We start from the raw sequence: 57,671 nt of genomic DNA, 5'->3' as shown, positions 1-57,671 counted from the left end.
ATCAGCAGCCCCTCGAGCATGTCGGCGATGACGATCCGGAAGGTGCGCTTGTAGGAGCCGAGCTCGAGCCTGCGCTCGCCGTCGAACTGCTGGCGAATCAGGCGGAGCGCCTCACGTAAGGGTTCGATCATCTGCTGCGACCGCAGCGTCGGCTCGACGCCGCGTCCGGAGCGCACGAACAACGGATCGTCGAGATGCTCGCGCAGCCGCGTCAACGCGTTCGATACTGCGGGCTGGCTCAGCGCCAACTGCCGCGCGGCGTGACTGATGTTGCCGGTCGAATAGACCGCGTCGAATACAATCAGCAGATTGAGATCGACCTTGCGCAGATTGATCGTCCCCATTTGGCACCGTTTTTGTTGTTGATGGGGTGAAGGGTCGCAGCGGAAGTGGCAGCATCACTGCTCACGACGAACAGATCGCGAAGCTACTCCGCAGCTTGTGTGAATCCGGGCGCTCATTCCTTCTGCAGCGGCGATGCGGTTCCATTATTCGCGTGGTCGATGGTTGCTATTCGCAGACGCAATTGTTCATCCCAATCATGAACCTTTAGGTTGATTCCTGAAACAGGTCATTCGTGATCTGCGAGGTGATGGGGCGTGGGCGTGCAGAACCAGAAATTTTGTAGCGGGCCGTTGTCGCGGGTCGCGACGTGTCGGACTCACATCGTGTGCCGCCGACGCGTGCTTTCGTCCTTGCTGGCTTGCACCGCTCTGGTCGCGGTTGCGTTCCCGGCAGCCGCCCAGCAGGTCTGGGTCGGCGGCACCAGTTCGGATTACGGCACGGCCGCCAACTGGAGCGGTCCGGCCGCTGTGCCGGACGCCTCGGCCACCGCGGTGTTTACGAATAACGGCGCTCCGGCGGCGGTGGCCATTTCCGGTTCCTACAGTGCGGCGGGCTTCACCTTCAATGCGGGAGCGCCGTCCTACACGATTTCACTGGGGGCCAGCAGCGACTTGAATTTCTACGGCGCTGGCATCGTCAACAATACGAGCGTCGCACAGAATTTCGTCGTGGGTTCCGGAGGGGCGCAAATCGACTTCCGCGGCACGAGCACCGCCGGCAACGCGACGATCGAGGTGACTTCCGGCGGCGTGATGCTGTTTAGCGAGAATGCATCCGGAGGAACCGCGCAGATCGTAAACAATGGAATTCTGTATCTGCGCACGGACATAGGGCATGTCGACATAGGTGCTCTCTCGGGCGACGGCACGGTCGCCGCGTTTCGGGGCACGACCGGGACTGTTCAAACCGTGAATGTCGGTACCTTGGGGACATCCACCACATTTTCCGGGGTGCTGCGTGACGGCGACGCGCCGCTTGTGCTCGGCAAGGTGGGCTCCGGCACGCTGACTTTGACGGGAAACAGCATCTACACAGGCGGGACGACGATCTCCGCCGGCACACTGCAGATCGGCGACGGTGGTACGACCGGCTCGATCACCGGCGACATCGTCAACAATGCCACGCTCGCCTTCGATCGCGCCGGGGCGCTGGAAGTTGCCGGCAACATCTCGGGCTCCGGCCAGCTGACCAAGGATGGCTCCGGCACGGTGGTGCTGACCGGCACCAACACCTACACCGGCGGCACCACGATCAATGCCGGGACGCTGCAGATCGGCGATGGCGGCACCACCGGTTCGATCGTGGGGAACATCGTCAACGATGGGGCCCTGGTGTTCGCACGCTCGGACTCGACCGGCTTAGGGAATAGCGTCATCTCGGGTACCGGCAGCGTCACCTTGCTCGGCACCACCGCGCTGCTGCTCGCTGGTGCGCAAACCTACACCGGCGGTACGACGATCAGCAGCGGCTCGTTCCTGCAGATCGGCAGCGGCGGCACGACGGGGTCTCTCGTCGGCAATGTCGTCAACAACGGCATTCTGGAATTCGCCCGCATCGACGACCACAGCTTCAACGGTGCGATTTCCGGTACTGGCCAGTTGCGGGTCTTCAGCAACGGCAACGGCACTTTCACTTTGACCGGAGCGAACACCTACACCGGGGGAACGCGGGTTTCCAACGGCACGCTGCAGATCGGCAACGGCGGCACGTCGGGCTCCATCGTCGGCAATGTCGACAACCGGGGGACTTTGGCGTTCAATCGCTCCGATGCGATCGGCTTCGGCGGCGTCATCTCCGGCAGCGGCAATCTCACCAAGCTCGGCGCCGGCACGCTGAGCCTGACCGGCGCCAGCACCTATACCGGTGGCACCACGATCTCCGCCGGCACCCTGCAGATCGGCGACGGCGGCACCTCGGGTTCGCTGGCCGGCAATATCAGCAACAGCGCGACGTTGGCGTTCAATCGCTCCGACGCGACAAGCTTCGGCGGCGTTGTTTCGGGCAGCGGCCAAGTGATCAAGCGCGGCGCCGGCAATCTGTCGCTCGCCGGAATCAGCAGCTACACGGGCGGGACCACGGTCGAGGCCGGCTCGCTCAGCGTCAACGGCTCGATCGCGTCGTCGTCGCTGACCACGGTGAATGCCGGCGCGGCGCTCGGCGGCAACGGCACGGTCGGCACCACGCTGATCAACGGCGGCGCGCTGGCGCCGGGCAATTCGATCGGCACGCTCAACGTCAGCGGCAACCTGACCTTCACGGCGGCGTCGAGCTACATGGTCGAAGTGTCGCCGACCAATGCGGACCGCGTCAATGTCAGCGGCACGGCGACACTCGGTGGTGCGACGGTGAACGCGTCGTTCGCCAGCGGTGGCTATGTCGACCGACAATATACCATCGTCAATGCGACCGGCGGCGTGGTCGGCACGTTCGGCTCGCTGGTGAACACCAACCTGCCGTCCGGCTTCAAGTCGAGCCTCGGCTACGACGCCAACAACGCCTACCTCAATCTGGTGCTGGACTACACGCCGCCGACCCCGCCCGGACCTACACCGCCGGTGATCAACAGCGGCCTGAACGGCAATCAGACTCAGGTCGCCAACGCGCTGAGCAATTACTTCGTACGCACGGGCAGCATCCCGATCGTCTTCGGCGCGCTGACGCCGGCAGGGCTCAGCATCGCTTCCGGGGAGACGCCGACCGGCGCGCAGCAATCGACCTTCACCGCGATGGACCTGTTCATGGGCGTGCTGACCGATCCATTCAGCAACGGCCGCGGCGCGCCGGACGCAACGTCGGCACCAATGGCGTTCGTCGACGCAGCGCAGCCCGCCGGTGTTCGTGATGCGCATGCGATGATCGGCAAGGCCGGCGCGCTGCCGTCGTTCGAACCGCGCTGGGTGACGTGGGGCGCCGGCTTCGGCGGCTCGCAGACGACAGACGGCAATGCCACACTCGGTTCGGCCACGGCGACCAGCCGACTCGCCGGCATCGCCGCGGGCGCGGATTACTGGCTGTCGCCGCAGACGGTGGCCGGCTTGGCGATGGCCGGTGGCGCCACGCAATTCGGCCTCGCCAACGGGCTGGGGTCGGGGCGCTCGGATCTGATGCAGGTCGGCGGCTTCATCCGCCATCGCATCGGCGCCAGCTATCTCACGGCAGCGGCGGCTTACGGCTGGCAGGACATCACGACCGAGCGGACTATCGGCATCGGCGGCTTCAATCAGCTGCGCGCCAGCTTCAACGCCAATGCCTACTCGGCACGGGTGGAAGCCGGTCATCGCTGGGTTGCGCCGGTGATCGGCGGCGTCGGCCTGACGCCCTACGCCGCCGCGCAGGTCACGGCGTTCGATTTGCCGGCCTATGCGGAGCAGGCGGTGAGCGGCAGCGGCGTGTTCGCGCTCGGCTACGATGCCCGAACCGCGACGTCGACGCGCAGCGAACTCGGCCTGCGCGGCGACAAATCGTTCGCGTTGGACGGTGCATTGCTGACGCTGCGCGGCCGCGCCGCCTGGGCGCACGAGTTCGACATCGATCGCTCGGTCACGGCGACCTTCCAGGCGCTGCCGGGCGCCAGCTTCGTGGTGGGCGGTGCCCGCCCGGCGGCCGACGCCGCGCTCACCACGGTGTCGGCGGACATCAACTGGCTCAACGGTTTCTCGGTCGGCGCCAGCTTCGAGGGCGAATTCTCCGAGGTCACCCGCAGCTACGCCGGCAAGGGCGTGCTGCGCTACGCGTGGTGATTGCGGCCGGGCCCGGCGGAATGCCGGAGCGCCGGCTCAATGCATCGTCTTGCTGCTCTTGAGGAACGGGCGGCGGGCGGATTCGTGCTTTTCGTAGAGTTCGAGCCAGCGGCGGTCTTCCGGCCGGTACCAATCGTCCTCGATCGCCGGCGGCGGTCCGCTCTTGCTGATGATCTCGTCCAGCCGGAAGAACTCGGCCGTTTCTTCTGACGTGAGGCCGATCAGCACCCTGTTGCCGGAGGAGTCGAGTTCGTAGTCGTCGTCCTTCATCATGCGGCCAATTGAGCATCTGGGCCGCGGGGGTCAACGAAATTGCCGTCTTAACCTAACCGATCAACCTTACTGCCGGCGCTGTGTCGGATTTCGTGTATATCGAGATCGGTTCCCGTCGTTAACATTCTGTTCTTTCTCTGCAACTACACGTTTACCTCTGATGGTTGGGTGTGGCCGCGCGAGTATGCGGCGTGCAAGCAGATAGGGGACTCATCGATGCTGAAGTCGATTTCGGCACGCATGATCGTGGCGATCACGCTGGTGGCGATCGGTTCGTGTGCGATGCTGGCCGGATTCAGTTTCTGGCGCCAGCAGGCGACCATCGACGTGGCGCTGGAGCGGGAGCTGCGCAGCGACTACGCCAATCTGGTCGGTGCGATCGAGGCCGAGACCCGGACGACGCTGGCGGTCAGCGAAACCCTTGCGGCGATGCAGACGGTCAAGGAGGCGGTGCGCGCCGGCAATCGTGACGCCACCGTCGCTCTGATGAAAGAGGCGCACGGCAAGCTGGCGCCGCGCGGGCTCGATCTGATCACCATCCAGGTTCCGCCATCGGTGACGTTTGCCCGGGTCCACAAGCCGGACGCCTTCGGCGATGACGTTTCGGGCCGGCGCAAGATGGTGGTCGAGGCGCTGTCGAAGGCGCGTGCGGAGGGCGGAATCGAGCCCGGCCGCGACAATCTCACGGTGTTCGGCACTGCGCCGATCGTCGATGCCAAGGGCCTGATCGGGACAATGGACGTCGGCTCGCCCTTCGGTGCCAATTTCGTCGCGCGGATGAAGTCTCGGTTCGGTGTCGATGTTGCGATCCTGCAGCCCGTTGGAGACAAGATCAACGTCATCGCCTCGTCGATTCCGGGCTTGGTGCCCGATGCCGATGCGGTTCGTCGCGCGATGGCCGGCGAACTGGTGATCCGCAAAAGCGACGATGGCGGCACGGCGACCGGCGTGTCGTTCGGGCAGATCAAGAACTACTCTGGCGCGCCTGTCGCGGTGATGCAAATCGTGCGGGACGCCAGCGCCTATGCGGCGCTCACCGACAGCGCGATGGAGTGGTTGGCGCTGGCGACGCTGTGCGCAGCGCTCGCGGCGGCGGCGATTGCGGTCTGGCTGGGCCGCGGCATGGCCAAGCCGATCCAGGCGCTCGAAGGCGCGATGCGGGAGATCAGCCAGGGGCGCCACGCCGTCGAGGTCCCCGGCTGCAACCGCCGCGACGAAGTCGGCTCGATGGCGCGCACGGTCGAAGTCTTCAAGGAGAGCCTGATCGAAACCGAGCGGCTGCGTGCGGCACAGGACGAGCAGCGCATCGCGCATGAGAGCGAGCGCCGCAACACGATGCTCGAACTCGCGGCGCGGTTCGAAGCCAGAGTCGGCACCGCGGTGCAACTGGTCGGCTCGGCCGCAACGGAACTGCGCTGCACTGCGGATTCCATGGCCGGCACCGCCACCGAATCCGAGCGACGCATCAGCGCCGCCACCAGTGCATCTTCAGAGGCTACCTCGAACGCGCAAGCGGTCGCCGCCGCGGTCGAGGAACTCGACGCTTCGATCGCCGAGATCGGCAAGCATGTCGATCAGTCCGCGCAGGTCGCGAGCGAAGCCGCCGGGCAGGCCAGCCGTACCAATGAAGAAGTGAAGGGCCTCGCCGAAGCGGCGCAGAAGATCGGCGAGGTGGTGACACTGATTAGCGACATCGCTTCGCAGACCAATCTGCTGGCGCTCAATGCGACGATCGAAGCGGCCCGCGCGGGCGAAGCCGGCCGCGGCTTCGCGGTGGTCGCCGCCGAGGTCAAGGCGCTCGCGGAACAGACCTCGAAGGCGACCGAGGAGATCTCGTCGCAGGTCGGCGCGATCCAGGTCGCGACGCAGAGTTCGGTCACAGCGATCGAGGGCATCACCACCATCATCAGCCGCGTCAACGAGATCGCCACGGCGATCGCCAGCGCCGTGCGCGAGCAGGGCACAGCGACGCGCGAGATCGCCCACAACGTCGCCGAGGCCGCACGCTCGACCACCGAAGTGTCGAGCAACATCGTGCATGTCAGCGACGCCGCGCGCGAAACCGGCGTCGCCGCCGCCCAGGTCGTCGACTCTGCGACCGAGCTGTCGCACACCGGCGAAACGCTCAAGTCTCAGGTCGAGGCGTTCCTGCGCGAGGTGCGGGCGGCGTAACTGCGACGAGTCCACACGGACGTTCATCAATCTGATCGTGATGCCCGGGCTGGCCCCGGGCATCTGTGCATGTGAGGCCGAACAGCGCTGACGACATGGCTGGCGGGCCAAGGCCGGCCGCGCCACGTGGTGAAAGGCTTGCGGCGCACCACCAACTAACAAGTTCGATGCGCCGCTTATGGTTAACGGCAACTAACGCAATACCATTCAATTCTCATTAATGAGATTGAGCGACTGTGCGCGCATGACGCGCGGAGTTCGTTTGTATCTCGTCGGCTCCATCGTCCTCGTATCGCTTGCTGGTTGTGGACGCGGTCTGTTTCAGACCGCCGAGCGCGAGCCCTGGCGAGCCGAGGCCGAGGTCGCTTGTCTGAAATCCGGCGCCGTCAAGGAGGGGCCGGATCTGGTCCGGATCGATCCGATCTCCGGTCCCGGTGTGTGCGGCGCCGAGTTTCCTTTGAAGGTCGCCGCGCTCGGTGAAAGCAGCGCGATCGGTTTCGCCGACGATCTGCGTCCGCCGGCTTCCGTCGGCGGCGGCTCGCAGCCGCGCTGGCCCGGCGCGCAGCAAGGCTATGGCTCTCAGCCAAGCTACGGCTCTCAGCCAAACTACGGTGCGCAGTCGCGCAGCTATCCGGCGCAGCAGCAGCCGTCCTACGGCGCCGCGCCGAGCGGCTATGGGGCGAACGCCGGCATCGACAATGGACGCGGCGGCCCTGTGTCGCTGAGTGCACCGGGCACCGCGCCGGCCGCGCAGGACATCGAACTGCCGCCAGAAGGCGGGGAGCGTCCGCCGGCCGAGAACGTCACCGGCTACGGCGCGTCGCGCGAGCCCAACCCATCGCAGCGCTATCCCGAGGAACAGCGGCCGTTACCGCGGCTCGGCCCGGCGCAGGGCACCGTCACCGGCTCGGTCGGTCCGGTCGCGCTGAAGCCGACCGCGACGTTGGCGTGCCCGATCGTCTCGGCGCTGGATCGCTGGCTCGCCGAGTCCGTGCAGCCGGCCGCGATGCGTTGGTTCGGCGTGCGCGTGGTCGAAATCAAGCAGATCTCCGCGTATTCCTGCCGCGGCATGAACGGCAATCCGAATGCGCATATTTCCGAGCACGCGTTCGGCAACGCGCTGGACATCGCGGCTTTCATCCTGGCCGACGGCCGTCGCATCACCGTGAAAGGCGGTTGGAAGGGATTGCCGGAAGAGCAGGCGTTCCTGCACGACGTCCAGGATTCGGCGTGTCAGGTATTCACCACCGTGCTGGCGCCGGGATCCAACGTCTACCACTACGATCACATCCACGTCGATCTGATGCGCCGGCGTAGCGCGCGCAGCATCTGCAAGCCGGCGGCAGTGCCCGGTGAAGTCATCGCTGCGCGGCTGCAGCAGCGCAATCCCTACGCGTCGAGCGGCTGGAACGGCCCGACCGGCTCGATCGGCCGCGCGACCGCGCGCAAGGCGGTGGATCGCGATGAAGCCGAGGACGATTAGTCCTGCGGCTTAGTTGCCGGGCTTCTTCCCGTAGGCCGCCAGAAACATCCGCGTCGCGCTGTCGACGACTTCGGCGATGTGTTCGGGGGAGGGGGCGCCCGTCGTCTGGAAGATGTACGGCAAGAACAGCGTCGCCTGGCACAGCTTGGTGAACTGCGCCGCGGCGAGGTGGCAGTCTTCGATCTGCAGCGCGCCGGCCTGCACCTGTTGCTGGAGATAGCGGGTGAATTTGCCGAGCGAATTGGCGATGACGCGCTCGTAGTAGTGGCGGCCCACGTCCGGCATCCGCTCGGCGATCGCCATCACGGTCCGGATCGCCGATGCCCCACGCGGATCGCACAGCAGCTTGATGTAGGCCGCGCCGAACACCTTCAGGGACGTTTCGACGTCGAGGTCCGGCGAGAACTCGAACGCCAACATGCCCTGCGCCACGCTCTCCTGCTGCATGATCTCGCAGAACAGCGCGTTCTTGTCGGCGAAATAGACGTACAGCGTGCCTTTGGAGACCCCTGCGGCGCGGGCGATCTCGCCCATGCTGGCGCCATCGAAGCCCTGCTCGAGAAACACCGTGCGGGCACCCTTGACGATCTGGCGCCGCTTCGCGCTGTCGTCGTCGGAGCCGGAGAGGGCGACGGGTGCAACCATTGGTTCAGCGTGTCCCAAAAAAGTGATCGGCGCCACCGCCTGTAAGCACAATGCTTGGGCAGTGCTGCTAGGCTTTGCGCAGGAAACTACCTTGACCGAACCGTTCGGTCAATATAGTTGGGAACGGCTGTCAGGGGCGACGTCCCGGCAGGTGCTCACGTGTGAGCCAGTCAGGGAGAAGCTCTCATGTCCGGTCGCGACCAAGCTGCTGCCCGGGTGATCAGGTCTGAGTCCGAGCAGGATGACGTCGTCGCCTCCGGAGCCGGCGTTGCGCCGGTGGAGCCCCGGAAGTCCGCGCACGAAGAGACCTCGCTGAAGCTCGCCGAGCCGCCACAGGCCGACAGCGAGGCGGAGCCGGTCGCGACCCCCGCGCGCCCGGCGCCGGTGGTGAAAAAGCCGAAGCGCAAGCGGATGATCCTGCTCGGCGTCGGCCTCGCGGCGCTGGCTGCGGTCGCTTACTTCGGCACCGACTACATGCTGGTCGGACGCTTCATGGTCTCGACCGACGACGCCTATGTGCGCGCCAACAACACCACGCTCGGCGCGCGCGTCGCCGGCCACATCGCCGCGATCCTGCCGGGTGACAACACGCTGGTGAAGGCCGGGCAGGTCGTGTTCAAGATCGACGACGGCGATTACAAGATCGCGGTCGACAGCGCGCGCGCCAAGATTGCCACCCAGCAGGCCACGATCGAGCGGATCGGTCGCCAGGTGACCGCGCAGCAGAGCGCGGTCGAGCAGGCGCAGGCCCAGCTCACCTCCGCCGAAGCGGCGGCCAAGCGCGCCGATCTCGATTTCGATCGCCAGCAGGCGCTGAGCACCAAGGGCTTCGCCTCGCGCGCCGTGTTCGAGACCTCGCAGGCCAGCCGCGATCAGGGCGTCGCCTCGGTGGCCGCCGCCAAGGCTGCCTTTGACGCCGCACGCGACAATGTCGAAGTCACCAAGGCGCAGCAGGCCGAGGCTCGGGCCCAGCTCGCCGAGCTGCAGAGCGCGCTGGCGAAGGCCGAGCGCGATCTCGACTTCACCAATGTCCGCGCGCCGGTCGAAGGCGTGTTCTCCAACCGCCTGGTCAACACCGGCGACTACATCAATGCCGGCCAGCGGCTCGCCAACATCGTCCCGCTCGACGGCGTCTATGTCGACGCCAATTTCAAGGAAACGCAGCTGGCGCGCTTGAAGCCGGGCCAGACTGTGGACGTCTCGGTCGACGCCTATTCGGGCCGCAAGATCGAAGGCACGGTGGAGAGCCTCGCGCCGGCGGCCGGACAGGTGTTCACGCTGCTGCCGCCCGACAACGCCACCGGCAACTTCACGAAGATCGTGCAGCGCGTCCCGGTCCGCATCCGCGTCCCCGCCGACGTCGCCCGCGAAGGCCTGCTCCGCGCCGGCATGTCGGTCTACGTCAAGGTCGATACGCGGACGGGGAAGTAAGCGTCGTCGCCTCCGTCATTGCGAGGAGCGAAGCGACGAAGCAATCCATCGCCGGGCACTGAGCTGGATTGCTTCGCTTCGCTCGCAATGACGGATAGGGCGTTTCAGGCCGAACTCTAAGGAATTGCCGATGTCGGCATCGACCACCGCAACGGCTGGAGCCGTGCCGCAGGAGCCGTCGGAACACGTGCCGGCGAGCCGACTGTTCGCGTTCCTGATCATGGTGTTCGGGATGTTCATGTCGATCCTGGACATCCAGATCGTCTCGGCATCTCTGTCGGAAATCCAGGCCGGCCTGTCGGCGTCGTCGTCCGAAGTCTCCTGGGTGCAGACCTCGTATCTGATCGCCGAAGTGATCGCGATCCCGCTGTCCGGCTTCCTGTCACGCGCGCTCGGCACGCGCAACCTGTTCGCCATCTCGGCGGCCGGCTTCACCTTCGCCAGCCTGATGTGCGGCTTCACCTCGTCGATCGCCGAGATGATCGTGTGGCGCGCGATCCAGGGTTTCCTCGGCGCCGGCATGATCCCGACCGTGTTCGCCTCGGCCTACACGGTGTTTCCGCGCTCCAAGTTCAATCTGGTCGGGCCGATCATCGGCCTGGTCGCGACGCTGGCGCCGACCATCGGACCCACCGTCGGCGGCTACATCACCGATTTGATGTCGTGGCATTGGCTGTTCTTCATCAACGTCGTGCCCGGCATCGGCATCACCATCGGCGTGCTCGCGCTGGTCGATTTCGACGAGCCGCATTACGAGCTGCTCGATCATTTCGACTGGTTCGGCCTCGGCTTCATGGCCGGCTTCCTCGGCTCGCTCGAATACGTGCTGGAAGAGGGGCCGCGCAACGACTGGTTCAACGACGAGTCGATCTTCATCTTCGCGATCGTCTGCGTGGTCTGCGGCGTGGCGTTCTTCTTCCGAGTGCTGACCGCGCGCGAGCCGATCGTCGACATCCGCGCCTTCACCAATCGCAATTTCGCGTTCGGCTGCCTGTTCTCGTTCTGCGTCGGCATCGGCCTGTACGGCCTGACCTACATCTATCCGCGCTACCTCGCCGAGGTCCGCGGCTACAGCGCGCTGATGATCGGTGAGACGATGTTCGTCTCCGGCATCGCGATGTTCCTGTCGGCGCCGCTGGTCGGCCGGCTGATGACGCTGGTCGATATGCGCATCCTGATCGCGGTTGGCCTGTTGCTGTTCGCCGCCGGCACCTGGCAGATGACCTGGATCACGCGCGACTACGACTTCTACGAGCTGCTGTGGCCGCAGGTCTGCCGCGGCATTGGCATGATGATGGCGATGGTGCCGGTCAACAACATCGCGCTTGGCACGCTGCCGCCGGAGCGCGTCAAGAACGCGTCGGGCCTGTTCAACCTGACCCGAAACCTCGGCGGCGCGCTCGGCCTCGCGCTGATCAACACCGCGCTCGACAACCGCACCGACTTCCACATCTCGCGTCTGCACGACAAGGTGAACTGGGGCAACGCCCAGGCGGTCGACTTCCTCAATATGCTGATCCAGCGTTTTCAGGGCATGGGCGACGCTTCGATGATGGCGCTGAAACAGTTCAACCAGATCGTCCACCGCCAGGCCGTGACGATGAGCTTCGGCGACGCGTTCTTTTTGCTGACGATTTTCTACATCGGGTTGAGCACGCTGGTAGTGCTGGTCGCGAAGCCGGCGAACCCGGCGGCGGCTGGGGGCGGGGGGCATTGAGGAACTGCCGCAATAGACCGCCGCTGCAACACACTGATGGGCGCTATCATCGGTCAAGCGTCGTCAGTATATGTTGACAAGGCCGCGACGTTCTTTTTATGTTCTCTCAATAGAATCGATTCTTGCCGATCTAGCCTCGACTTGGAGGGCAGATTATACGCATCTACGAGACTGTTCTGCTCTATGGGAGAGAATTGTGGCGCTGCCGGAGCTCACAGCGGAAAGTGCGCTAATCTTCCGCATTACCCACAGGGACAATTTGGCTTGGATTTTGGACAATGGCGTGCACTGCCGTAACTCCAACAAGCAAGACCCCAACTTCGTCAACATCGGCCTTGTGGAGTTGATCGACAAACGGAGAACCTGGCCTGTTCCCGTTAAGCCTCATGGGACCTTGGGGGACTACGTCCCCTTTTATTTCACTCCGCGCTCGATAATGGCATACAATATTCATACTGGCCGGAACGTGCAGCAGCGCGACAATGAGCAAATCATGCTTCTTGTTACTTCGCTTGCGCGTCTACGCGAGAAAAATGTGCCGTTTGCGATTACGGACAGACACGCGTGCGCATCACTAGCAAACTACTACAACACCGTGGATGGCCTAAAGCAAATCGACTGGAAGATTTTGCGGGCTAGTGATTTTAGCAGAGACAACGACGATCCGGACAAGACGAATCGTTACATGGCAGAGGCGTTAGTGCATCAGCACATGCCAATCGATGCTCTGCTCTATTTAGCGTGTTGCGATGATAAGCAAAGGTTATGGGCAGCCGATTTGGTGTCTAAGCGGAAGCTAAACCTAGAAGTTCACACCAAACGAGGATGGTATTTCTGATGATTACCTTCACTGAGGGTAACTTGCTCAAGGCGGATGCTGAGGCTTTGGTCAATACCGTGAATACAGTCGGTGTGATGGGGAAGGGGATTGCCTTAATGTTCAAGGAGGCGTTTCCTGAGAATTTTCGTGCGTACTCGGTGGCGTGCAAGGCTCATCAGATCAAAGTGGGGCAGATATTCGCGACTGAGCGAAAGGATCTCATTGGTGGGCCTAAGTGGATCATAAATTTCCCAACCAAGCAGCATTGGCGCAATCCGTCCAAGATTGAGTGGATCAAGGATGGATTGAATGATTTGGTACGGTTTATTCGTGAGCATGAAATCAAGTCGATTGCGCTTCCGCCGCTCGGTAGCGGCAACGGAGGTCTAGATTGGAAGTCTGTTAGACCTCTTATCGAGTCGGCCATGGGCGATCTTGATGTTCAGATCATCGTTTATGAGCCTACGGCTCGCTATCAGAACGTGGCGAAGCCTTCAGGGGTCGAAAAGCTGACGTCTGCGCGAGCGTTGGTCGCGGAACTGGTGCGGCGTTATTCTGTCCTGGGATTTGAATGTACTCTGTTGGAAATCCAGAAGCTCGCTTACCTTTTGCAGAGGCAAATAGTGCTGGCTGGGCTAGCGAGTCCGCTTAGGCTCGATTTTAAGGCCGACAAATACGGTCCGTACGCTCCGACATTAGGGCATCTGCTAAATAGCTTGGATGGTAGTTACCTTCACTGCGAGAAGAGAGTAGCAGATGCGAGCATCCTTGATACAATTTGGTTTGAGGGGACGAAGAAGGATGTTGTGGGTACCTACCTCAGGGCAACAGAAGCTAAGCAATTCATCGGTGCTCTCGATCGAACTACGGCTCTTATTGATGGGTTTGAGTATCCGTTAGGGATGGAGTTGTTGGCCACTGTCGATTGGTTGTTAAGTCACGATAAGGTGGAACCTAACTTGGAAGCCGTAAAGTTGGGGCTAAAGAAGTGGCTTGGGGGTGGTGAAGCGTCTCAACGTAAGTTGCGGCTGTTTGAGGATTCAATGATCGAGCTGGCCCTCGCTCGATTTAAGAACTGACCTCTGTACTCTGATCGGCTCGGGTTTCTCATCGAGCTTTTGGATGACGGAGTTCAGGGAGGACAGTGTCTCATATTGAAGGCGAAGGGCCCGGCGTTTCCGCCGAGCCCCTCATGAAGAAGTATCAGCCGGCCTGTAAGCCGGGTTCTGGAGGGCAGCGCTCGCGTTGAAGCGAGGTGCTGCGCGACGGCCATTCCTCTGGGACGCTGTTTGCACAGCGCCTCGAGCAACCTACCCGGACGGCGGGTTTGACATCACCCTGCGGAGTTATCGCTCCGAAGAGCGAACTATCCGCGATGCCGTCCCTATTCGGTTTTGCTCCCGGTGGGGTTTACCATGCCGTCTCCGTTGCCGGCGACGCGGTGCGCTCTTACCGCACCTTTTCACCCTTACTCGCCCCCACCCTGACCCTTCCCCGCAAGCGGGGGAGGGAAGAATGAGAGAAGCGGTTCGTTCTCTGTGGCACTTTCCCTGGGGTTGCCCCCGCCGGACGTTATCCGGCACCGTATGTCGATGGAGCCCGGACTTTCCTCCCCGGCGGCCTTTCGGCGCTTGCCGGAGCGGCCGTCCGGCCGACTGACGCGGCAAGCCATGCGGGCTCCGCGCCGCTGCGTCAAGGCGAAAGGGCGCGGCGTGGGCCCCCCTCAGCCCGCCGCGGCGAGCGGGTGCGCGTCGGCGGGCAGGATGCCGAGCAGCGCGTGCAGGGTCGCCAGCGTCGAGCTGTCGGCGATGCCGTCGACCTTCTCGGGGCGGAAGTGGCGCTGGAAGGCGGTCACCACCTCGGTGGTGGCGTGGTCGTATTTGCCGCTGACGGCGATGCCGTAACCGTAATCGGCCAGCGCCTGCTGCAGGGCGCGCACGTCGTCGCCCTCGGCGCCGTGCTTCAGCGTCTCGCTGTCCGGCTCGATCCGGGCCGGCTCGACGAACAGGCCGACGCCGGAGGCGGCGAGCGAGCGCCACGGGAATTTCTCGCCTGGGTCCTTCTTGCGTGCCGGCGCCACGTCGGAATGGCCGAGCACGCGATGCGGGGCGATGCCGCGGCGAATGATGATGCCGCGGCACAGCGCGATCACCGCCGCGATCTGCCGCAGCGGGTAGTCGGGATAGCCCCAGTCGTGGCCGCGATTGATGATCTCGATGCCGATCGAGCAGGAGTTGATGTCGTCCTCGCCCGCCCATTTGGCGACACCGGCGTGCCAGGCGCGCTTGGCTTCCTGCACGCATTGCAGGATCCGGCCGTCCTCGAGCACGACGTAATGCGCCGAGACCTCGGTGCCGGCCTTGCACAGCCGGGTCAGCGCGCTCTCGACGTCGGGCATGCCGGTATAGTGCAGCACGATCATGTCGGGCTGCCGGCCCTTGTTGCGTTCGCCGAAATTCGGCGAGGGGATCACATCGGAAACGACTGAAGAATCTGGAATGAAAGTCTGCATGGCCACGATGCCCTTGGGCAGTGGGACGATACGTCGTTGTTTCGACTCTGGACCCGCAGACGCGAACGAAGCTGGCATCACACTATCCAAACCCGGCAGGAGAACGGCGAAGGCGTGCGACACGCAGCGCCGTACCCACTATCCCGGGCACGACCACGGGTCGCAACGCGCGGATGTCATGATTTGGTCGTTTTCTGTGGAGTGTGGATGATCGGCATCACCAGATACCGCTGGGGCAAGCGGTTGAAAACGTGAAGATCGCCGGATCGTGACCGGCCGCCGTCAACGTTTTCTTAAGGCTAAGAGACGTTACTGAGGGGTGAAGAGCCGTATTGCCGGGAACCGCCGGCCCCCTCTGAACAGCCCATAAGCCGATGGCAATCCAACAGATTTCCGCCGGAGCGCAGGGTTCGCCAGTGTGGGGGACCGGTGCGCCGGCCGATTTCCGTGTGGAACCGGGAGTTTCGACCCACGATGCGCCGGTTGCCGACAATGTCTCTGCGAAAGCCGATCCGGCCCTGGCGTTCGATCCCGGCCGATGGGCGACGCTGCGCGCCGCGCGGGCAGGGCGCATGAGCGAGGCAGCGCCGCGCCATATTCCGGTCCTGGGGCACGAGGCGGTCGGCCTGCTGGCTCCGCGCGCAGGCGGCATTTACGTGGACGGCACTTTCGGGGCGGGCGGCTATTCGCGACTGATTTTGCAGACGGCGGACACCCGCGTGCTCGCGATCGACCGCGACCGCACGGCGATCGCCGGCGGCTTCGATCTTGTGCAGAGCGCCGGCGGGCGGCTGACGCTGGTCGAGGACCGCTTCTCCAATCTGGCCGAGGTCTGCGCCGCGCAGGGGCACGACCGCGTCGACGGCGTGGTGATGGATATCGGCGTGTCGTCGATGCAGGTCGATCAGGCCGAACGCGGCTTCTCGTTCCGGCTCGACGGCCCGCTCGACATGCGGATGGGCGGTGACGGGCCGAGCGCGGCCGACGTGGTGGCCCACGCATCTGAGACCGATCTTGCCAACATCATCTACATCTTCGGCGAGGAGCGCTATTCGCGGCACGTCGCCAAGGCGATCATCGTCGCCCGCAAGGAGGCGCCGATCACCACGACCAGGGCGCTCGCCGACATCGTCGGCAAGGTGGTGCGCAGCAAGCCCGGCGAGATCCATCCGGCGACGCGGACGTTCCAGGCGCTGCGGATTTTCGTCAACGAGGAGCTCGACGAATTGTATCAGGCGCTCGCCGCGGCGGAGCGCGTGCTGAAGCCGGGCGGCCGGCTCGCGGTGGTGTCGTTTCATTCGCTGGAAGACCGCATCGTCAAGACCTTCCTGACCGAGCGCAGCCGCACCGGCGGCGGCTCGCGGCATCAGCCCGAACTGGCGCTGGCCGCGCCGAGCTTCACCGTGCTGACCAAGCGCCCCGTCGTGGCCGGCGACGCCGAGGTCGCCGCCAATCCGCGCGCGCGCTCGGCCAAGCTGCGCGGCGGCGAGCGCACGGATGCGCCCGCGCACGCACCGGACGACCTGCCGGGCTGGCCGACGCTCGCGGGCGTGATGACGGCCGGCGGGATGAGGGCCGGCCGATGATGCGCATCATTCATGTCGCCGTGATCGCCATGCTGGTGTTCGCCGCGGCCTATGTCTACCGGATCAAGATGGAGTCGACGGTGCGCACCGAGAAGGTGCTGCAGCTCCATGCCGAAGTGCGCAAGGAGCGCGAGGCGATCGCCCAGCTCCGCGCCGAATGGGCCAAGCTCGACGCGCCCGGTCGTCTGCAGGGCCTCGCCGAGCGCCACCTCAAGCTGAAGCCGATCAACGCCCGCCAGTTCGACCAGCTCAAGAACCTGCCGGAGCGGCCGCCGAGCATCGTCAATCCGGGCGATCCAGATCCGATCGCCTCGATGATCGAGAAGATCGACCCCGACATGATCACCGGCTCGCTGCCGGTGTCGGAGGCCGCGCATTGACCGAACCGTCGCTCCCGCTCGTCGGGCATCACGTCAACTGGCGCCGCCGCATGATCCGTAGCCTGATCTACGGCAAGGACGTCGATCGCGACGCCAAGGCGCGCGCCCGCGTCGGCCTGGCGATGATCGCCTTCGCGGCGGTGTACGGCATCATCGCGTTCAAGCTGTCGATGATCGCCGTGCTCGGCGACAGCCACGGCACGCGGCGCGCCGGCGGCTCCGACGCCATCGCCACCGCGCGTCCTGATATCGTCGATCGCAACGGCACCATTCTGGCCACCGACGTGAAGACGCCGTCGCTGTTCGGCGAACCCCGCCGCATCATCGATCAGGACGAGGCGGTCGAGCTGCTCACCGCGACGCTGCCGGATCTCGAGACGCAGGAAGTGCGCGAACGGCTGGCGTCGAAGAAGGGCTTCGTCTGGCTGAAGCGCGAAATCTCGCCGCGGCAGCAGGCCGACATCAAGAACCTCGGCATTCCGGGCATCGGCTTCCTGCGCGAGAACAAGCGCGTGTATCCGACCGGGCCCGAGGTCTCGCATCTGATCGGCCTCGTCAACATCGACAACCAGGGCATCGCCGGTATCGAAAAATGGCTCGATACCAATGGGCTCGCCGACCTGCACCGCGCCGGCTTCGCTTCCGACCGGCTGCAGAAGCCGGTCGAACTCGCCGTCGATATCCGCGTCGAGCACGCGCTGCGCGACGAACTGATCAAGGCCAAGGAGAAGTACAGCGCCAAGGCGGCGTCGGGACTGGTCTCCAACGTCAAGACCGGCGAGATCGTCGCGATGGTGTCGCTGCCGGACTTCGACCCGAACAATCCGAAGGAGGCCAACGATCCCGATCGCATCAACCGGCTGACCACCGGCGTGTACGAGATGGGCTCGACCTTCAAGACGCTGACGCTGGCGATGGCGCTGGATGCCGGCAAGGCGACGCTGCATTCGATGTACGATGCGCGCGGGCCGCTGCACTACGGCAAGTTCAAGATCCACGACACCCACAACATGGGCCGCGCGATCTCGCTCGCCGAAGTCTTCACCTATTCGTCCAACGTCGGCGCAGCCCGCGTGGCGCTGTCGATGGGCGTCGAGGCGCACAAGGCGTTCCTCAAGAAGGTCGGTCAGCTCGACCGGTTGCGCACCGAGCTGCCCGAAAGCGCGTCGCCGATCGTGCCGAAGCGCTGGGGCGATCTCAACACCATCACCATTTCGTTCGGCCACGGCATCGCGGTGGCGCCGCTGCAGGCGGTGATGGGAATCAACGCGATGGTCAATGGCGGCCTTCTGATCCCGCCGACCTTCCTGCGGCGCACCGAGGAAGAAGCCCAAAAGATCGCCAAACGCGTGGTTAAGCCGGAGACCAGCGACAAGATCCGCTATCTGATGCGGCTCAATGCCGAGGTCGGCACTGCCAAGACTGCCGAGCAGATCGCCAAGGGCTATTATCTCGGCGGCAAGACCGGCACGTCGGAGAAGGTCGTCAACGGCCGCTACGCCAAGAAGCAGGTGCTCAACTCCTTCACCGCGGTACTGCCGATGGACAATCCGCGATATCAGGTGCTGGTGATGCTGGACGAGCCGAAGGCGCTGCCGGAGACCCACGGCTTCATCACCTCGGGCTGGAACGCGGTTCCCACCGGTGGCAATGTGATCGCACGAATCGCGCCGTTGCTCGGGCTCGAGCCGCGCTTCGACCTGCCGCCGCCCGACCGCCTCATTCTTGCGTCATCGAGAGCTGGTCAATAGCGCCGCCCGGGGCGCGGCGCGGTGATGCGTCAGTCGTGTTGCGCCGCGGGCCGCTTGCGCTAAAAGCCCGGTCGGCGTGTTGAATTTCACCAAACCGGCCGACCGGACCCGAGGACCATGAAACTCCGCGATCTCTTGAGCGACGATGTCAGGACCGGCGCCCCGCATGCCGATCTGAACGTCGGCGGGCTCGCGGTGGACAGCCGGGCGGTGCGACCGGGCGACCTGTTCTTCGCGCTGGCCGGCGCCAAGACCGACGGTGCCCGCTTCATCGCCGCCGCCGTCGCGGCCGGAGCCGTCGCGGTGGCCGGCGACCACGCGTCGGCCGGCGATCTCGCGGTTCCGTTCGTGCCGGTGCGTAACCCGCGCCGCGCGCTCGCGCTCGCCGCCGCGCGATTTTATCCGCGCCAGCCGGCCGTGATCGCTGCGGTCACCGGCACCAGCGGCAAGACCTCGGTGGCGGCGTTCACGCGACAGATCTGGCAGCGGCTCGGCCATGCCTCGGCCAGTATCGGAACCATCGGCCTGGTGACGCCGACCCGCTCGGTCTACGGATCGCTGACCACGCCAGATCCGATCGCGCTGCATCGCTCGATCGACGAGATCACCGGCGAGGGCGTGACGCATCTGGCGCTGGAGGCCTCGTCGCACGGGCTCGATCAGTTTCGCCTCGACGGCGTGCGGGTCGCGGCCGGTGGTTTCACCAACCTATCGCGCGATCACATGGACTACCACCCGACGGTCGCGCACTATCTCAACGCCAAGCTGCGGCTGTTCCGCGATCTGGTGCAGGACGGCGGCGCCGCGGTGATCTCGGCCGATCACGATTGTTCGGCCGAAGTCATCGAAGCCGCGCGCGCGCGCGGGCTGCGGTTGATTGCGATCGGCCGCAACGGCGATCCGGGCGACGGCATCAAGCTGGTCGAAGCGACGATCGACGGGTTCGGCCAGAAGCTGCTGATCGAACATGCGGGCCAGCGCGTCGCCGTCAAGCTGCCGCTGGTCGGCGAATTCCAGATCGAGAACGCGCTGGTATCGGCGGGGCTGGTGATCGGCACCGGCGGCGATGCGGCGGCGACCTTCGCGGCGCTCGAACATCTCGAAGGTGCGCCGGGCCGGCTCGATCTCGTCGGCGCGCATAACGGCGCGCCGGTGTTCGTGGACTACGCGCACAAGCCGGACGCGCTCGCCAAGGCATTGCAGGCGCTGCGGCCTTACGCCAGGCGCAAGCTCGTCGTGGTGTTCGGCGCCGGCGGCGATCGTGACACCGGAAAGCGGCCGCTGATGGGCGAGATCGCAGCGAACAATGCCGACGTGGTGATCGTCACCGACGACAATCCGCGCAGCGAGGATCCGGCCGCGATCCGCGCCGCGATCCTCGCCGCAGCGCCGGGCGCGCGCGAAATCGGCGACCGCGCCGAAGCCATCCGCGTCGCGATCGGCGATTTGCAGCCGGGCGATGCGCTGCTGATCGCCGGCAAGGGACACGAAGTCGGGCAGATCGTGGGCGACACGGTGCTGCATTTCAGTGATCACGAAGCCGCCGCGGCGGCGCTATCAGCGAGTGCAGCATGACCAAACAGCCGCTGTGGACGTCCGAGGCGATGATCGCGGCGATGCGCGCCGCCACGGCCGGCACACTGCCACGCGACGTGTTCGGCATCTCGATCGACAGCCGCACGCTGGCGCCGGGCGACGCGTACTTCGCCATCAAGGGCGACGTCCACGACGGCCATGCCTTCGTCGAGGCCGCGCTCAAGGCCGGCGCCGCGCTCGCGGTGGTCGAGACCGCGCAGCGCGACAAGTTTCCGGCGGATGCGCCGTTGCTGGTGGTGGATGACGTGCTCGACGGCCTGCGCGATCTCGGCCGAGCGGCGCGGGCGCGGCTCGATGGCCGTGTGATCGCCGTCACAGGGTCGGTCGGCAAGACCTCGACCAAGGAGGCGCTGCGCGGTGTGCTCGGCGCGCAGGGCGAGACCCACGCCTCGGTCGCCTCGTTCAACAACCATTGGGGCGTGCCGCTGACGCTGGCGCGCTGCCCGCAGAGCGTGCACTACGCGGTGTTCGAGATTGGCATGAATCACGCCGGCGAAATCGAACCTCTGGTGAAGATGGTGCGACCCCATGTGGCGATCATCACCACGGTGGAGCCGGTGCATCTGGAGTTCTTCGCGGGTATCGAAGGCATCGCCGACGCCAAGTCGGAAATCTTCGCCGGCCTCGAGCCCGGCGGCACCGCGGTGCTGAACCGCGATAATCCGATGTTTGGGCGGCTGTGCGACAATGCCGCCGAGGCCGGCGTCGCCCGCATCGTCTCGTTCGGCGCCGACGCCAAGGCGGAGGCACGGCTGCTCGACATCGCTCTGCATGCGGATTGCTCGGCGGTCCATGCCAGCATTCTCGGTCACGACGTCACCTACAAGCTCGGCATTCCGGGTCGCCACATCGCCATGAATTCGCTCGCCGTGCTGGCGGCCGCCGATCTGGTCGGCGCCGATCTGGCGCTGGCGGCGCTGGCGCTGTCGCAGGTCCAACCCGCGGCCGGCCGCGGCGTCCGCCGCGCGCTCGAGCTCGGGCAGGGGGCGGCGACACTGATCGACGAGAGCTACAATGCCAACCCGGCCTCGATGGCGGCGGCACTCGGCGTGCTCGGCAGCGCCGAGATCACCGGGCAGGGACGGCGGATCGCCGTGCTCGGCGACATGCTCGAGCTGGGGCCGACCGGGCCCGAGCTGCATCGCGGCCTCGCCGAGGCGGTGAAGAGCCACGGGATCGATCTGGTGTATTGCTGCGGCCCGCTGATGCGTCACCTCTGGGACGCCCTTTCCTCCGGCAAACGGGGGGGCTATGCAGAGACTGCGGCCGAGCTCGAATCTCAGGTTGTCGGCGCGCTCCGCCCCGGCGACGTGCTGATGATCAAGGGCTCGCTCGGTTCGCGCATGAAAACGATTGTCACCGCGCTCGAGAAGCGCTTCCCCGGCAAGGCCGCGCTCGACGACGCTGCGGTGTAAGGCGGCCCCGAATGCTCTATTGGCTGATCGATCTTTCCAGTTCTTTTCCCGCCTTCAACGTTTTCCGCTACATCACCTTCCGCACCGGCGGCGCCGTGGTGACCGGCGCGCTGTTCGTGTTCCTGTTCGGGCCCTGGATCATCGACAATCTGCGGCTGCGTCAGGGCAAGGGGCAGCCGATCCGCGCCGACGGCCCGCAATCGCATCTCGTCTCGAAGCGCGGCACGCCGACCATGGGCGGGCTGATGATCCTGTCCGGGCTGACGGTCGGCACCGTGCTGTGGGCCAACCCGCTCAATCCGTATGTGTGGATCGTGCTGGCGGTCACGCTCGGCTTCGGCTTCGTCGGTTTCTACGACGACTACATGAAGGTCACCAAGCAGACCCACGCCGGCATCTCCGGCCGCACGCGGCTGCTGATCGAATTTGCGATCGCCGGCGCGGCCTGCTTCGCGCTGGTGTGGCTCGGCCGCGGCTCGCTGTCGAGTTCGCTCGTGATCCCGTTCTTCAAGGACGTCGCTCTCAATCTCGGCTGGTACTTCATCATCTTCGGCGCCTTCGTGATCGTCGGCGCCGGCAATGCGGTGAACCTGACCGACGGTCTCGACGGCCTCGCCATCGTGCCGGTGATGATCGCCACCGCCAGCTTCGGCATGATTTCGTATCTCGTCGGCAACGCGGTGTTCGCCGAATATCTGCAGATCAACTACGTGGCCGGCACCGGCGAGCTCGCGGTGCTGTGCGGCGCACTGCTCGGCGCGGGGCTGGGCTTTCTGTGGTTCAACGCGCCGCCTGCCTCGATCTTCATGGGTGACACCGGCTCGCTGGCGCTCGGCGGCATGCTCGGCTCGATCGCGGTCGCGGTGAAGCACGAGATCGTGCTGGCGGTGATCGGCGGCCTGTTCGTGCTCGAAGCGGTGTCGGTGATCGTGCAGGTCGCGTCGTTCAAGCTCACCGGCAAGCGCGTGTTCCGCATGGCGCCGATCCACCACCATTTTGAACAGAAAGGCTGGACCGAACCGCAGATCGTGATCCGCTTCTGGATCATCGCGGTGATCCTCGCGCTCGCCGGCCTGTCGACGCTGAAGCTGCGGTGAGTAGGATTTAATCGACTTTGAGTTCGTCATTGCGAGCGAAGCGAAGCAATCCAGCTCAGTGCACGGAGCTGGATTGCTTCGTCGCTTCGCTCCTCGCAATGACGGGGAGAGGCTTTTAGTGACTGCTGACTTTGCCCCAGAGAACAGCCTCATCCTGAGGAGCGGCCCGCAGGGCCGCGTCTCGAAGGATGTGCCACGCAATCATCCTTCGAGACGCCCGGCGACGCCCTTCGGGCTCTGCCGGGCTCCTCAGGATGAGGCTTCGCGTGTGGCGGGAGCGCGCCGATGATTCCCGTGACGTCTTTCGCCGGCCAATCCGTCGCGGTGTTCGGGCTCGGTGGCTCGGGGCTGGCGAGTTGCCATGCGCTGCGCGCCGGCGGCGCCGAAGTGTTCGCGTGCGACGACAATCTCGATCGCATGGTCGAAGCCGCGCAGGCCAATTTCATCACCGCCGATCTGCGCAACGTGTCGTGGACGAATTTCGCCGCGCTGATCCTGACGCCCGGCGTGCCGCTGACGCATCCGGCGCCGCACTGGACCGTCCTGAAGGCGCGGGAAGCCGGCGTCGAAGTGATCGGCGATATCGAGCTGTTCTGCCGCGAGCGCAAGCTGCACGCGCCGGATGCGCCGTTCGTCGCCATCACCGGCACCAACGGCAAGTCCACCACCACGGCGCTGATCGCGCATCTGATGCGCGAAGCCGGCTTCGACACCCAGATGGGCGGCAATATCGGCACCGCGATCCTGTCGCTGGAGCCGCCGCAGGCCGGCCGCGTCCATGTGATCGAGATGTCGTCCTATCAGATCGACCTGACGCCGTCGCTCGATCCGACCGTCGGCATCATGCTCAACGTCACCGAGGATCACATCGACCGCCACGGCACGATCGAGCACTACGCCGCCGTCAAGGAGCGCCTCGTCGCCGGCGTTGCGGCGGACGGCACCGCGATCATTGGCGTCGATGATGGCTTCGGCCGCGACATGGCGGACCGTATCGCGCGCGCCGGCAAGCGGGTGGTGCGGATTTCGGTGAAGCAGCCGCTCGCCGACGGCATCGTCGCCGATCACGAAACGATCTCGCGGATCAGTGGCGGCGCGTCGCAACAGATTGCGAGACTCGGCGGCATCGGCTCGCTGCGGGGCCTGCACAACGCACAGAACGCCGCCGCCGCATCCGCCGCGGCGCTCGCGCTCGGCGTCGCGCCGGATGTGCTGCAGAAGGGACTGCGTAGCTTCCCCGGCCTCGCACATCGCATGGAGCAGGTTGGCCGTCAGGGCGCGACGCTGTTCGTCAACGACTCCAAGGGCACCAACGCCGACGCCACCGCGAAGGCGCTGTCGTCGTTCGGCGATATCTTCTGGATCGCGGGCGGCAAGCCGAAGACCGGCGGCATCGAGAGTCTTGCCGAGTACTTCCCGCGCATCCGCAAGGCCTATCTGATCGGCGAGGCGGCGGCGGAGTTTTCCAGGACGCTCGAAGGCCGCGTACCCTACGAAATCAGCCGGACACTGGACAACGCCGTGCCGGCAGCGGCGCGCGACGCGGCAGTCTCCGGCGTGGCCGAGCCGGTCGTGCTGTTGTCGCCGGCCTGCGCCTCGTTCGACCAGTTCCGCAATTTCGAAATCCGCGGGAGCAAGTTTCGCGATCTAGTGCTCGCGTTGGACGACGTCAAGCCGATCGGTCCAGGCTGAGGTACACGATGCGTATCGCCGCCGTCGACGGATTGCGCGGCATCGCCATTCTCGGCGTCGTCTGGCATCATATGATCGGCGATGCCTGGCAGACGCCGATCAACCTGGCGGGCGTCGAACTCTCAAACAATCCCATCGCGGCGAACGGCTGGATGGGCGTCAATCTGTTCTTCTTCCTGTCCGGCTTCGTGCTGTATCTGCCTTATGGTTCGGGAAGCCGCAGGATGGAGACGCGCCGTGACGCGCTCGACTTCCTCCGTCACCGCGCGGCGCGGTTGTTGCCGCTGTTCTACCTGTCGCTCATCATCGGCTTCGTCTTCCTCTGCCGGCTCGACGATTTGCAGAACTGGATCAAGCTGGTCGTGAGCTTGGCGCTGGTCTTCCCGTTCTACATCCCCGCCTTCATGCCGCCGGGCAACCCCGTCCTGTGGTCGCTCGGCACCGAGATCTATTTCGCGTTGGCGATGCCGCTGCTGCTCGATCTGATCGCGCGAGCGGGGCTGGCGCGCGTCGCTGTCGGCGCGGTGATGCTCGCATTCCCGGTTCGTATCATCGCCTTCACGCTGATGCCGGCGGAGAATATCAACGTTAATCCGTTGTGTGACTTGATCTTCGGCCGCATCGACGACTTCGTGCTCGGCATGGTCGCCGCCGCATTGGTGGTGAGGGGAGTGCGTCTGCCGCTCGTTTGCGTTCCGCTGGGCCTTGCTATGCTGGCCGCCGCCCCGCTGCTCTCGGATGCATGGCATGCGTATCGGGTGCCGGGCTGGACGCAGGCGGTGACCTATTCGCTGATCAATGTCGGCTTGCTGCTGACGACCAACCGTCTGCTGCTCGGGCGCAATGTCCTGGCGCGGGGGCTGTCGGTCGGTCTGCTGCGCTGGCCGGGAATCATGTGTTTCTCGATCTACGCCTGGCACGCCATCGTGCTGCGGCTGTTCGTGCGGCAGTTTCCCGACGCCGATGCGGCGTTCCTGGCGGTGCTGTGCCTGCCGACGATCGCGGCGGTGGCATTGGCCAGCTTCTGTCTGATCGAATTTCCAGGCCGGCCGCTGCGGACCCTGCTCGGGACAGGCGAGCCCTTGCCGCGTGCCGCGCCCTGATGCTGAAGCCGCCCGTCGCCGGGCAGGCATGCCGGCTTCGGAAGACGAGCCCGATCTGCTTCAAATCATCCCGCTTCCGTTAACCTCTTGGCAACCACACGGGCGCACCAATGGGGTGGTCTTTGCCCAGGATTGCCGATGATCTCCCGTGAACAACGCACGCCGTTCAGCGAATGGTGGTGGACCGTCGACCGCGTTTTGCTGGCGGCGCTGATCGCGCTGATGCTGGCGGGCGTCATCCTGTCGCTGGCGGCGTCGCCTCCGGTGGCGACCAGGATCGGCCTTGACCCGTTCCACTTCTTCAATCGCCACGTGCTGTTTCTGGCGCCGTCGCTGATCGTGCTGATCGCGGTGTCGTTCCTGTCGCCGCGCCAGATCCGGCGGACCGCGCTGATCGTCTTCGCGCTGGCGATCGCACTGATCGTGGTGACGCTGTTGTTCGGGCCGGAAGTGAAGGGCTCGCGGCGCTGGATCACGCTGCTCGGCGTCAACATTCAGGCCTCCGAAATCGCCAAGCCATCCTTCGTGATCCTGGCGGCGTGGCTGTTCTCGGAAGCGGCACGGCGGCCGGAAATGCCGGCGACCTCGATGGCGATGGTGCTGCTGCTGACGCTGGTTTCGCTGCTGGTGATGATGCCGGACTTCGGCCAGACCATGCTGATCACCATGGTCTGGGGCGCGCTGTTCTTCATCGCCGGCATGCGGGTGATCTGGGTATTCGGGCTGACGGGCGCGGCTGCCGGAGGGCTGTTTGCCGCTTATCTGCTGGTTCCGCATGTCGCCGGCCGTATCAAGCGCTTCATGAATCCGGCCTCGGGCGACACCTTCCAGGTGGACATGGCGAGCGAGGCATTCAGCAACGGCAGCTGGTTCGGCCTCGGGCCGGGCGAGGGCATCGCCAAGCGCAGCCTGCCGGACAGCCACACCGACTTCGTGTTCGCCGTCGCGGCCGAGGAGTTCGGCATCGTGCTGTGCCTGGCCCTGCTGGCGCTGTTCAGTTTCATCGTGCTGCGCACGCTGTCGCGCGCCTACAAGTCCGACGATCTGTTCGCGCGGTTCGCGGCCTCGGGGCTTGCGATCCTGTTCGGCGTGCAGGCCGCGATCAACATGTCGGTGAACCTGCAACTGATCCCCGCCAAGGGCATGACGCTGCCGTTCATTTCCTACGGCGGCTCGTCGATGGTGTCGCTGGCTTACGGCGTCGGCATGATGCTGGCGCTGACCCGGCAGCGGCCGCAGACCGAAGTCAGCGCGATCGAAGCCGCTGGCAGCTACGCCTAGGCCATGAGCGACGCGCCCCTCATTCTTCTCGCCGCCGGCGGCACCGGCGGGCATCTGTTCCCAGCCGAGGCGCTGGGCGTCGTGCTGATGAAGCGTGGCCTGCGCGTTCGGCTCGTCACCGACAGTCGGGCGATGCGTTACAGCGGGCTGTTTTCGGCCGACATGATCGACGTGGTGCCGAGCGAAACGGTGCGCGGCAGGACTCCCTGGGCGCTGGCCCGCACCGGGCTGATGCTGGGCGCCGGCACCGCCAAGGCGCTGGCGCTGATGCTGCGACGCCGGCCCGCCGCCGTGATCGGCTTCGGCGGCTACCCGACCTTGCCGCCGCTGTTCGCCGCGAGCGCGCTCCGTATTCCAACGCTGATCCACGACGCTAATGCGGTGATGGGCCGTGCCAACCGGCTGCTGTCGCGGCGCGTGAGCGCGATCGCCACCTCGCTGCCCGGCGTCCTCGACCGCGATCCGGCGCTCGCCGCGAAAACGACGACGACCGGCACGCCGATGCGGCCCGCGATCCTCGCCGCCGCGGCCGTGCCCTTCGCGCCGCTCGACCCGGCCGGTCCGCTGCGTCTCCTCGTGGTCGGCGGCAGCCAGGGCGCCCGGGTGATGGCCGACATCGTGCCCGGCGCGATCGAGCAGCTCGACCCGGCGCTGCAGGCGCGACTGGTGCTGACCCAGCAGGTCCGCGACGAGGATAGGGCGCGCGTACGGGCGGTCTACGATCGGCTGAAGCTGACCTGCGAGCTGGCGCCGTTCTTCACCGACCTGCCGGCTCGACTTGCCGCCAGTCAGCTTGTGGTATCCCGTTCAGGCGCCGGCACCGTTGCCGAGCTGGCCGCGATTGGTCGCCCCTCCATTTTAGTACCTCTGCCCGGTGCCATCGATCAGGATCAGTTCGCCAATGCTGGCGTACTGGCCGACGCCGGCGGCGCCATCCGGATCGCGCAGGCTGATTTTACCCCTGCGCGGCTTGCGGCCGAAATCACCGCTTTGGCCGCGGATCCGGCCCGGCTGACCGCCATGGCCACCGCCGCCCGCACGGTAGGCCGGCTGGACGCGGCCGACCGATTGGCGGATCTGGTCATGCAGGTGGCGCAGGTCTGAACCGGGCCAGGTCGCCTGCTTTTGTCCGCGGCGGGCTTGTCCCGGCCATCCTCGTCTTGCATGAAGTGCCCTGAATTGTCGCGGGCCTGGACCCGGGCGAGCCGACCGACCTTGAGAGACTTTGCACATGAGACTGCCGCGCGAAATCGGACCCATTCACTTCGTCGGGATCGGCGGCATCGGCATGAGCGGCATCGCCGAGGTGCTGTGCAATCTCGGCTACACTGTGCAGGGCTCCGACGCCTCGGAGAGCGCCAACGTCAACCGGCTGCGGGAAAAAGGCATCGAGATCCACGTCGGCCACCAGGCCGACAACATCAAGGGCGCCGACGTGTTGGTGGTGTCGACTGCCATCAAGCGCGACAATCCGGAACTGCTGGCGGCGCGCGCGCAGCGCATTCCGGTGGTGCGGCGCGCCGAGATGCTGGCCGAGCTGATGCGGCTGAAGAGCTGCGTCGCCATCGCCGGCACCCACGGCAAGACCACCACGACGTCGATGGTCGCCGCCTTGCTCGACGCCGGCGAGCTCGACCCGACGGTGATCAACGGCGGCATCATCAACGCCTACGGGACCAATGCGCGGCTCGGAGCCGGCGACTGGATGGTGGTCGAGGCCGACGAGAGCGACGGCACCTTCCTGAAGCTGCCGGCCGACGTGGCGATCGTCACCAATGTCGATCCTGAGCATCTCGATCACTTCAAGACCTTCGACGCGGTGCAGGACGCCTTCCGCAATTTCGTCGAGAACGTGCCGTTCTACGGCTTCGCGGTGATGTGCATCGATCATCCTGTGGTGCAGGCGCTCGTCGGCAAGATCGAGGATCGCCGCATCATCACGTACGGCGAGAATCCGCAGGCCGACGCGCGGCTGCTCGACCTCAAGCCGTCCGGCGCCGGCTCGACCTTCAAGGTCGCGTTCCGCGACCGCAAGGCCGGCACCGCGCACGAGATTACTGATCTGCTGGTGCCGATGCCCGGCCGGCACAATGCGCTCAACGCGACTGCGGCGATTGCGGTGGCGCACGAACTTGGCCTGTCCGACGACACCATTCGCAAGGCGCTGGCCGGCTTCGGCGGCGTGCGCCGCCGCTTCACCAAGACCGGCGAGTGGAACGGCGTTACCGTCATCGACGATTACGGCCATCACCCGGTCGAGATCGCCGCGGTGCTGAAGGCGGCGCGGCAGTCGACCAGCGGCAAGGTCATCGCCGTGGTGCAGCCGCATCGCTTCACCCGGCTGCAGTCGCTGTTCGAAGAATTCTGCACCTGCTTCAACGACGCCGACACCGTGATCGTCGCCGACGTCTATCCGGCCGGCGAGGCGCCGATCGAGGGGATCGATCGCGATCACTTTGTGCTCGGCCTGCGCGCCCACGGCCACCGCGAAGTGATCCCTCTGCAGGACTCCGCGTCGCTCGCCGGCGTGGTCGCTGGCGTCGCCAACAGCGGCGACTACGTCGTCTGCCTCGGCGCCGGCAACATCACCCAATGGGCTTACGCGTTGCCGGGCGAATTGAAGGCGCTGGGGGGCTGATCGATGAACTGCGTCGCGCTGCGTCACGTCGCGTTCGAACACGCCGGCCTCGTCGCCGACAGCCTTGCGGCGCGCGGACACACGCTGCGCTACGTCGAAGTCGGCAGCGAACCGCTCCACGCAGAGGCGATCGTCGGCGCGGACCTGCTGGTCGTGCTCGGCGGTCCGATCGGCGTCTATGAGACCGAAGACTATCCGTTTCTGGTGCCCGAACTCGACGCTATCCGCGCCCGGCTCGCGACGAAGCGGCCGACGCTGGGTATCTGCCTCGGCGCGCAACTGATCGCCGCCGCGCTCGGCGCCCGCGTCGCGCCCGCACCGGCGAAGGAAATCGGCTACGCCCCCCTCACGCTGACCGATGCGGGGATGCGTTCGGTGCTGGCGTCGCTCGCCGGCGTCGACGTCCTGCATTGGCACGGCGACAATCTCGATCTGCCAGCGGGCGCTGAACGCTTGGCCTCGACCGCGGTGTGCCCCAATCAGGGATTCTCGATCGGCAGTCACACGCTCGGTCTGCAATTCCATATCGAGACGCCGCCGTCGGCGCTCGAAGCATGGCTGATCGGCCACACTGCGGAGCTCGGCAAGGTTGGTATCAAGCCGGGCACGCTCCGTGCCCAGGCGGCACGTTCCGGCGCCGCGACGGTCGAGGCCGGACGACGCGTCATCGACGCCTGGCTGGACTCCGTGCTCCGATGAGTTTCCCCGATCTCGTTCCCGCGCTGAAGTCCGCGATGCCCGACCTGCGCGGCCGGATTCTCGGCAACGAGACGCTGGCGCCCGTCACCTGGTTTCGCGTCGGTGGGGCGGCGCAGGTGCTTTTCACGCCGGCGGACGCTGACGATCTTTGTTACTTCCTGTCGCGACTTCCCGCCGACATCCCGGTGATGTGCATCGGCGTCGGCTCCAATCTGATCGTGCGTGACGGCGGCGTCCCGGGCGTCGTGATCCGGCTGACACCGAAGAGCTTCGGCGAGACACGCGTCGAGGGCGAAATGGTGCATGCCGGCGCTGCGGCGCTCGACAAGCGCCTCGCCGAAACGGCCGCGGCGGCGCAGCTCGGCGGGCTGGAATTCTACTACGGCATCCCCGGCACGATCGGCGGCGCGCTCCGCATGAACGCCGGCGCCAACGGCCGCGAGACTCGCGAGGTGCTAATCGACGCCACTGCGGTCGATCGAAGCGGGCGCGTCCACTTGCTGGACAATGCGGCGATGCAGTTTTCGTATCGGCACAGCGGCGCCGATACCGGGCTGATCTTCACCGCCGCGCGGTTTCGCGGGACGCCAGCGTCGGCGGATGCGATCCGCGCCAAAATGAACGAAGTGCAGGCGCACCGCGAGATGGCGCAGCCGATCCGCGAGAAGACCGGCGGCTCGACCTTCAAGAATCCGCCGGGGCACAGCGCCTGGAAGCTGATCGACGCCGCCGGTTGCCGCGGCCTCAAGGTCGGCGGCGCGCAGGTTTCGGAGATGCACTGCAACTTCCTGATCAACACCGGCGACGCCACTGCCGCGGACATCGAGACGCTCGGCGAAACCGTGCGCACGCGCGTCAAGGCGCAGTCCGGCGTCGAGCTGCAGTGGGAGATCAAGCGGATCGGCGTCGCGGCCGACGCCGCGCGCTGACCGATTACTTCGCGGCCGGCGGCGGCGAGGGGGCGACCGGCGGCAGTGCGGAGGGTGGCAAGGCCGGATTGTCCGGCAGAGTCAGCACCCGTTCAAGCGGCGCCGCGGACACCCGGAACACTCCGCTGAACGGATCTTCCTGCAGCGCGATCAGTCCGAGGGCCACGACCGCGCCGGTGGCGAACACGGTGAGCGCTGCCGTCATCGCGCGCGGCTTCTCCAGATGGACCAGGGTCAGCGCCACCTGGGTGATAATGCCGAGCAGCAGCACCGAAATCCATTTCAGCTCGCTGGTTCGGTCTGTCGACAGGCTGAGCCGCGAGTTGCGCGCGGTGCCGACGCGGACCGCGGCACTGAGCATAGCTACATGCACGGCGGCGCTGGCGTCGCGGCTGATGCCGGGATCGCTGAGCTGGGTCAGCAATTCGTCGTAAGCCTCGGTAGTGCTCGGCGAGCTTTCGCCGCGCGCCGCGGGCCATTCCTCCCGCACCACCGACCTGGCGTAGTCCTTCAGCGCGATGCGGATCTTGTGCATGTCGGTGACCGAGGCGACGCTGAGCGTATACAGGTTCTGCAGTTCGCCGGCCTCGCTCTGCACCGCGCTGGTGGCGCGGCGGTTGCGTTCGGTGACCTCGTAGCCGAGAAAGCCGGTGAGCAGGCTGAACAGCACCGCAACCGACGAGAAGAACGGGGCGACAACGCCGTTGAGTCGGCCGATCGGTCCACGCGCCGGCGATACGCAGGCCACTACGACGAGCGTCAGCGCGACGCCGTAGTACAGTAGCGCCAGCGTCACGAAGGTGCCGGTGGTGGAGAGGTCGAGCCAGGCCCTGATCATCGTGGTTCCCGTCAATCGATGGTTCGGATGCGGCGTTCGTCGGCGCAGTCGAATCGGAGACTGCCGCGGTGGTCCGAAGCGTGGACTTTGGCCGCTTCTGCGGTTCGCGTCCACCGCGGGCCGTCCACCGCCGCGTCGGCGTGGTGGAGATGCAGGTCTCGATTGCGGAATGAGCGGCCATCGCAGGTTGTGCAGCCTTGCCGGCTTCACATAAACTGAAACATTGAGGCCATGCTTCTGCCGGGCCGGCGTGGCATTCCCCGGACCGACGGACTGGAGCGCTCTCGTTGCAACGACAATTCGCGCCGCGCCTTCGGCACTTGCACTGGTACGAGATCGCACTGATCTGCGTGGTGGCGCTGGCGCTGTGCATCTATCTGCCGATCGTCGTGAAACGATCGGCCGTGCAGGGCTTCGGCGACGTGCAGGTGTTCTTCCGTGCCGGGTGGGCGGTGTGGACAGGCTATCCGCTGTACGAAGTCGCCGATCATCACGGCTGGACCTACCACTATCCGCCGTTCTTCGCGCTATTGATGGGGCCGTTCGGCCATCCGCTCGAAGGCTATCCGAGGCCGTCCTGGGCGCTGCCGCTGCCGGCATCGGTCGCTGTGTGGTACGCGCTCAGCGCCGCCGTGCTGCTGATCGCGGTGGACTGGTGGGCGCGGGCACTCGAACGCGACGCCCCGCCGCTCCGCCAACGCGACTGGAACGCGTGGTGGATGCTGCGGGTCGCGCCTGTTGCGATCCTGATGCCGTATATCGGCGACGGTTTCGGTCGCGGGCAGCCGACCGCGCTGGTGCTGCTGACGATGGTCGGATTCCTGGTGCTGTACGCCAGGGGGCAGGTCTATGCCGCCGCCTGTGCGCTGGCGCTCGGCTTCACCATCAAGCTGTTTCCGCTGGTGCTGCTGCTGTTCCCGGTGTTGCGGCGCGACGTCCGGACGGTGCTGGCGGTGGCCGGTTTCAGCTCGGTGTTTCTGTTCGTCGTGCCGACCCTGTGCCTGGGGCCCGCCGAGGTGATCAAGCTGTACACGGCGATGTGGACCGAGCATCTCAGCGGCATCTTCACAGGCGCGCCGAACGACAAGATCGCGGCCGAGATCACCTTCACCTCCTACGACATGCTCAGTATCGGCGCGATGCTGGCGCGGATTGCGGCCGGTGGCCTGCCGGCGGAGGACAAGCTGCCGTTGTTCGCAACGCTCGGCCAGCTCGCATTCGATGCCGTCTTCATCGGCGCGCTGGTGTGGATCGGTCATGGCCGGTTCTGGCGGCTGAATGGGCCGCAGCCGCGGATGTCCGAAGCGGTGCTGATCGGCGGGGCGGTGCTCTGCGCTTCGTTGCCGCTGGTGCTGTCGGTCTCGCAGCCGAACTACGTCGCCTTCGTCGCGCCGCTGGTCGCCGTGGTGCTGTTCGACGCTTGGCGACGGAGCGGCGAGACGAAGCTGGTGACTTTCCTGGTGCTGTGGGGCTGCGTCATGTGGATCGGCATGTTCGGCACCGAGGGGGGAGTGTGGGAACCGCTGCGGACCATCGGCCTGGCGACCCCGGCCATCGCGGTCCTGCTGGGCTGGGGCCTGCTTTGCTTGCGCCGCTCGCCGTAGACAGTGGCGCGTCGCTTGCTGCATCCTGCAACAAGCGCCAAAACGGTTCCCCGCAGCTTCTCCGAATCAGCCAAATCAGGGACATTGCGCTCGCGCCGGCCTGCGAGACGCGCGGACCATTCTGACCCAACAGGGACCGCCCGGCGGACCAATCGATGCGACAGACGATCCTCTTCGGTGGCACCAGCAAGGAACGGCTGGTGTCGGTCGCTTCGGCGCAAGCGCTGCACGCGGCGCTGCCGGATGCCGATCTGTGGTTCTGGAACGACGACGACACCGTGCATCGCGCCACGCCGGAAGCGCTGCTGGCCCATGACCGGCCGTTCGAGGAGCCGTTTCGGCCGGCGGGCGAGGGCATCGGCGCGCTCGGCGCAGCGCTCGATCGGGCGGCGGCCGAACAACGCTTATTGGTACTCGGCCTGCACGGCGGCGTCGCCGAGAACGGCGAGTTGCAGGCGATGTGCGGAATGCGCGGCGTGCCGTTCACCGGCTCCGGCGCCGCGGCGTCGCATCTCGCCTTCGACAAGATTTCCGCCAAGCGCTTCGCCGCGATCGCCGGCGTGCGTACGCTGAGCGGCATCGCCTTGGCGGACGCCGAAGCCGCGCTCGAGACTTACGGCCGGCTGATCGCCAAGCCGACCCGCGACGGGTCGAGCTACGGGCTGTTCTTCATCAACGCCAAGCAGGACCTGGTCGCGGTCCGCAACGCCGCCAAGACGGAAGACTATCTGATCGAGCCGTTCGTCGCCGGCATCGAGGCGACCTGCGGCGTGCTCGAGCAGCCGGACGGATCGCTGTTGGCGCTGCCGACGATCGAGATCGTGCCGGCCGATGGCGGCTTCGACTACACGGCGAAATATCTCGCCAAGTCGACGCAGGAGATCTGTCCCGGCCGGTTCGCCCCGGAGGTCGCGTCGGCGATCATGGATTATGCGATCCGGGCGCATCGGGTGATCGGGTGCCGCGGCTATTCGCGGTCCGACTTCATCGTCGCCGCCGATGGTCCTGTTTTCCTCGAGACCAACACGCTGCCCGGCCTGACGAAGGCGTCGCTTTATCCCAAGGCGCTCAAGGCTCAGGGCATCGACTTCGTCGATTTCCTGCTCGGGCAGATCGCACTCGCCGAACGCAGCCCGCGGCGTTAACGAGATCTGAACCAGGTTCCGCCGGAACCCCTGCAAATCTACCGATTCACCCGCCAAATCCCTCATGAATCGCAACAAATCCGGCCCTGATTCGGCAGCCTTTACTTTTTGTTTACCAGTTGGGCCGAAGGTTAACGCTGGCTGCGCATGTTGGCGCTCGGCTGGCGAGGCATGACCGGGCGGACGTTCTGCCTCGTCATTGCGCGTTCGCGCAGCACCGAGACGCCGCTTGCGCCTTAGCCCGGTTGGTTGCGGGCATAACGAGTACGAGCTCTAGCAATGCATGGTGGAGGGCGCCTCGCCCGGTCGTCGCGACTGTCGGGGTTTCAATCTGACCTAAAAGCGGTCGCAGTGGCGGTCGTTGCATTGTTGCGCCACCGCTGGGCGCGTCGCAAGCGGCCCGAGCCGCGCCCGACCCGGCTGGTCCGTCCCGAGCAGCCCGGTGGGCTGATCGCGACGCTCGAGAAATACACCCCGCGCCGCATCGGCGTCGTCGCCACTGTGCTGATCCTGATGGGCAGCGCCGGGCTCGGCATCGTCAAGGGCGGTCACGTCGATGAATTCGTGCAGGGGCTGGATGACGCCCGCAATGCCATCGCCAACATCGCCGGCTTCCGCATCCAGCAGGTCGCGATCAGCGGCCGCAAGCAGCTGACGCAGGACGAAGTGCTGGCGATCGGCGGCGTCACCGGCCGCTCGTCACTGCTGTTCCTCGATGCCGCCGCGGTGCGCGACAAGCTGAAGGCCAACCCGTGGATCGCGGACGCCACGGTGCTGAAATTCTATCCGGGCGAGCTGCAGATCGACATCGTCGAGCGCACCGCCTTCGCGCGGTGGCAACTCGATGGCCGCACCGCGGTGATCGCCGACGATGGCGCCGTGCTCGAGCCTTATGTGGCGCGGCGCTTCATGTCGCTGCCGCTGGTGGTCGGCAAAGGGGCGGGAACCCGTGCCAAGGATTTCCTCGCACTGCTGGCGCGCTACCCGCAGATCCAGGCGCAGGCCCGGGCCGTCGCCCTGGTCGGCGAGCGGCGTTGGAATGTCTGGCTGAGCAGCGGACTTGTCATCCGGCTGCCGGAGCAGGACGTGGGCAATTCGCTGGCGACGCTGAGCAAGCTCGATCAGGAGGGCAAGTTGTTCTCGCGCGATATCACGGCGATCGACATGCGGCTGCCGGACCGGCTGACGGTGCGGCTGTCGGACGATGCGGCGAAGGCGCGCGAAGAGCTGTTCAAGGACAAGAAGTCCAAAAAGAAGGCTGGTGACGCGTGACCGGCTTCGATCGCACTCAGACTCCGAAGACCCGCCCGATGCCGCCGCATCGGACCGCGATGGCGGCGTCGCTCGACATCGGCACCAGCAAGATCGCCTGCATGATCGCGCGGCTGAGGCCGTCGCCGCCGAAGGACGCGCTGCGCGGTCGCACGCACGCCGTCGAACTGGTCGGCTACAGCCAGATCCAGTCGCGCGGCGTCAAGGCCGGCGCCGTCGTCGACATGGTCGAGTGCGAGAAGGCGATCCGCCACGCCGTTGCGCTCGCCGAGCGCATGGCCAAAGTGCGGGTCGAGTCGGTGTTGTTGTCGGTCTCCGCCGGCCGCCTGCAGGGCCAGCTGATTGAAGCGGCCGCCGACATCAAGGGTGGCGCGGTCAACTCCGACGACGTCAGCCGCGTGACGTCGACCGGCATGCATCACGCCACCGCGCCCGGCCGTGCCGTGCTGCACGCGCTGCCGGTCGGCTACACGCTCGACGGCGTCAAGGGCATCCGCGATCCGCGCGGCATGGTGGCGCGCCAGTTCGGCGTCGACATGAACGTCGTTACCACCGACGCCACGGTCGCCAAGAATATCATGCTGGCGGTCGAGCGCTGCCACCTCAACGTCGAGGCGATGGCGGCGAGTCCCTACGTGGCCGGACTGTCGGTGCTGACCGACGACGAGGCCGATCTCGGCGCCGCGCTGATCGAGATGGGTGCCGGCACCACCACGATGGCGATCTATTCGGGCGGCCGCTTCGTACATTCGAGCGGGTTCGCGCTCGGCGGCCACCACATCACGATGGATCTCGCGCGCGGACTCGGCGCGTGCATTGCGGATGCCGAGCGAATCAAGACGTTATATGGCACGGTGCTAATCGGCGGCTCTGATGCGCGCGAACTGATGTCGATTCCGGCCGCCGGAGACAATGAGCGGGACACCCCGCAGGTGATCTCCCGCGCGACGATCGCGAACATCATCCGGCATCGCGCCGAGGAGATTTTTGAGATGGTCAGGGACCGGCTGGCGGATTCGCCGTTTGCTGCTGAGCCGCGCGCCCGCGTGGTTCTGAGCGGCGGCGCGTCGCAACTGACCGGCATCCCCGAACTCGCCACTCGCATTCTCGGCCGTCCGGTACGCGTCGGCCGTCCGCTCGGCTTCGGCCGGCTTCCGCAGGAAGCCAAGAGCGCATCTTTCGCGGTTCCCACGGGCCTGCTGGTCTATCCGCAATACGCCCATCTGGAGCACATCGAGCCGCGGCATTCCCGCCAGGTCCGCAGCGCCGATCAGGCCGGTTACTTCGGCAAGGTCGGCCGCTGGCTGCGCGAGGGCTTTTGATGACTCTTTTCCGCCCCCTTCCGCCATCACAGATTGTCCAGGCGACTTGCCGGGGACTTCACGAACCAACGCGCGCGTAATCGAGAGGCAACCATGACCATCAATCTCAACGTTCCTGACATTCGCGAGCTGCGGCCCCGGATCACCGTGTTCGGCGTCGGCGGCGCCGGCGGTAATGCGGTCAACAACATGATCACCGCCGGTCTCGACGGCGTTGATTTCGTGGTCGCCAACACCGACGCGCAGGCGTTGACGATGTCGAAGGCGCAGCGGCTGATCCAGATGGGCACGCAGGTGACCCAGGGGCTCGGCGCCGGCTCGCAGCCCGATGTCGGCTCTGCTGCAGCGCAGGAAGTGATTGACGAGATTCGCGATCATCTCAACGGCGCCAACATGGTGTTCGTTACCGCCGGCATGGGCGGCGGCACCGGCACCGGCGCCGCGCCGGTGATCGCCAAGGCCGCGCGCGAGATGGGCATCCTCACCGTCGGCGTCGTCACCAAGCCGTTCCACTTCGAAGGCGCGCGCCGGATGCGGACCGCTGAGTCCGGCATCACCGAGCTGCACAAAGTCGTCGACACGCTGCTGATCATCCCGAACCAGAATCTGTTCCGGGTCGCCAACGAGAAGACCACCTTCGCCGACGCCTTCGCGATGGCCGACCAGGTGCTGTACTCGGGCGTCGCCTGCATCACCGACCTGATGGTCAAGGAAGGCCTGATCAACCTCGACTTCGCCGACGTCCGCGCCGTGATGCGCGAAATGGGCAAGGCGATGATGGGCACCGGCGAAGCCTCCGGCGAGAAGCGCGCGCTGACCGCTGCCGAGGCCGCGATCGCCAATCCGCTGATCGACGATTCCTCGATGAAGGGCGCCCGCGGCCTGTTGATCTCGATCACCGGCGGCAAGGATCTGACGCTGTTCGAAGTGGATGAGGCCGCAACCCGCATCCGTGAGGAAGTCGATCAGGACGCCAACATCATCGTCGGCGCCACCTTCGACGAGAGCCTCGATGGCATCATCCGCGTGTCGGTCGTGGCGACCGGCATCGAGCAGGCTCAGTTGTCGCGGAACGCAGCCGCGGCCGGCGCGGCTGCCCAGGCTGCTGCGCCGGCGGACAGCCGTCTGGCTGAACTGACTGCCAAGCTCCGCGCCGACAACCAGCGCATCGCCGAAGCCGCCGCCGCCCGTGCGGCGCAGGCTGCTCCCGCTCCGACTGCGGTCGCGATGGCGCCGGCTCAGCGCAATCCGAACGTCGAGCGCGCGGCGCTGGCCGCGATCGCCGCGGCCGTCAGCACCGAGCAGATGCCGGCCCCGCAGGTCGCGCAGGCCCCGGTTGGTCCGGCCTCCTATGGCGACGTGACCGTCCGCCCGATTCCGCAGAAGCCGTCGCTGTTCCCCGACCTGGAGCAGACCCGTGCGGTGTCCGAGGAGCCGGAAACTCCGGATTCGTTCATTCCGCAGCAGCCCGATCGGGCGGCTCTGCGGTCGCCGCGCATGCCGCGGTTCGACGAGCTGCCGGTGCCGGCACAGAACGAGATCCGTCAGGCTGCCCGCGGCGAGACCGATGACGAGCCGCAGAAGACCCGGCTGTCGCTGCTGCAGCGGCTCGCCAACGGCCTCAGCCGCCGCGACGACGAAGCGGAAGCGGCTCCGCCGGTCCGTGTCGCTGCCGCACCCGCGGTGCCGCAGATGCCGCCGCTGCCGGAACGCCGGCCGCAGCGCAGCGTCGCGGAGCAGATGGGGCATGACCCGGTTTCGGAATATGCCAAGCGTCCGGCGCCGCAGGGGCTCGACCTTCACGGCCGCCCGGCACCTGTATCCCAAGCGCCACAGGGGGATGACCATCTGGATATCCCCGCCTTCCTGCGGCGGCAGGCAAACTGATCCAGTGCCTCATTTCAAACAATGACAAGACCCCGGAGGGCCGCCTCCGGGGTCTTGTTTTTTGTGCGATGCGAAGGCGAGGGAATGAGTTAGATGGTTGATATAAAAGGTAAATTTGAAATTTCGACGGTCGGGAAGGGAACGATCGCTGCCATCTTTGCGTCTGAATTCAAGGCAGGGGCGGCGGTAATGCGGCGGAGTTGGGGTAACAATCCGTAAAAAAGCGTGAGTTGGCGCTCTTTGGGGCGGTGCTATGGTTTTCCGGACTTGGGGACACACGGTCGAGTCGCCGGACAAGATCTTGAGAAGAGATCAGAAAGACGTTCGGGCCGGACTGGCTGGTGGTCAATGGTGGGCGGTTTACGCATGAAATTCAGCCGGCAGACAACGCTGCGTTCGCAAGCCACGGTGACGGGCGTAGGTGTGCATTCCGGTCTGCCAGTCAATCTTACCATCGGGCCCGCATCCATCGACGCGGGTTATGTTTTTGTCCGGACCGGCCTCGAAGGTGCGGACCGCGAGATCGCCGCCACCGCTAAATCGGTTGTCGCCACCGAACTTGCCACCGTGCTCGGCGACAGTGAAGGCCCGCTGGTCTCCACTGCCGAGCATGTTCTGGCCGCGCTGCGCGGCATGGGCATCGACAACGCCACCATCGAAGTCGACGGCCCCGAAGTTCCGATCATGGACGGCAGCGCCGCCCCGTTCGTCGCCGCGATCGATCAAGCCGGCGTCCGGGAACAGTCCGCTCCCCGTCGTTTCATCCAGGTTCTCAAGCCGATCCGCGTCACCCAGGGCAAGTCGGTCGGCGAGCTTCGTCCTCATGCCGGCGGCTTTCGTGTCGAGGTCGAGATCGACTTCTCCAATCCGGTGATCGGCCAGCAGAGCTACACCCTCGGCGTCGAGCCTGAAGCGTTCCGCCGTGAAGTCGCCCGCGCCCGCACCTTCGGCTGCATGAGCGATGTCGCGCGGCTTTGGGAAATGGGCTACGCCCGCGGCGCCTCGTTCGAGAACTCGGTGGTGTTCGACGACGAGCGCCTGCTGAATGTCGAAGGTCTGCGCTACGCCGATGAATGCGCCCGCCACAAGCTGCTCGACGCGATCGGCGACCTTGCGCTGGCCGGCCTGCCGATCCTCGGCGCCTATCGCTCGGTCCGGGGTGGCCACAAGCTCAACCATTCGGTGCTGACCGCGCTGCTGGCCGATCGTACGGCCTACCGGGTGGTCGAATCCGAGCCGGCGCGTCGCGCGGTCCGAGGGCCTGCCGAAGCCGTCACCGGTCTGGTCGGCGGCATGGTTGCGCCGGCCTACGGTCCGGACATGTCCTGATCTCGCGATCGGACGTTTCTCTCCTGCCGGAAGTCACACCGCGCCTCGTTTGCCCGCCTCTCGCACGCCGCCGTGCGATCGCCTTATTCCCGGCGGAATGCCTGCTTACCCGGTTGGTCCCATAACCTTTTTCGGCTAAATAGCCGGGTGGTTGGCTCGATGCTTCGGGGGCAGGCCGGTGATGCGAGCCTTAATGGCTCGTCCCAGCGCCGAAGCGCAACGTTCTCCAGTTGGTCAGGTTGGAATTGATGTCGGCACAGCGGCTTGCACTGCGAAACAGGCTGGTCTCGCGCGGAAGCCACCGCTTCTGGCGCAGTCTTCCCCTGATGGCCAGTCTGGCGATGCTGGCGCTGCCGCTCGGCGGCTGCGGCACCGGCGCGCTGTGGGACAAATTCCTGGCGAAGGACGAGGACAAGTTCAACGACGAGCCGGCCGACAAGCTCTACAATGAGGGCTTGTACCTGATGAACAAGGACAAGGACCTCAAGGCCGCGTCCAAGAAGTTCGAGGAAGTCGACCGGCAGCACCCGTATTCGGATTGGGCGCGCAAATCCCTGCTAATGTCGGCCTATTCGTATTATCAGGCCGGCGACTACGACAATTGCATCGGCTCGGCGACCCGCTACGTCACGCTGCATCCGGGCAGCCCGGACGCCGCCTATGCGCAGTACCTGATCGCCGCGTCGCATTACGACCAGATCCCCGACATCTCCCGCGACCAGGGCCGCACCGAGAAGGCGATCGCCGCGCTGGAAGAGGTGATTCGCAAGTATCCGACCTCCGAATATGCCAACCAGGCCAAGCAGAAGCTGGAAGGCGCCCGCGACCAGCTCGCCGGCAAGGAAATGGACGTCGGCCGCTTCTACATGGAGAAGCGCGACTATGCGGCGGCGATCAATCGCTTCAAGACCGTCGTAACGCGCTATCAGACCACCCGCCACGTCGAGGAAGCGCTGGCCCGCCTGACCGAGGCCTATATGGCGATCGGCATCGTCGGCGAGGCGCAGACTGCGGCCGCCGTGCTTGGCCACAATTTTCCTGACAGCCGCTGGTACAAAGACGCTTATAATCTTGTAAAGTCGGGGGGACTCGAACCCACCGAGAACAAGGGCTCCTGGATCAGCAAGTCCTTCAAAAAGCTCGGTCTCGGATAGGACTGACCGCACATGCTCGCCCGCCTGTCGATCCGCGATATCGTGTTGATCGAGCGGCTCGACATCGAGTTTTCCCGCGGCCTCGCGGTGCTGACCGGCGAAACCGGGGCGGGCAAATCGATTCTGCTGGATGCGTTTGCGCTGGCGCTGGGCGGCCGCGGCGAGGCCGCGCTGGTCCGCCACGGCGCCGAGCACGGCCAGGTCACCGCCACCTTCGATCTCGCCAAGGGCCATCCGGCTTTCGCGATCCTGGCAGCCAACGGCCTCGATGATCGCGACGAGGAGGATGCCGGCGAGATGATTTTGCGCCGCGTTCAGCTCGCCGACGGCCGCACCCGCGCCTTCATCAACGACCAGTCGGTCAGCGTGCAGACCCTCAAGGCGGTCGGCGCCGCGCTGGTCGAAATCCACGGCCAGCACGACGAGCGCGCGTTGGTCGATGCCGCCACCCACCGCCGCCTGCTCGATGCCTTCGCCGGGCTGGAGAAGGACGTCGCCGCGCTGGAGACGCTGTGGGAAGGCCGCCGCACCGCGCGCGCTGCGCTCGACGAGCATCGCGCCGGCATGGCGCGCGCCGCCCGCGAGGCCGACTATCTGCGCCACGCCTCTGATGAACTGAAGCAACTCGCGCCCAAGGACGGCGAGGAAACGTCGCTGGCCGAGCGCCGCACCGCCATGATGCAGGGCGAGAAGATCGCCGCCGATTTGCGCGAGGCGCAGGAAGTCGTCGGCGGCCATCATTCGCCGGTCGCCGCATTGGCCTCCGCGGTGCGCCGGCTGGAGCGCCGCGCCGGCTCTGCGCCGCAGCTGATCGAGCCGGCCGTCAAGGCGATCGACACCGCGCTCAACGCGCTGGAAGAGGCCGACCAGCATCTCAACGCCGCGCTCGCCGCCACCGATTTCGACCCGCTCGAGCTGGAGCGGATCGAGGAGCGGCTGTTTGCGCTACGCGCCGCGGCACGCAAGTATTCGACGCCGGTCGACGGGCTCGCCGCGCTGGCCGCCAAATACGCCGCCGACGTCGCGCTGATCGACGCCGGCGCCGACCGGCTGGTCGCGCTGGAGAAGGCGGCCGGCGAGGCGGACGGCCGCTACAGCGCCGCCGCGTCCAAGCTCTCCGCAGCCCGCAGCAAGGCGGCCGAGAAGCTCAACAAGGCGGTGAACGGCGAGCTCGCGCCGCTGAAGCTGGAACGCGCCAAGTTCATGACCCAGGTCGAGGCCGACGCCGCGGCCGCCGGCCCGCAGGGCATCGACCGCGTCGAGTTCTGGGTCCAGACCAATCCGGGCACGCGGCCGGGTCCGATGATGAAGGTCGCCTCGGGCGGCGAGCTGTCGCGCTTCCTGCTGGCGCTGAAGGTGGTGCTGTCCGACAAAGGCTCGGCGCCGACCCTGGTGTTCGACGAAATCGACACCGGCGTCGGCGGCGCCGTCGCGGACGCGATCGGCGGCCGCTTGGCGCGGCTGGCCTCCAAGGTCCAGGTCATGGCCGTGACCCACGCGCCGCAGGTCGCCGCCCGCGCTGACCAGCATCTGCTGATCTCCAAAGCTGCCCTCGACAAAGGCAAACGCGTCGCCACCCGCGTCGCCGCCCTGGAACAGGACCACCGCCGCGAAGAGATCGCCCGCATGCTGGCCGGCGCGGAGATTACCGCAGAAGCGAGAGCGGCGGCGGATCGTCTGATCAAGGCGGCGGGGTAGGCCGCTCACCAGAGGAGCGGGTGGCGCTTCCGAAGCCGCCATTGTATCGATCGGTCATGACCAAGCCGCCGAAACCCGCCCCGACCGACATCGCCAAGCTCACCAAGGCCAAGGCCAAGATCGAGCTGACGCGGCTGCGGCTGGAGATCGAGGGGCACAACGCCGCTTACTATCAGCACGACGCGCCGAAGATTTCCGACGCGGAGTACGACGCGTTGCGGCGGCGGCTCGAGGCGATCGAAGCGAAATTTCCCGATCTCGTCAGCGCCTCGTCGCCGACCCAGACCGTCGGCGCGGCGCCGGCGCGCGGTTTTGCCAAGGTGCAGCACGCGGTGCCGATGCTGTCGCTCGGAAATGCCTTCAGTGATGAGGAGGTCACCGAGTTCGTGGAGCGCGTGCGACGCTTCCTCAAGCTCGATGCGGTGCCGGCGATCGTCGCTGAACCGAAGATCGACGGCCTGTCGCTGTCGTTGCGTTACGAGAACGGCGAGCTGGTCCGCGCCGCCACACGCGGCGACGGCTTCACCGGCGAGGACGTCACCGCCAATGTCCGCACCATCCAGGACATTCCGAATACGCTGAAGGGCAAAGCCATTCCCGCCGCCTGCGAGTTGCGCGGCGAGGTCTACATGCTGAAGCAGGACTTCCTCGCGCTCAACAAGCGCCAGGAAGAAGCCGGCGACACCGTATTCGCCAATCCGCGCAACTCCGCCGCGGGCTCCTTGCGGCAGAAGGACGTCGCGATCACCGCATCGCGGCCGCTAAAGTTTTTCGCCTATGCGTGGGGCGAGATGAGCGACTATCCGATGCCGGAGCCGACCCAGCACAAGATGCTGCAGTGGCTGGATCACGCCGGCTTTGTGGTCAATCCCGAGATCACGCAGTGCCACAGCGTCGAGGACGCGCTGAAATTCTATCGCCGGATCGGCGAGCAGCGCGCGTCGCTGCCCTACGACATCGACGGCGTCGTCTACAAGGTCGACCGGCTCGATTATCAGGAGCGGCTCGGCTTCGTGTCGCGCAGCCCGCGCTGGGCGATCGCGCACAAGTTTGCTGCCGAGCAGGCGACCACGGTGCTGGAGAAAATCGACATCCAGGTCGGCCGCACCGGCGCGATGACGCCAGTGGCGCGGCTGCAGCCGGTGACGGTCGGCGGCGTCGTGGTGCAGAACGCGACGCTGCACAACGAGGACTACATCAAGGGCCTCGGCAACGACGGCTCGCCACTACGCGACGGCGTCGATATCCGCGAAGGCGACACCGTGGTGGTACAGCGCGCCGGCGACGTCATTCCGCAGATCGTCAATGTGGTGATGGAGAAGCGGCCGGCGTCGGCCAAGCCTTACAGCTTCCCCCACAAGTGCCCGATCTGCCATAGCCACGCCGTGCGCGAAGAGGGCGAGGCGGTGTGGCGCTGCACCGGGGCGCTGATCTGTCCGGCGCAGGCAGTGGAGCGGCTGAAACATTTCGTCTCAAGGCTCGCGTTCGATATCGATGGTCTCGGCGAGAAGCAAATCGAGCTGTTCCACGAGCGCGGCTGGGTGACGGAGCCGGCCGACATCTTCACGCTGAAGGCGCGTAATGCCGAATTGAAGATCGAGGAGCTGGAAGGCTACGGCGAAACCTCGGTGCGCAATCTGTTCGCCGCGATCGACGCGCGGCGGACGATCGAACTGCACCGGCTGATCTTCGCGCTCGGCATCCGCCATGTCGGCGAGGGCAACGCCAAGCTGCTGGCGCGGCACTATGGCACGCTCGACGCTTTCCTTGAGGCGATGCGTGCCGCCGCCGATGCGCAGACGGAGGAAGGCAACACCTCGGAGGCGTATCAGGATCTCGACAACATCGCCGGCATCGGCGACGTCGTCGCCGAGGCCGTTGTCGAGTTCTTCGCCGAAACTCGCAACCGTGCGGCGCTGGATGCGCTTCTCGCCGAACTCGCCGAGGTGCTTCCCGCCGAGAAGGTCAAGCGCGACACCGCCGTCGCCGGCAAGACCGTGGTGTTCACCGGCTCGCTGTCGAAATTCACCCGCGACGAAGCCAAGGCCGCAGCCGAGCGGCTGGGCGCCAAGGTTGCCGGCTCCGTGTCGAAGAAGACCGACTACGTGGTGGCCGGCGAAGACGCCGGCTCGAAACTGACCAAGGCCCGCGACCTCGGCGTCGCGGTGCTGACCGAAGACGAGTGGCTGGCGCTGATCGGGGGATAGCCTCTCGTCGCAGTTGCTGCGGGATGGCCGCCGCGGATGAACTCATCGAGATTCCGGGTTCGTCCGCCGCTGCGCGGCGGCCGCCCCGGAATGACTTGGGGAGGGGTGGGGCGGTCGACGAGAGCCGCGCCTCACATCACCGGTGGCTCTTCGCTTTCCGCGCGTTCGATCAGCTCTTCGCTCGGCACCAGGTTGCTGCGCGGCACCAGGAAGATCATCGAGGCGGCGCAGGCCAGTGCGAGACCAAATATTGCGATGTTGAGCGGCAGCGGCGTGGCGAAGTGGCCGCCCAGATAGGCGCCGAATTGCGAGCACAGCGAGCCGATGCCGAATTGGGTGAAGCCTATCAGGCCGGACGCGGTTCCGGCGGCCTGCGGGCGGATGCTGATCGCGCCGGCGGTGGCGTTGGCCATGACGCTGGCGATGCCGAACATGATGATCATGTGGGTCAGGAATAACCAGCTCGGCACCTGATTCCAGCCCAGCACGCCCCAGATCAGATTGAGCGCCGCGCCGCCGATCTGCATCGCGAGGCCGAACCAGATCAGCTTGTCGAGCGAGTAGCGCGGCGAGAACCGCACGCAGAACAAGTTGCCGAGCAGATAGGCGAAGCCGGAGCTGGCGAACCATGCGCCGTATTCGGCGCTGGTCCGGCCCATCTGCGTCACCACGACGTAAGGCCCGCCGCCCGCGAAGGTGAAGATGATCGCCGACGCCAGCACCTGGCACAGCACGTAACCGATGAAGGCGCGGCTGGTGAACAACGCGCCGACGTCGCCGCGAAAACTGCCGGGCGCGGTGGCCCCGCCGCGGCGCCGCGTTTCCGGCAGCGCCAGCGCGATCGCGGCCGCGACGATCACGGCGCCGGCGGTGACGACGTAGAATATCGCGCGCCAGCCGAGCGCGGTCTCGATCAGACCGCCGAACAGCGGCGACAGCATCTGCGCGATCATCATCACGGCGATGACCAGGCTGAGCATGCCGCCGACGCGCTCGCGGCTGTAGAGATCGCGGATCACCGCGCGGCTGATCACCATGCCGGACGCGCCGCCGAGCGCCTGGAAGAACCGCGCGGCGATCAGTTGCGGCAGCGTCTGGGCGAAGATGCAGCCGATGCTGGCGATCACCATCAAGGTCAGCCCGCCGAGCAGCACCGGGCGTCGGCCGAAGCGGTCCGACAGCGGCCCCATGATCAGCTGCGAGCAGCCCAGCCCGACCATGTAGAGCGATACGGTCATCTGCGCGACCGAGATGTCGCTGGCGAAATCCTGCGCGAGGATCGGCAGCGCCGGCACGAAGATATACAGCGCGATCGGCGCCGCGCCGTTCATCAGCACCAGGAGCAGCAGCAGCAATTTCGACGGCGGCCGGTCACGCAAGCTGGCGTCGATCCTGCCGTATCTGCCGACGATGCCGTGCATGAAGGGGCGGTTCCTGACGCGTGCTGCTGGGTGAAGTGTCGGTGAGCAAACGACTGTACCGTGCCGGATGAGCCCTAACAGGCCGTTTTCGGCATACGGCTATGCGGGGAGGGGGCGAGACCCATTGCGCCGCTCGCGCGGGAAGACCACCCCGTGTCCCGCACAAGGCGCATCGCGCCAGCGGTGCGCCGCAGATGCGGGACCCCGGTTTTGTCGCAAGCATGCCGCGCGATAACCGGGGCCCCGGATCAGCGCAGCAGCACTGCGTGCTGCAGCGCGTCCGGGGCACGGAGGGGTAGTACTGGAGCGGCGCCGCCGCTGAGTCGAGCTCAGCGAAAGGTCTAGCGTGCCGGGTCAGCACATCCCCGCTGTGGGATCAGGTCATGCGGGACGGCGGCGGATCCCCCGTGTCCCGCACAAAGCGCAGCGCGCCAGCGCTGCGCTGCAGATGCGGGACCCCGGTTCTTTCGACATTGCCTCCAAGAAACCGGGGCCCCGGATATGCGCAGCAGCACTGCGTGCTGCAGCGCGTCCGGGGCACGAGGGGGAGCACTGCGTCTTGCGGCGCGTCCGGGGCACGGGGAGAATTAGTGCTGCAGCGGCGCCGTCGCTTGGTCCAGCCAGAGTTGCGTCGGGCCGTCGAGATGCGGGCGCACCAGCTCGCGGACGCGGGCGTGGTAGGCGTTGAGCCAGGCGAGTTCCTTCTGGCTCAGCATCGCGAGGTCGATCAGCCGGCGGTCGATCGGTGCGAAGGTCAGGGTCTCGAAAGCGTTCATCGGCTTCTCGGCGCCTTCGACCTGTTTCTCGACGACCAGTTCGAGGTTCTCGATGCGGATGCCGAAGGCGTCGGTCTTGTAGTAGCCGGGCTCGTTGGACAGGATCATGCCGCGCTTCAGCGGCGTGGTGCCGAGCTTGGAGATCCGCGCCGGGCCTTCGTGCACCGACAGATAGGAGCCGACGCCGTGGCCGGTGCCGTGCTCGAAGTCGATGCCGGCCTGCCAGAGGAATTGCCGTGCCAGCGTGTCGAGCTGCGCGCCGGTGGTGCCGTCGGGGAAGACCGCGCGGGCGATCGCGATGTGGCCGCGCAGCACCCGGGTGAAGCGGTCGCGCATCTCGGCGGTCGGATCGCCCACCGCGATGGTGCGGGTGACGTCGGTGGTGCCGTCCTGATATTGCGCGCCGGAATCGATCAGCAACAGATCGCCGGGCTGGATGCGGCGGTTGGTCTTGCGGGTGACGCGATAATGCACGATCGCGCCGTTCGGCCCGGTGCCGGAGATGGTCGGAAACGAGACGTCCTTGAGCGCGCCGGTGTCGCGGCGAAAGCTCTCCAGCGCCTCGACCGCATCGATCTCCGTCAGCGTGCCCTTCGGCGCTTCGGCATCGATGAAGGCGAGGAAGCGCGCCAGCGCCACCGCGTCGCGCTGATGCGCCGTGCGGGTGCCGGCGATCTCGACCTCGTTCTTCACTGCCTTGAGTAGCGCCACCGGATCGGCGCCGCGCAGCGGCTTGCCGCCGGCCTCCTTGATCAGCCGGGTCAGCGCATCGGCCGCGGTGGCGCTGTCGAGTGCGATCGACGCGCCGCTCTGCGCCAACGCCTGCAGCGCCGGGGCGAGCGCCGACGGCTCGGCGACGTCGGCGGTCTGTTCGAGATGATCGCGGGCGCTGTTCGATAGTTTGCGCGCGTCGATGAACACGGTCGGGCGGCCGTCCTTCGGCACCAGCGCGTAAGAGAGGGGCAGCGGCGTATGCGAGACGTCGGCGCCGCGGATGTTGAAGGTCCAGGCCACCGCGTGCGAATCCGACAGCACCAGCGCGTCGGCCTTCAGCCGGCCGAGCTCGTCATGGATGCGGCCAAGCTTGGCGGCTTCGCTCTCGCCGGAGAATTCCGCGCCGTGAATGCTGACCGCGCCGAGCGGCGGGGCGGGGCGCTCGTGCCACACCGCGTCGATCGGATTGCTGTCGACCGCGATCAACTCCGCGCCGGCCTTGGCGCAGGCGGCCTGCAGTCGTTCGACTGCCGAAGAAGTGTGCAGCCACGGATCAAATCCGAGGCGGTCGCCTGCCTGCAGATGCGCTTCCAGCCAGCGCTCCGGCGGCGGTTCGACCAGCGACTCGATCGCCCACGCCGTGGTGTCGACCTGCTTGGCGGCCTGCAGCGTGTAGCGGCCATCGACGAACACGGCGGCTTGGCGCACCAGCACGACCGCGAGTCCTGCCGATCCTGTGAAGCCGGTGAGCCACGCGAGCCGCTCTTCGGATGGCGCAACATATTCATTCTGTTGCTGATCTGCGCGCGGCACGACGAAGCCGGTGAGCTTGCGGCGGGCCAGCTCCTCACGCAGCGCGGACAGCCGCGCGCCGAGCGCGACGCCGGCTTCGGGATCCTCGAAGGTCTGGAAGTGCGCTTCGAACATCGCTCTCTGTTTCCCTTGCTGCGTGAAACAACATGCCTGCGAAAAGCTTTGCTTATGGCATGAGTTATGCTTGATTTATCGGGCCTGCAAGCAACAGGCGCGAGTGCGCCCGCACTCAGATAACGCGTCCGGGATCAACCCGGGAGTGTCTCAACTCAACGATGAGGGGATACACATGCCAGCTTTTTCATTCGAGAAGATCGCACCGCCCGTTCGTCCGAACTCCGTCGCCCGGCCCGAGACCGACGACAAGAAGCCCCGCGGTATGATCAGCCAGATGTTGGACCGCTTGTCCGACTCGCGTGTGAAAAAGGCTCCCCCGAACCAAGGCGTCCACGTGCGGTTCCCGACCAAGCCGGCCGATTAGGCCTGCCACAGGTTTGCCTCAGAAGGTTTTCGCCAGCAGCAGGCTGCTCCAGCCTTCGATCACGATCTGCCGCAGCAGCACACAGCCGCGCGCCCGATAGGCCGCGATCACGCTCTGCGCCTGCGGCTGCAGCAGCCCCGACAGGATCACCAGCGCCGACGGCGCCAGATGCTCCGACATCGGCTGAGCCAGCGCGCGCAACGGATTGGCCAGGATGTTGGCCAGCACCAGATCGAACGGCGCATGCGCGGCGAACACCGGCGACGCGAAGCCAGTGGCCCATTCGGCGATCACCAGATTGCCGACGCCGTTGAGCCGCGCATTTTCCTTGGCCACCGCAACTGATTGACGATCGATATCGGTGGCCAACACCGGCTGGCGCAGCGCCTTGGCGGCAGCGATCGCCAGCACGCCGGTGCCGGTGCCGAGATCGAGCACGCTGCGCGGCGGCCCGGCGCGCAGCACCAGATCGAGCAGCGTCAGGCAGCCGCGCGTGGTGCCGTGATGGCCGGTGCCGAATGCGAGCGCGGCCTCGATCTCGATGCCGAGCTTGTTGGGCGGAATGCGCTCGCGGTCGTGGCTGCCGTGAACGACGAAGCGACCGGCCGGCACCGGCACGAGTCCTTCGAGGCTCGCCGCCACCCAATCCTTGGCCGCGATGGTCTCCATGGTGATTGCCTTGGCGGCATCCGCGCCGGCGGCCTGCGCCACCAGATCGCGGATCGCATCGAGATTCGGCTGCTCGCCGAAATGCAGCGCGATCTCCCAACTGCGGTCCGGCCGCTCGAACGCCGCGATCGCCATCTCCGCCTCGTCGAAGCATTCGCCGAGCAGGTCGGATACGCGCCGGGCGGTGGCCTCGTCGCCGAGGACAAAGCTGGCGCGAACGGTGGGAGCAGGATCGGGCATCGGAGTTCCGGCAGGTTCGAGGGCGCGCGTTCGAGCGCTTTATCAACACGGGATCCACAGCTTGTGCGCCGGAAAGACAGGTTTTGTCCATGACTTACGCACAGGCTTGAAGGCGTGGATTCAGCTCGCTGCGGAGCCGTTCGCGTGGTTTGCGCAGGAGTTCAAGTGATCCCTGAGTGTCCTGCGGGCTCCACTGGGCGGCCTTTTCCTGGCGGTGCGATGTGTCCCGTGAGGCACACGGTCATGTTGTGGCCTTGATCTCACGCCATTTCGTGCGCGCCGCTGCCCGTCTCCGTGAGCGACCGCAGCCATCCCCCAACCAGATCAGCCCATTGAGGTGTGATGATCAACGCCAACGACGTTCTGTTTTCGCGCGCCATCCGGCGCAAGGGTCTGGCCGCATTGACCGCGATGTCCGCCCTGCTGGCTCCGACCAGCATGCCGGCTGCCTTCGCGGCCGATCAGGCCGCTGCGCCGATCCCGGTCGATTGCGCCACCATCCGTTACCACGTGGCTGAGCACGGCAAGGCCAAGTCGATCGCCTGGGCCATCAAGAACGGCTACAGCTGGGCCCAAATCGCCGAAGCCAAACGCTGTTTGCGCGGCTGAACTCACAAGCTTTCCGCAACATATCCACAGGCTTGCGCACAGTTCTATCCACGCGCTGTGAACAGGCTGCGGTGATCGCTGAGGATGGCGGCCGCCGCGTTGTGGCCCGGGGCGCCGGTGACGCCGCCGCCGGGATGGGCACCGCTGCCACAGTGATAGAGGCCCTTCAGCGGGCCGCGATAGTCGGCATGGCCGAGCATCGGGCGCGCCGAGAACAATTGGTTCAGGCTGAGCGCGCCGTGGAAGATGTCGCCGCCGAGTAGCCCGAAGTCGCGCTCGAGATCGAGCGGCGACAGGATCTGGCGGCCGAGCACACTGGCGGCGAAGCCCGGGGCATAGCGGTCGACCGTCGCGATCATCAGGTCGGCGACCTCGTCGCGGTGCGCGTCCCAGGACGCGCCGCCCGGCAGCTGCGGGGCGACGTGCTGGCAGAACAGGCTGGCAACGTGTCGGCCGTCCGGAGCCAGCGAATCGTCCAACGTCGAGGGGATCAGCATCTCAACCACCGGCTCGCGGCTCCAGCCGTGCTGCCTGGCGTCGCTCCAGGCGCGGTCCATGTAGCCGAGGCTGGGCGCGATGATGATGCCGGCGGTGAGGTGATCGCCGGTCCCGGGCAGGGCCTTGAACGAGGGGAGGCCCGACAGCGCGACGTTCATCCGGAAAGTGCCGGAGCCGTTCTTCCAGGCCTTCATGCGCCGGCGAAAGTCATTCGGGAGCGCGTCCTTCGGCAGCAGACGCGTGTACAGCAGCTTCGGATTGAGGTTCGACGCGACGTATTTGGCCCGGATGCTGCGCCCGTCGTCGAGCGTCACCCCGACGACGCGGTCCTTTTCCACCAGCACCTCGCGGACGCCGATTGCGGTCTCGATCTCGGCGCCGGCCCCGTGGGCGGCGGCGGCCATCGCCTGGGTGATGGCGCCCATGCCGCCGATGGCGTGACCCCAGACGCCCTTTTTGCCGTTCACCTCGCCAAAGGCGTGGTGCAGCATCACGTAGGCGGATCCCGCCGCGTAGGGGCTGGCGTAATTGCCCACGATGGCGTCGAAGCCGAACAGCGCCTTGACCAGATCATGTTCGAACCGCGCGTCGAGCATCTCGCCGGCCGAGCAGGTGAACAGGTCGAGCAGCAGCCGCTGCTGCTCCAGCGTCAGCGTTCGCAGGCGGTTGGCGACGCCAAAGGCTGCCAGGCCTTCCCGGATCGCCCCGACGCCGAAGTGCTCGACCAGATTGGGCGGCGCGCGCAGAACGAATTGCCGCAGCACGTCGGCGATCTGCTCCAACTCCGCTGCGAAGCCGTCGATGCGGGCAGCGTCGCGCTTGCTGAGATGCGCCACCGATCTGGCTGTGTATCTGGCGCCGGTGAGGAAATATTGGCCGCTCGGCGTCGGCAAAAAGTTCTGCGCCCGGCGCTCGACGATGCGGAGCCCATGGTCGTGCAGCCGCAGGTCGGCGATCACCTTGGGGTTGAGCAGGCTGACGGTGTAACTGGCGACCGAGTTCCGAAAACCCGGGTGAAACTCCTGGGTGACGGCTGCCCCACCGATGACGCTGCGGCGCTCGACCACCTTCACCTTCAGCCCGGCCTGCGCCAGATAGGCGGCGCAGGTGAGCCCGTTGTGGCCGGCACCGATGATCAGCACGTCATAATCGGACATCGATGTCACCAAGGGCCAAGCATCAGCGTTCCGGACGATCGAGACGGGCGTTGCCGCGCCGGGACCGCGGACCCTCTGTCTGTCATCAAAGATTTGCCTATCGACGGCTTGTCTATCAGAGACTTGGTGGTTGCGCACCCGGGGGAGTCGGCCGGCAAGGCACAACGTCGCGGCAGCGTGATCCGAGTGGATGGCGGGGCGCGGTTCTGCAATGGTCGAGCGGAAGATCCGCCCGGCCGGAGCAGGCGAACGGAACGTTGCTTCCGCGGCGGCTACGCGTTTGAGAATGTCTGCACCGGCTTCGCCGGATCGTCCACGTTGGAGACCGCATGACCGAGCCGTTGCTCCCCGCCGCCCGCCACAATTCGGAGGCGCGCGACCGGGTGATTCTGATCGTCTACACCGCCGCGATCTTCACCAGCGCACTGCTGCTGTTCTCAGTGCAGCCTTTGTTCACCAAAATGGTGCTGCCGCGGCTCGGCGGCTCGCCGGCGGTGTGGTCGGTGGCGATGGTGTTTTTCCAGTCGCTGCTGCTCGGCGGTTACGCCTATGCGCATTACATCAGCCAGTTCCGCAACCGGGTGATCCCGATCGCGATCCACCTGCTGCTGCTGATGGCGGCCATGCTGACCCTGCCGCTGGCGATCGCCACCGGCTGGGGCACGCCGCCCGCCAGCGGCTACGCGTTCTGGCTGCTCGGCCTGTTCGCGGTGTCGATCGGCCTGCCGTTCTTCGCGTTGGCCGCCAACAATCCGCTGCTCCAGGCCTGGTTCGTCCGCACCGGTCATCCCAACGGGCCGGACCCGTATTTCCTCTATGCCTCGTCCAACATCGGCAGCTTCCTGGCTCTGCTGTCTTATCCGGTGCTGCTCGAGCCCACCTTGACGCTCCGCTCGCAGAACCTGGTGTGGACCGGCGGCTACGGCCTGCTGATCCTGCTGATCGCCGCCTGCGGCTATCTGCTGCTGCGCTCGCCGAAGATGGACATTGCTGCCGGCGCCGCCGACGACAGTGCTGCCGCGGTCGCGCCGTCCTGGATGCTCCGGTTGCGTTGGGTGTTCCTGGCCGCAGTGCCGTCCGGCCTGCTGATCGCCGTCACGGCGCATATCTCGACCGATGTCGCGGCAGCCCCGCTGCTGTGGGTGCTGCCGCTGTCACTGTATTTGCTGACGTGGGTGCTGGTGTTCCAGTCGCGGCCACTGCTGCCGCACAAATGGATGCTGGCGCTGCAGCCGCTGGCAATCGCCGTGATTGCGATCCTGCTGGCCTATACGGGCACGGCCAATCTGCTGGTGATGCTGGCCGGGCACCTGATCTCGTTCTTTGTCATCGCCATGGCGTGCCACGGCGAATTGGCGCGGACCCGGCCGGACGCGCGTCATCTCACCGGCTTCTACGTGGCGCTGTCGTTCGGCGGTATGGTCGGCGGCCTGTTCGCCGGACTGGTCGCGCCTTACAGCTTCTCCTGGATCGCCGAGTATCCGATCCTGCTGGCGCTCGCTGTTTTGTGCCGGCCGCTGGTGGTCGAGCGCGTGCCGCAATGGACGCGCTGGTACTGGGCCTTCCTGGCGGCGCTGGCGGCGGCCCTGGTCGCTCCAGCGTTTGCGTCCGGCAAGATCTACGACTGGATCAGCATCAACCGCATGCTGATCGTCGGCGACGTTGCGGCGGTGGCAGTGTTCGCCGCGCTGGTGCTGCGAGCCAGCCGGTGGAAGGTGTTCGCCACCGTGGTGCTGGCGCTGGCGTTGATCCGGCTGTACCCGTCCGACGACGGCCGGGTCGATACGGTGCGCAGCTTCTTCGGGGTGCACAAGATCCAGGTGACGTCGAACGGCCAGTATCACGTGCTGCTGCACGGCACCACCATCCACGGCGCCGAGAAGATGCAGAACGACGACGGCACACCGATCACTGACCGGCCGGAGCCGATCACCTATTACTACAAGGACGGCGGCATCGGGCAGGGGATTGCGGCAATCCGCGCCCGGAAGGGCGAGCCGCTGCGCGTTGCAGTGATCGGGCTCGGCTCGGGCTCGCTGGCCTGCGCGTCGCAGCCCGGCGAAACGTGGAAGTTCTTCGAGATCGACCAGTCGATGGTCGACACCGCACGCGACCCGAAATACTTCACCTATGTGAGCAAGTGCGCGCCGGACCTGCAGCCGGTGATGGGCGATGCGCGGCTGACTTTCGCCAACGAGCCGAACGGCACCTACGATCTGATTATTGTCGACGCCTATTCGTCGGACGCGATCCCGATTCATCTCGCCACCCGTGAGGCGATGGCGATCTACAAGTCCAAGCTGACCCCGCAGGGCGCGGTGCTGATGCATGTCTCCAACCGGCACCTCGAACTGACCAGCGTTGTGGTCGGCATTGCGACCGCCAACGGGCTGAAGAGCTGGAGCTATTCGGAGGATTCCGACCGCGACGCGGAGTATATTTTTTCGACGTCGGTGGTGATCTCCGCGCGCGAACCGGAGGATGTCGGCAGCATCGCCTCATCGCAGTTCTGGACCCTGACCGAGCCCCGTCCGCACCAGCGGGTATGGACCGACGACTATTCCAATGTGCTCGGCGCGGTGTGGCGCCGGCTGCGCGAGGGCGAGGAATAGGGAGGGGAGAAACGCGCGAGCGGTTGCACTATCGCGCGTTTCATTCGCCGGGATCGGACCGTCAGTAAGCCGAGTAGCCACCGAAGTAACCGCGCGGCTGGTAGCCTCGCGGAGCGTAGGCCGGGCGGCCGTAGCTGTCGTCATCGGAATATTGATACTGGTACTGCGGCTGATATTGCGGCTGGCCGTAGGCGCGTCGATAACCGGGCGGGGCCGGATAACGACGTCCGTCATCGCCGTCGGCGGGGTAGATGTAGCCGTCGTCGGCGACTTGCGGCCCTGCGACCCGCGGCTGCGCGGACGGAGCCAGTTCGACCGGCTCGCCCGTGCCGTCGTAAGTCGGTGCCGGTCCGCGTCGGGCCACGGCGGTGCCAGGCTTGCTCTGCAGCTTCGCCAGCGCGACACGCGACGAACCGGTCAGGGTCACGGTGGTATTGAGAACGCCGTCTTTCTCCACCAAAGCGTAGAGCGTCGCCGCATTGTCCCGCGACAGGCGCACGCAGCCGTGTGACACCGGCACGCCCAGCTTTCCGGCCGCGTCGGTGCCGTGGATGGCGTGGCCGCGCTTGGTGAAGAAGATCGCGTGCGGCATCGGCGCGTCGTCGAATTCCTTGGAGTAGTGATCCGGCTCCATTCGGAAGGTCTGGAATGATCCGTTCGGAGTCTCGTGCGACGGATTGCCAGTCGAGACCGGCCATCGGTAGCGTTCGACGCCGTCGACCGCGACTGTCATCTCCTGATTGTCTTTGTCGACGGTGATGGCGATCTTGGCCTGCGCGGAGCCGGCGGCCGCCAGCAGGATCAGAGCGGTGAGGGAAGCGAGAAACGTACGCATGAATTCCGGCCTCCTCGGCCCGGTCCTTCCAACTTGTGAGCCGTCCCCGGCGGTAATATGCGCAGCGACCATCGTCGTTTCCAGTGGCGGCTGCGTCGCGGCGAGAAAACCGCGAGCATTGTTAATTCGCTCAGGCGGCGGGCGCGGCGAAGACGACGGTGAGGCGGAAACACGGCCGAATGGAACCGAAGTTGCGACAGCGGGTTGACGCTCCGCATATCGACTCCGACGATCGCTCGGGGACAATCCGAAGGATGGATTCCAATGAAGACGACAACGAAGGCGCTTGCCCTTGATCATCGGCCGCTGAAGGCGACGCTGGCTGCGGCCGCGCTGGCGCTGGGCCTGCTTGCCATTCCTACCGCGGGTCATTCCCAGGGCATCGTTCGGGGTGCCGAGGAGGGGGCCTATCGGGGTAATCGCGCCGCCGGCCCGATTGGTGGCGCTGTGGGTGGCGCCATCGGAGCCGGCGTCGGCGGTGCTGTAGGCGCCGTGAATGGCGTGCTCGGTATCCCGAACCAGGGCCCACGCTATCGCTATCACCGGGGCCATCGTTGCCACGGTTACTATCGCCACGGCCGGTTCCGCTGCAGGTAAGAGGCGTCAGGGCGGCGTGCGGTGTGGACCGCCGTCGCCCATTGCGCATGAGGCGACCGGCTGATGATCGTGGTCCGCCGGTTGGTCCTGCGCCGCTATCCGAGGCGCGCATTGTCCGCGAGCTGAGGCCGAACCATGGTCGCAGTGGGGAGGCAATGCAGCGCCTCTGATGCGTTCGCGGCCCGGACCCGAGAAATTCGTGAAACTTTCATTTTTCCGCTTGCAGCCCCGAAAGTGAGGGGCTATACACACATCTACGCGCTGCCCGCGGGTCGGGCTTCCTCTCTTGGCTCTTCGGCCAAGGGAGAGATTGGCGCCTTTGATGCATCCTCACTTCGATGAGTGACGCAACAGCCGAGAGTTATCGGTTGGCGTTGATCATTGTCGGTGTAGGGTAGGCACCCTCCTTAGGGTGTGAGGCCTTCGTGGTCTCGGGCTGTTTGACAAGTTGAGAAGAAGAAAGAGAAACGTGGACGGCGGAGTCCTTG

Annotated in this window: 42 protein-coding genes and 1 other RNA gene (1 of these 43 running past the window's edge); 32 read left to right on the top strand and 11 right to left on the bottom strand. The window is 66.1% G+C overall.

Annotated features, from left to right (window positions below; translation table 11 throughout):
* Positions 1-344, bottom strand: partial view of a LysR family transcriptional regulator gene (locus tag IP86_RS07865; protein WP_054161961.1) — the beginning only. The gene continues 607 nt to the left of window position 1, outside the view; the window shows 344 of its 951 coding nt (coding positions 1-344); it begins with the start codon at positions 342-344; the stop codon falls past the left edge of the window.
* 324 nt (positions 345-668) lie between these two features.
* Between IP86_RS07865 and IP86_RS07860 the strand changes: the two genes are divergently transcribed.
* Positions 669-4,085: an autotransporter outer membrane beta-barrel domain-containing protein gene (locus tag IP86_RS07860; protein ID WP_245290565.1), complete on the top strand. Its 3,417-nt coding sequence runs from the start codon at positions 669-671 to the stop codon at positions 4,083-4,085.
* A 36-nt stretch (positions 4,086-4,121) separates the two neighbouring features.
* Here IP86_RS07860 and IP86_RS07855 read toward each other — a convergent pair whose 3' ends face one another.
* Positions 4,122-4,358 (bottom strand): hypothetical protein, encoded by a 237-nt coding sequence (locus IP86_RS07855; RefSeq protein ID WP_054161959.1) that lies wholly within the window; start codon positions 4,356-4,358, stop codon positions 4,122-4,124.
* A 216-nt stretch (positions 4,359-4,574) separates the two neighbouring features.
* Between IP86_RS07855 and IP86_RS07850 the strand changes: the two genes are divergently transcribed.
* Together IP86_RS07850 and IP86_RS07845 are read left to right on the top strand one after the other, a co-directional pair.
* Positions 4,575-6,530: a methyl-accepting chemotaxis protein gene (locus IP86_RS07850; RefSeq protein WP_054161958.1), complete on the top strand. Its 1,956-nt coding sequence runs from the start codon at positions 4,575-4,577 to the stop codon at positions 6,528-6,530.
* A 244-nt stretch (positions 6,531-6,774) separates the two neighbouring features.
* Positions 6,775-8,013: an extensin-like domain-containing protein gene (locus IP86_RS07845; protein WP_054161957.1), complete on the top strand. Its 1,239-nt coding sequence runs from the start codon at positions 6,775-6,777 to the stop codon at positions 8,011-8,013.
* Positions 8,014-8,022: 9 nt separating this feature from the next.
* Here IP86_RS07845 and IP86_RS07840 read toward each other — a convergent pair whose 3' ends face one another.
* Positions 8,023-8,658 (bottom strand): TetR/AcrR family transcriptional regulator, encoded by a 636-nt coding sequence (locus tag IP86_RS07840; protein WP_054161956.1) that lies wholly within the window; start codon positions 8,656-8,658, stop codon positions 8,023-8,025.
* Between the two features lie 186 nt (positions 8,659-8,844).
* On the opposite strand from IP86_RS07840, the gene IP86_RS07835 reads away from it, so the two are divergent.
* The 4 genes from IP86_RS07835 to darG all read left to right on the top strand — a co-directional run bounded on the left by IP86_RS07835 (position 8,845) and on the right by darG (position 13,705).
* A complete protein-coding gene (locus IP86_RS07835) occupies positions 8,845-10,089 on the top strand; it encodes an HlyD family secretion protein (RefSeq protein ID WP_054161955.1) in 1,245 nt (414 codons plus the stop codon).
* Positions 10,090-10,219: 130 nt separating this feature from the next.
* Positions 10,220-11,806, top strand: a complete 1,587-nt coding sequence (locus IP86_RS07830; RefSeq protein ID WP_054161954.1) for a DHA2 family efflux MFS transporter permease subunit — start codon at positions 10,220-10,222, stop codon at positions 11,804-11,806.
* A 196-nt stretch (positions 11,807-12,002) separates the two neighbouring features.
* Positions 12,003-12,644 carry a type II toxin-antitoxin system toxin DNA ADP-ribosyl transferase DarT gene (darT, locus tag IP86_RS07825; RefSeq protein ID WP_054161953.1) on the top strand — a complete coding sequence of 214 codons (642 nt, stop codon included), beginning with the start codon at positions 12,003-12,005 and terminating at the stop codon, positions 12,642-12,644.
* Positions 12,644-13,705, top strand: a complete 1,062-nt coding sequence (darG, locus tag IP86_RS07820; protein ID WP_054161952.1) for a type II toxin-antitoxin system antitoxin DNA ADP-ribosyl glycohydrolase DarG — start codon at positions 12,644-12,646, stop codon at positions 13,703-13,705. Before darT ends, darG begins: the two co-directional genes overlap by 1 nt.
* Positions 13,706-13,825: 120 nt before the next feature.
* Here the strand turns inward: darG and rnpB are convergent.
* Positions 13,826-14,285, bottom strand: an RNA gene (rnpB, locus tag IP86_RS07930) — RNase P RNA component class A.
* A 64-nt stretch (positions 14,286-14,349) separates the two neighbouring features.
* On the bottom strand, positions 14,350-15,219 hold the full coding sequence (locus IP86_RS07815; RefSeq protein WP_082363885.1) for an N-acetylmuramoyl-L-alanine amidase: 870 nt from the start codon (positions 15,217-15,219) through the stop codon (positions 14,350-14,352).
* A 293-nt stretch (positions 15,220-15,512) separates the two neighbouring features.
* Between IP86_RS07815 and rsmH the strand changes: the two genes are divergently transcribed.
* From rsmH to murB, 13 genes are all read left to right on the top strand, one after another.
* Positions 15,513-16,724, top strand: a complete 1,212-nt coding sequence (rsmH, locus tag IP86_RS07810) for a 16S rRNA (cytosine(1402)-N(4))-methyltransferase RsmH (RefSeq protein ID WP_502693991.1) — start codon at positions 15,513-15,515, stop codon at positions 16,722-16,724.
* Positions 16,724-17,104 (top strand): cell division protein FtsL, encoded by a 381-nt coding sequence (gene ftsL, locus IP86_RS07805; protein WP_054161974.1) that lies wholly within the window; start codon positions 16,724-16,726, stop codon positions 17,102-17,104. Before rsmH ends, ftsL begins: the two co-directional genes overlap by 1 nt.
* Before the next feature lie 50 nt (positions 17,105-17,154).
* Positions 17,155-18,855 carry a peptidoglycan D,D-transpeptidase FtsI family protein gene (locus IP86_RS07800; protein ID WP_054161973.1) on the top strand — a complete coding sequence of 567 codons (1,701 nt, stop codon included), beginning with the start codon at positions 17,155-17,157 and terminating at the stop codon, positions 18,853-18,855.
* A 117-nt stretch (positions 18,856-18,972) separates the two neighbouring features.
* On the top strand, positions 18,973-20,430 hold the full coding sequence (locus tag IP86_RS07795; RefSeq protein ID WP_054161950.1) for a UDP-N-acetylmuramoyl-L-alanyl-D-glutamate--2,6-diaminopimelate ligase: 1,458 nt from the start codon (positions 18,973-18,975) through the stop codon (positions 20,428-20,430).
* A complete protein-coding gene (locus IP86_RS07790; protein ID WP_054161949.1) occupies positions 20,427-21,866 on the top strand; it encodes a UDP-N-acetylmuramoylalanyl-D-glutamyl-2,6-diaminopimelate--D-alanyl-D-alanine ligase in 1,440 nt (479 codons plus the stop codon). Before IP86_RS07795 ends, IP86_RS07790 begins: the two co-directional genes overlap by 4 nt.
* Positions 21,867-21,877: 11 nt before the next feature.
* The gene (gene mraY, locus IP86_RS07785; protein ID WP_054161948.1) at positions 21,878-22,963 is read left to right on the top strand and encodes a phospho-N-acetylmuramoyl-pentapeptide-transferase; all 1,086 of its coding nucleotides are present in this window, start codon (positions 21,878-21,880) and stop codon (positions 22,961-22,963) included.
* 285 nt (positions 22,964-23,248) lie between these two features.
* Entirely contained in the window at positions 23,249-24,655 is a 1,407-nt protein-coding gene (gene murD, locus IP86_RS07780) for a UDP-N-acetylmuramoyl-L-alanine--D-glutamate ligase (protein WP_054161947.1), read from the top strand.
* Between the two features lie 8 nt (positions 24,656-24,663).
* Positions 24,664-25,758, top strand: coding sequence for an acyltransferase family protein (locus IP86_RS07775; RefSeq protein ID WP_054161946.1), 1,095 nt, complete (start codon positions 24,664-24,666; stop codon positions 25,756-25,758).
* Between the two features lie 138 nt (positions 25,759-25,896).
* Complete coding sequence (gene ftsW, locus IP86_RS07770) at positions 25,897-27,039, top strand: putative lipid II flippase FtsW (RefSeq protein WP_054161945.1); 1,143 nt, start codon at positions 25,897-25,899, stop codon at positions 27,037-27,039.
* A 3-nt stretch (positions 27,040-27,042) separates the two neighbouring features.
* Positions 27,043-28,143, top strand: coding sequence for an undecaprenyldiphospho-muramoylpentapeptide beta-N-acetylglucosaminyltransferase (gene murG / locus IP86_RS07765; RefSeq protein ID WP_054161944.1), 1,101 nt, complete (start codon positions 27,043-27,045; stop codon positions 28,141-28,143).
* A 127-nt stretch (positions 28,144-28,270) separates the two neighbouring features.
* Complete coding sequence (gene murC, locus IP86_RS07760) at positions 28,271-29,677, top strand: UDP-N-acetylmuramate--L-alanine ligase (RefSeq protein WP_054161943.1); 1,407 nt, start codon at positions 28,271-28,273, stop codon at positions 29,675-29,677.
* A 3-nt stretch (positions 29,678-29,680) separates the two neighbouring features.
* On the top strand, positions 29,681-30,376 hold the full coding sequence (locus IP86_RS07755) for a glutamine amidotransferase (RefSeq protein WP_054161942.1): 696 nt from the start codon (positions 29,681-29,683) through the stop codon (positions 30,374-30,376).
* Positions 30,373-31,305: a UDP-N-acetylmuramate dehydrogenase gene (gene murB, locus IP86_RS07750; protein ID WP_054161941.1), complete on the top strand. Its 933-nt coding sequence runs from the start codon at positions 30,373-30,375 to the stop codon at positions 31,303-31,305. The genes IP86_RS07755 and murB overlap by 4 nt, the downstream gene beginning before the upstream one ends.
* Before the next feature lie 4 nt (positions 31,306-31,309).
* On the opposite strand, the gene IP86_RS07745 is transcribed toward murB, so the two are convergent.
* The gene (locus tag IP86_RS07745; protein WP_054161940.1) at positions 31,310-32,143 is read right to left on the bottom strand and encodes a bestrophin-like domain; all 834 of its coding nucleotides are present in this window, start codon (positions 32,141-32,143) and stop codon (positions 31,310-31,312) included.
* 287 nt (positions 32,144-32,430) lie between these two features.
* Between IP86_RS07745 and IP86_RS07740 the strand changes: the two genes are divergently transcribed.
* The 9 genes from IP86_RS07740 to ligA all read left to right on the top strand — a co-directional run bounded on the left by IP86_RS07740 (position 32,431) and on the right by ligA (position 45,761).
* The gene (locus IP86_RS07740) at positions 32,431-33,747 is read left to right on the top strand and encodes a glycosyltransferase family 87 protein (RefSeq protein ID WP_054161939.1); all 1,317 of its coding nucleotides are present in this window, start codon (positions 32,431-32,433) and stop codon (positions 33,745-33,747) included.
* A 155-nt stretch (positions 33,748-33,902) separates the two neighbouring features.
* On the top strand, positions 33,903-34,892 hold the full coding sequence (locus IP86_RS07735; protein WP_054161938.1) for a D-alanine--D-alanine ligase family protein: 990 nt from the start codon (positions 33,903-33,905) through the stop codon (positions 34,890-34,892).
* 279 nt (positions 34,893-35,171) lie between these two features.
* The gene (locus tag IP86_RS07730; protein WP_054161937.1) at positions 35,172-36,164 is read left to right on the top strand and encodes a cell division protein FtsQ/DivIB; all 993 of its coding nucleotides are present in this window, start codon (positions 35,172-35,174) and stop codon (positions 36,162-36,164) included.
* Positions 36,161-37,486, top strand: coding sequence for a cell division protein FtsA (ftsA, locus tag IP86_RS07725; protein WP_054161936.1), 1,326 nt, complete (start codon positions 36,161-36,163; stop codon positions 37,484-37,486). Before IP86_RS07730 ends, ftsA begins: the two co-directional genes overlap by 4 nt.
* Positions 37,487-37,579: 93 nt before the next feature.
* Positions 37,580-39,373, top strand: a complete 1,794-nt coding sequence (gene ftsZ / locus IP86_RS07720) for a cell division protein FtsZ (protein ID WP_054161935.1) — start codon at positions 37,580-37,582, stop codon at positions 39,371-39,373.
* A 366-nt stretch (positions 39,374-39,739) separates the two neighbouring features.
* Positions 39,740-40,702, top strand: a complete 963-nt coding sequence (lpxC, locus tag IP86_RS07715) for a UDP-3-O-acyl-N-acetylglucosamine deacetylase (protein WP_054161934.1) — start codon at positions 39,740-39,742, stop codon at positions 40,700-40,702.
* 248 nt (positions 40,703-40,950) lie between these two features.
* Positions 40,951-41,856 carry an outer membrane protein assembly factor BamD gene (locus IP86_RS07710; RefSeq protein ID WP_054161933.1) on the top strand — a complete coding sequence of 302 codons (906 nt, stop codon included), beginning with the start codon at positions 40,951-40,953 and terminating at the stop codon, positions 41,854-41,856.
* A 12-nt stretch (positions 41,857-41,868) separates the two neighbouring features.
* Positions 41,869-43,554 (top strand): DNA repair protein RecN, encoded by a 1,686-nt coding sequence (gene recN / locus IP86_RS07705; RefSeq protein WP_054161932.1) that lies wholly within the window; start codon positions 41,869-41,871, stop codon positions 43,552-43,554.
* 56 nt (positions 43,555-43,610) lie between these two features.
* A complete protein-coding gene (ligA, locus tag IP86_RS07700) occupies positions 43,611-45,761 on the top strand; it encodes an NAD-dependent DNA ligase LigA (protein ID WP_054161931.1) in 2,151 nt (716 codons plus the stop codon).
* A 131-nt stretch (positions 45,762-45,892) separates the two neighbouring features.
* On the opposite strand, the gene IP86_RS07695 is transcribed toward ligA, so the two are convergent.
* The 3 genes from IP86_RS07695 to IP86_RS07680 all read right to left on the bottom strand — a co-directional run bounded on the left by IP86_RS07695 (position 45,893) and on the right by IP86_RS07680 (position 50,875).
* The gene (locus IP86_RS07695; RefSeq protein ID WP_054161930.1) at positions 45,893-47,182 is read right to left on the bottom strand and encodes a multidrug effflux MFS transporter; all 1,290 of its coding nucleotides are present in this window, start codon (positions 47,180-47,182) and stop codon (positions 45,893-45,895) included.
* Positions 47,183-47,769: 587 nt separating this feature from the next.
* A complete protein-coding gene (locus tag IP86_RS07690) occupies positions 47,770-49,599 on the bottom strand; it encodes an aminopeptidase P family protein (protein WP_054161929.1) in 1,830 nt (609 codons plus the stop codon).
* A gap of 385 nt (positions 49,600-49,984) precedes the next feature.
* Complete coding sequence (locus IP86_RS07680; protein WP_054161928.1) at positions 49,985-50,875, bottom strand: 50S ribosomal protein L11 methyltransferase; 891 nt, start codon at positions 50,873-50,875, stop codon at positions 49,985-49,987.
* A gap of 342 nt (positions 50,876-51,217) precedes the next feature.
* On the opposite strand from IP86_RS07680, the gene IP86_RS07675 reads away from it, so the two are divergent.
* A complete protein-coding gene (locus IP86_RS07675; protein ID WP_054161927.1) occupies positions 51,218-51,484 on the top strand; it encodes a hypothetical protein in 267 nt (88 codons plus the stop codon).
* Positions 51,485-51,528: 44 nt separating this feature from the next.
* Here the strand turns inward: IP86_RS07675 and IP86_RS07670 are convergent, their stop codons facing one another.
* On the bottom strand, positions 51,529-53,139 hold the full coding sequence (locus IP86_RS07670) for a phytoene desaturase family protein (protein WP_054161926.1): 1,611 nt from the start codon (positions 53,137-53,139) through the stop codon (positions 51,529-51,531).
* A 329-nt stretch (positions 53,140-53,468) separates the two neighbouring features.
* On the opposite strand from IP86_RS07670, the gene IP86_RS07665 reads away from it, so the two are divergent.
* Complete coding sequence (locus tag IP86_RS07665; protein ID WP_054161925.1) at positions 53,469-55,751, top strand: spermidine synthase; 2,283 nt, start codon at positions 53,469-53,471, stop codon at positions 55,749-55,751.
* Positions 55,752-55,812: 61 nt separating this feature from the next.
* Here the strand turns inward: IP86_RS07665 and IP86_RS07660 are convergent, their stop codons facing one another.
* Positions 55,813-56,586, bottom strand: coding sequence for a L,D-transpeptidase (locus IP86_RS07660; protein WP_054161924.1), 774 nt, complete (start codon positions 56,584-56,586; stop codon positions 55,813-55,815).
* A 264-nt stretch (positions 56,587-56,850) separates the two neighbouring features.
* On the opposite strand from IP86_RS07660, the gene IP86_RS07655 reads away from it, so the two are divergent.
* Entirely contained in the window at positions 56,851-57,183 is a 333-nt protein-coding gene (locus IP86_RS07655; protein WP_054161923.1) for a hypothetical protein, read from the top strand.
* Positions 57,184-57,671: the final 488 nt, after the last annotated feature.

Origin of the sequence: Rhodopseudomonas sp. AAP120 (genome assembly GCF_001295845.1) — a bacterium.
Classification (GTDB): Bacteria; Pseudomonadota; Alphaproteobacteria; order Rhizobiales; family Xanthobacteraceae; genus Rhodopseudomonas.
The sequence above is the reverse complement of the archived record's forward strand: the minus strand, read 5'-3'. Positions and strand labels throughout refer to the sequence as shown.

Bases quoted from the DNA above. Each gene is read 5' to 3' on its own strand.
- ftsZ (WP_054161935.1), top strand. From the start codon at position 37,580: ATGACCATCAATCTCAACGTTCCTGACATTCGCGAGCTGCGGCCCCGG.
- IP86_RS07680 (WP_054161928.1), bottom strand. From the start codon at position 50,875: ATGCCCGATCCTGCTCCCACCGTTCGCGCCAGCTTTGTCCTCGGCGAC.
- murB (WP_054161941.1), top strand. From the start codon at position 30,373: ATGAGTTTCCCCGATCTCGTTCCCGCGCTGAAGTCCGCGATGCCCGAC.
- IP86_RS07845 (WP_054161957.1), top strand. From the start codon at position 6,775: ATGACGCGCGGAGTTCGTTTGTATCTCGTCGGCTCCATCGTCCTCGTA.
- murD (WP_054161947.1), top strand. From the start codon at position 23,249: ATGATTCCCGTGACGTCTTTCGCCGGCCAATCCGTCGCGGTGTTCGGG.
- IP86_RS07665 (WP_054161925.1), top strand. From the start codon at position 53,469: ATGACCGAGCCGTTGCTCCCCGCCGCCCGCCACAATTCGGAGGCGCGC.
- IP86_RS07690 (WP_054161929.1), bottom strand. From the start codon at position 49,599: ATGTTCGAAGCGCACTTCCAGACCTTCGAGGATCCCGAAGCCGGCGTC.
- IP86_RS07835 (WP_054161955.1), top strand. From the start codon at position 8,845: ATGTCCGGTCGCGACCAAGCTGCTGCCCGGGTGATCAGGTCTGAGTCC.
- murG (WP_054161944.1), top strand. From the start codon at position 27,043: ATGAGCGACGCGCCCCTCATTCTTCTCGCCGCCGGCGGCACCGGCGGG.
- IP86_RS07745 (WP_054161940.1), bottom strand. From the start codon at position 32,143: ATGATCAGGGCCTGGCTCGACCTCTCCACCACCGGCACCTTCGTGACG.
- IP86_RS07670 (WP_054161926.1), bottom strand. From the start codon at position 53,139: ATGTCCGATTATGACGTGCTGATCATCGGTGCCGGCCACAACGGGCTC.
- IP86_RS07755 (WP_054161942.1), top strand. From the start codon at position 29,681: ATGAACTGCGTCGCGCTGCGTCACGTCGCGTTCGAACACGCCGGCCTC.
- IP86_RS07660 (WP_054161924.1), bottom strand. From the start codon at position 56,586: ATGCGTACGTTTCTCGCTTCCCTCACCGCTCTGATCCTGCTGGCGGCC.
- rsmH (WP_502693991.1), top strand. From the start codon at position 15,513: ATGGCAATCCAACAGATTTCCGCCGGAGCGCAGGGTTCGCCAGTGTGG.
- lpxC (WP_054161934.1), top strand. From the start codon at position 39,740: ATGAAATTCAGCCGGCAGACAACGCTGCGTTCGCAAGCCACGGTGACG.
- IP86_RS07790 (WP_054161949.1), top strand. From the start codon at position 20,427: ATGACCAAACAGCCGCTGTGGACGTCCGAGGCGATGATCGCGGCGATG.
- IP86_RS07840 (WP_054161956.1), bottom strand. From the start codon at position 8,658: ATGGTTGCACCCGTCGCCCTCTCCGGCTCCGACGACGACAGCGCGAAG.
- mraY (WP_054161948.1), top strand. From the start codon at position 21,878: ATGCTCTATTGGCTGATCGATCTTTCCAGTTCTTTTCCCGCCTTCAAC.
- IP86_RS07850 (WP_054161958.1), top strand. From the start codon at position 4,575: ATGCTGAAGTCGATTTCGGCACGCATGATCGTGGCGATCACGCTGGTG.
- murC (WP_054161943.1), top strand. From the start codon at position 28,271: ATGAGACTGCCGCGCGAAATCGGACCCATTCACTTCGTCGGGATCGGC.
- IP86_RS07730 (WP_054161937.1), top strand. From the start codon at position 35,172: ATGCATGGTGGAGGGCGCCTCGCCCGGTCGTCGCGACTGTCGGGGTTT.
- ftsL (WP_054161974.1), top strand. From the start codon at position 16,724: ATGCGCATCATTCATGTCGCCGTGATCGCCATGCTGGTGTTCGCCGCG.
- IP86_RS07655 (WP_054161923.1), top strand. From the start codon at position 56,851: ATGAAGACGACAACGAAGGCGCTTGCCCTTGATCATCGGCCGCTGAAG.
- IP86_RS07675 (WP_054161927.1), top strand. From the start codon at position 51,218: ATGATCAACGCCAACGACGTTCTGTTTTCGCGCGCCATCCGGCGCAAG.
- IP86_RS07800 (WP_054161973.1), top strand. From the start codon at position 17,155: ATGATCCGTAGCCTGATCTACGGCAAGGACGTCGATCGCGACGCCAAG.
- IP86_RS07735 (WP_054161938.1), top strand. From the start codon at position 33,903: ATGCGACAGACGATCCTCTTCGGTGGCACCAGCAAGGAACGGCTGGTG.
- IP86_RS07830 (WP_054161954.1), top strand. From the start codon at position 10,220: ATGTCGGCATCGACCACCGCAACGGCTGGAGCCGTGCCGCAGGAGCCG.
- IP86_RS07695 (WP_054161930.1), bottom strand. From the start codon at position 47,182: ATGCACGGCATCGTCGGCAGATACGGCAGGATCGACGCCAGCTTGCGT.
- IP86_RS07855 (WP_054161959.1), bottom strand. From the start codon at position 4,358: ATGATGAAGGACGACGACTACGAACTCGACTCCTCCGGCAACAGGGTG.
- IP86_RS07710 (WP_054161933.1), top strand. From the start codon at position 40,951: ATGTCGGCACAGCGGCTTGCACTGCGAAACAGGCTGGTCTCGCGCGGA.
- IP86_RS07795 (WP_054161950.1), top strand. From the start codon at position 18,973: ATGAAACTCCGCGATCTCTTGAGCGACGATGTCAGGACCGGCGCCCCG.
- ligA (WP_054161931.1), top strand. From the start codon at position 43,611: ATGACCAAGCCGCCGAAACCCGCCCCGACCGACATCGCCAAGCTCACC.
- darG (WP_054161952.1), top strand. From the start codon at position 12,644: ATGATTACCTTCACTGAGGGTAACTTGCTCAAGGCGGATGCTGAGGCT.
- ftsW (WP_054161945.1), top strand. From the start codon at position 25,897: ATGATCTCCCGTGAACAACGCACGCCGTTCAGCGAATGGTGGTGGACC.
- recN (WP_054161932.1), top strand. From the start codon at position 41,869: ATGCTCGCCCGCCTGTCGATCCGCGATATCGTGTTGATCGAGCGGCTC.
- IP86_RS07775 (WP_054161946.1), top strand. From the start codon at position 24,664: ATGCGTATCGCCGCCGTCGACGGATTGCGCGGCATCGCCATTCTCGGC.